General features: G+C 62.5%; 55 protein-coding genes and 1 tRNA gene (2 of these 56 running past the window's edge). 41 read left to right on the top strand and 15 right to left on the bottom strand.

The annotated features are described in order from the left end of the window. The 20 genes from dacB to AK829_RS11720 form a co-directional block, all read left to right on the top strand. Positions 1-1,070, top strand: partial view of a D-alanyl-D-alanine carboxypeptidase/D-alanyl-D-alanine endopeptidase gene (gene dacB / locus AK829_RS11625; protein ID WP_052206113.1) — the 3' portion only. 187 nt of this gene lie to the left of the window's left edge; 1,070 of the gene's 1,257 nt are visible here — the last part of the coding sequence; its start codon lies off the left edge, out of view; its stop codon occupies positions 1,068-1,070. Next, a complete protein-coding gene (tilS, locus tag AK829_RS11630) occupies positions 1,070-2,038 on the top strand; it encodes a tRNA lysidine(34) synthetase TilS (protein ID WP_052206115.1) in 969 nt (322 codons plus the stop codon). Before dacB ends, tilS begins: the two co-directional genes overlap by 1 nt. A gap of 29 nt (positions 2,039-2,067) precedes the next feature. Next, a complete protein-coding gene (hpt, locus tag AK829_RS11635) occupies positions 2,068-2,673 on the top strand; it encodes a hypoxanthine phosphoribosyltransferase (RefSeq protein ID WP_180950581.1) in 606 nt (201 codons plus the stop codon). A gap of 25 nt (positions 2,674-2,698) precedes the next feature. Beyond that, on the top strand, positions 2,699-5,017 hold the full coding sequence (gene ftsH, locus AK829_RS11640; protein ID WP_052206117.1) for an ATP-dependent zinc metalloprotease FtsH: 2,319 nt from the start codon (positions 2,699-2,701) through the stop codon (positions 5,015-5,017). Position 5,018: 1 nt separating this feature from the next. Beyond that, a complete protein-coding gene (gene folE / locus AK829_RS11645) occupies positions 5,019-5,588 on the top strand; it encodes a GTP cyclohydrolase I FolE (RefSeq protein ID WP_052206119.1) in 570 nt (189 codons plus the stop codon). Between the two features lie 63 nt (positions 5,589-5,651). After that, on the top strand, positions 5,652-6,476 hold the full coding sequence (folP, locus tag AK829_RS11650) for a dihydropteroate synthase (protein ID WP_052206541.1): 825 nt from the start codon (positions 5,652-5,654) through the stop codon (positions 6,474-6,476). Then, entirely contained in the window at positions 6,469-6,840 is a 372-nt protein-coding gene (folB, locus tag AK829_RS11655) for a dihydroneopterin aldolase (protein ID WP_052206121.1), read from the top strand. The genes folP and folB overlap by 8 nt, the downstream gene beginning before the upstream one ends. Before the next feature lie 5 nt (positions 6,841-6,845). Next, positions 6,846-7,304: a 2-amino-4-hydroxy-6-hydroxymethyldihydropteridine diphosphokinase gene (gene folK / locus AK829_RS11660; protein WP_052206123.1), complete on the top strand. Its 459-nt coding sequence runs from the start codon at positions 6,846-6,848 to the stop codon at positions 7,302-7,304. Beyond that, entirely contained in the window at positions 7,301-7,768 is a 468-nt protein-coding gene (locus tag AK829_RS11665) for a DUF3180 domain-containing protein (RefSeq protein WP_052206125.1), read from the top strand. The genes folK and AK829_RS11665 overlap by 4 nt, the downstream gene beginning before the upstream one ends. 10 nt (positions 7,769-7,778) lie before the next feature. Beyond that, complete coding sequence (locus tag AK829_RS11670) at positions 7,779-8,825, top strand: DUF6779 domain-containing protein (protein WP_052206127.1); 1,047 nt, start codon at positions 7,779-7,781, stop codon at positions 8,823-8,825. 3 nt (positions 8,826-8,828) lie between these two features. Further along, complete coding sequence (locus AK829_RS11675; RefSeq protein WP_157045370.1) at positions 8,829-9,533, top strand: 6PGD fold domain-containing protein; 705 nt, start codon at positions 8,829-8,831, stop codon at positions 9,531-9,533. Next, positions 9,534-10,331, top strand: coding sequence for a pantoate--beta-alanine ligase (locus AK829_RS11680; protein WP_052206132.1), 798 nt, complete (start codon positions 9,534-9,536; stop codon positions 10,329-10,331). It abuts the gene before it with no gap. A 71-nt stretch (positions 10,332-10,402) separates the two neighbouring features. Further along, positions 10,403-11,668 carry a hypothetical protein gene (locus AK829_RS11685; RefSeq protein WP_052206134.1) on the top strand — a complete coding sequence of 422 codons (1,266 nt, stop codon included), beginning with the start codon at positions 10,403-10,405 and terminating at the stop codon, positions 11,666-11,668. Between the two features lie 28 nt (positions 11,669-11,696). Then, entirely contained in the window at positions 11,697-13,277 is a 1,581-nt protein-coding gene (gene lysS, locus AK829_RS11690; protein WP_052206136.1) for a lysine--tRNA ligase, read from the top strand. Between the two features lie 258 nt (positions 13,278-13,535). Then, positions 13,536-14,384, top strand: a complete 849-nt coding sequence (locus AK829_RS11695; RefSeq protein ID WP_052206138.1) for a hypothetical protein — start codon at positions 13,536-13,538, stop codon at positions 14,382-14,384. A 2-nt stretch (positions 14,385-14,386) separates the two neighbouring features. Beyond that, positions 14,387-15,376 carry a hypothetical protein gene (locus AK829_RS11700; RefSeq protein ID WP_052206140.1) on the top strand — a complete coding sequence of 330 codons (990 nt, stop codon included), beginning with the start codon at positions 14,387-14,389 and terminating at the stop codon, positions 15,374-15,376. Positions 15,377-15,391: 15 nt separating this feature from the next. Beyond that, entirely contained in the window at positions 15,392-17,065 is a 1,674-nt protein-coding gene (locus AK829_RS11705) for a phosphoenolpyruvate--protein phosphotransferase (protein WP_083439863.1), read from the top strand. 90 nt (positions 17,066-17,155) lie between these two features. Next, positions 17,156-18,157: an isopenicillin N synthase family dioxygenase gene (locus tag AK829_RS11710; protein WP_052206143.1), complete on the top strand. Its 1,002-nt coding sequence runs from the start codon at positions 17,156-17,158 to the stop codon at positions 18,155-18,157. Beyond that, positions 18,158-19,021, top strand: a complete 864-nt coding sequence (locus tag AK829_RS11715) for a MetQ/NlpA family ABC transporter substrate-binding protein (protein WP_052206145.1) — start codon at positions 18,158-18,160, stop codon at positions 19,019-19,021. It begins immediately after the preceding gene. Between the two features lie 149 nt (positions 19,022-19,170). Further along, complete coding sequence (locus AK829_RS11720; RefSeq protein ID WP_052206146.1) at positions 19,171-22,008, top strand: ATP-dependent Clp protease ATP-binding subunit; 2,838 nt, start codon at positions 19,171-19,173, stop codon at positions 22,006-22,008. Between the two features lie 42 nt (positions 22,009-22,050). On the opposite strand, the gene AK829_RS11725 is transcribed toward AK829_RS11720, so the two are convergent. Then, complete coding sequence (locus tag AK829_RS11725) at positions 22,051-23,520, bottom strand: alpha/beta fold hydrolase (protein ID WP_052206148.1); 1,470 nt, start codon at positions 23,518-23,520, stop codon at positions 22,051-22,053. Positions 23,521-23,543: 23 nt separating this feature from the next. Between AK829_RS11725 and AK829_RS12615 the strand changes: the two genes are divergently transcribed. Further along, the gene (locus tag AK829_RS12615; protein ID WP_141738122.1) at positions 23,544-23,714 is read left to right on the top strand and encodes a DUF4236 domain-containing protein; all 171 of its coding nucleotides are present in this window, start codon (positions 23,544-23,546) and stop codon (positions 23,712-23,714) included. Here AK829_RS12615 and AK829_RS11730 read toward each other — a convergent pair. Beyond that, complete coding sequence (locus tag AK829_RS11730; protein WP_052206150.1) at positions 23,693-24,538, bottom strand: HhH-GPD family protein; 846 nt, start codon at positions 24,536-24,538, stop codon at positions 23,693-23,695. The two genes, AK829_RS12615 and AK829_RS11730, sit on opposite strands and share 22 nt — an antisense overlap. A 22-nt stretch (positions 24,539-24,560) precedes the next feature. Between AK829_RS11730 and AK829_RS11735 the strand changes: the two genes are divergently transcribed. Together AK829_RS11735 and AK829_RS11740 are read left to right on the top strand one after the other, a co-directional pair. Then, positions 24,561-25,163, top strand: a complete 603-nt coding sequence (locus AK829_RS11735; protein WP_052206152.1) for a carbonic anhydrase — start codon at positions 24,561-24,563, stop codon at positions 25,161-25,163. A gap of 9 nt (positions 25,164-25,172) precedes the next feature. Then, on the top strand, positions 25,173-25,886 hold the full coding sequence (locus tag AK829_RS11740) for a hypothetical protein (RefSeq protein WP_052206154.1): 714 nt from the start codon (positions 25,173-25,175) through the stop codon (positions 25,884-25,886). Positions 25,887-25,910: 24 nt separating this feature from the next. On the opposite strand, the gene disA is transcribed toward AK829_RS11740, so the two are convergent. The 3 genes from disA to AK829_RS11755 are packed head-to-tail and all read right to left on the bottom strand — an operon-like array spanning position 25,911 to position 28,878. Continuing rightward, entirely contained in the window at positions 25,911-26,948 is a 1,038-nt protein-coding gene (gene disA / locus AK829_RS11745) for a DNA integrity scanning diadenylate cyclase DisA (RefSeq protein ID WP_198147773.1), read from the bottom strand. Beyond that, complete coding sequence (radA, locus tag AK829_RS11750; RefSeq protein ID WP_052206157.1) at positions 26,945-28,330, bottom strand: DNA repair protein RadA; 1,386 nt, start codon at positions 28,328-28,330, stop codon at positions 26,945-26,947. Before radA ends, disA begins: the two co-directional genes overlap by 4 nt. 26 nt (positions 28,331-28,356) lie before the next feature. Next, on the bottom strand, positions 28,357-28,878 hold the full coding sequence (locus AK829_RS11755; protein ID WP_232305745.1) for a hypothetical protein: 522 nt from the start codon (positions 28,876-28,878) through the stop codon (positions 28,357-28,359). A 153-nt stretch (positions 28,879-29,031) separates the two neighbouring features. Between AK829_RS11755 and AK829_RS11760 the strand changes: the two genes are divergently transcribed. The 6 genes from AK829_RS11760 (at position 29,032) to rlmB (ending at position 34,340) form a co-directional block, all read left to right on the top strand. After that, positions 29,032-29,622 carry a CarD family transcriptional regulator gene (locus tag AK829_RS11760; protein ID WP_052206161.1) on the top strand — a complete coding sequence of 197 codons (591 nt, stop codon included), beginning with the start codon at positions 29,032-29,034 and terminating at the stop codon, positions 29,620-29,622. Further along, positions 29,612-30,307: a 2-C-methyl-D-erythritol 4-phosphate cytidylyltransferase gene (gene ispD, locus AK829_RS11765; RefSeq protein WP_052206162.1), complete on the top strand. Its 696-nt coding sequence runs from the start codon at positions 29,612-29,614 to the stop codon at positions 30,305-30,307. Before AK829_RS11760 ends, ispD begins: the two co-directional genes overlap by 11 nt. A gap of 114 nt (positions 30,308-30,421) precedes the next feature. Beyond that, positions 30,422-31,528: an HNH endonuclease signature motif containing protein gene (locus AK829_RS11770; RefSeq protein ID WP_052206164.1), complete on the top strand. Its 1,107-nt coding sequence runs from the start codon at positions 30,422-30,424 to the stop codon at positions 31,526-31,528. Positions 31,529-31,539: 11 nt separating this feature from the next. Next, positions 31,540-32,040, top strand: coding sequence for a 2-C-methyl-D-erythritol 2,4-cyclodiphosphate synthase (ispF, locus tag AK829_RS11775; protein WP_052206167.1), 501 nt, complete (start codon positions 31,540-31,542; stop codon positions 32,038-32,040). A 5-nt stretch (positions 32,041-32,045) separates the two neighbouring features. Continuing rightward, positions 32,046-33,398, top strand: a complete 1,353-nt coding sequence (cysS, locus tag AK829_RS11780) for a cysteine--tRNA ligase (protein WP_052206168.1) — start codon at positions 32,046-32,048, stop codon at positions 33,396-33,398. Then, the gene (gene rlmB, locus AK829_RS11785; protein WP_052206171.1) at positions 33,399-34,340 is read left to right on the top strand and encodes a 23S rRNA (guanosine(2251)-2'-O)-methyltransferase RlmB; all 942 of its coding nucleotides are present in this window, start codon (positions 33,399-33,401) and stop codon (positions 34,338-34,340) included. Here the strand turns inward: rlmB and AK829_RS11790 are convergent. Further along, positions 34,303-35,088 carry an alpha/beta hydrolase family esterase gene (locus AK829_RS11790; RefSeq protein WP_052206173.1) on the bottom strand — a complete coding sequence of 262 codons (786 nt, stop codon included), beginning with the start codon at positions 35,086-35,088 and terminating at the stop codon, positions 34,303-34,305. The genes rlmB and AK829_RS11790 overlap by 38 nt on opposite strands. On the opposite strand from AK829_RS11790, the gene AK829_RS11795 reads away from it, so the two are divergent. Beyond that, positions 35,087-36,118 carry a LacI family DNA-binding transcriptional regulator gene (locus AK829_RS11795; protein ID WP_052206174.1) on the top strand — a complete coding sequence of 344 codons (1,032 nt, stop codon included), beginning with the start codon at positions 35,087-35,089 and terminating at the stop codon, positions 36,116-36,118. The two genes, AK829_RS11790 and AK829_RS11795, sit on opposite strands and share 2 nt — an antisense overlap. 21 nt (positions 36,119-36,139) lie before the next feature. Here AK829_RS11795 and AK829_RS11800 read toward each other — a convergent pair whose 3' ends face one another. The 3 genes from AK829_RS11800 to thrE are packed head-to-tail and all read right to left on the bottom strand — an operon-like array spanning position 36,140 to position 38,438. Continuing rightward, the gene (locus tag AK829_RS11800; protein WP_052206176.1) at positions 36,140-36,574 is read right to left on the bottom strand and encodes an META domain-containing protein; all 435 of its coding nucleotides are present in this window, start codon (positions 36,572-36,574) and stop codon (positions 36,140-36,142) included. Positions 36,575-36,576: 2 nt separating this feature from the next. Beyond that, on the bottom strand, positions 36,577-36,984 hold the full coding sequence (locus AK829_RS11805) for a hypothetical protein (RefSeq protein ID WP_052206178.1): 408 nt from the start codon (positions 36,982-36,984) through the stop codon (positions 36,577-36,579). Then, on the bottom strand, positions 36,984-38,438 hold the full coding sequence (gene thrE, locus AK829_RS11810; protein ID WP_101735051.1) for a threonine/serine exporter ThrE: 1,455 nt from the start codon (positions 38,436-38,438) through the stop codon (positions 36,984-36,986). The genes AK829_RS11805 and thrE overlap by 1 nt, the downstream gene beginning before the upstream one ends. Positions 38,439-38,506: 68 nt before the next feature. Here thrE and AK829_RS11815 point away from each other — a divergent pair. The 3 genes from AK829_RS11815 (at position 38,507) to AK829_RS11825 (ending at position 40,915) form a co-directional block, all read left to right on the top strand. Beyond that, positions 38,507-38,582: transfer RNA gene (locus tag AK829_RS11815), tRNA-Thr, on the top strand. Positions 38,583-38,806: 224 nt separating this feature from the next. Then, a complete protein-coding gene (locus AK829_RS11820) occupies positions 38,807-39,511 on the top strand; it encodes a response regulator transcription factor (protein WP_052206543.1) in 705 nt (234 codons plus the stop codon). Between the two features lie 18 nt (positions 39,512-39,529). Beyond that, a complete protein-coding gene (locus AK829_RS11825) occupies positions 39,530-40,915 on the top strand; it encodes a sensor histidine kinase (protein WP_052206181.1) in 1,386 nt (461 codons plus the stop codon). A 6-nt stretch (positions 40,916-40,921) separates the two neighbouring features. Here AK829_RS11825 and AK829_RS11830 read toward each other — a convergent pair whose 3' ends face one another. Further along, positions 40,922-41,332: an HIT family protein gene (locus AK829_RS11830; RefSeq protein ID WP_052206183.1), complete on the bottom strand. Its 411-nt coding sequence runs from the start codon at positions 41,330-41,332 to the stop codon at positions 40,922-40,924. Between the two features lie 31 nt (positions 41,333-41,363). Between AK829_RS11830 and purD the strand changes: the two genes are divergently transcribed. Continuing rightward, a complete protein-coding gene (gene purD, locus AK829_RS11835) occupies positions 41,364-42,626 on the top strand; it encodes a phosphoribosylamine--glycine ligase (RefSeq protein ID WP_052206185.1) in 1,263 nt (420 codons plus the stop codon). Beyond that, positions 42,623-44,056, top strand: a complete 1,434-nt coding sequence (gene purB / locus AK829_RS11840) for an adenylosuccinate lyase (RefSeq protein ID WP_269745050.1) — start codon at positions 42,623-42,625, stop codon at positions 44,054-44,056. The genes purD and purB overlap by 4 nt, the downstream gene beginning before the upstream one ends. 19 nt (positions 44,057-44,075) lie before the next feature. On the opposite strand, the gene AK829_RS11845 is transcribed toward purB, so the two are convergent. Then, positions 44,076-44,600, bottom strand: a complete 525-nt coding sequence (locus tag AK829_RS11845; protein WP_157045371.1) for a hypothetical protein — start codon at positions 44,598-44,600, stop codon at positions 44,076-44,078. A 52-nt stretch (positions 44,601-44,652) separates the two neighbouring features. Here AK829_RS11845 and AK829_RS11850 point away from each other — a divergent pair, with 52 nt between their 5' ends. From AK829_RS11850 to AK829_RS11860, 3 genes are read left to right on the top strand one after another with little or no spacing between them, the layout of a single operon-like run. After that, a complete protein-coding gene (locus tag AK829_RS11850) occupies positions 44,653-45,543 on the top strand; it encodes a phosphoribosylaminoimidazolesuccinocarboxamide synthase (RefSeq protein WP_052206188.1) in 891 nt (296 codons plus the stop codon). Further along, on the top strand, positions 45,544-47,667 hold the full coding sequence (locus tag AK829_RS11855) for a S9 family peptidase (RefSeq protein WP_052206192.1): 2,124 nt from the start codon (positions 45,544-45,546) through the stop codon (positions 47,665-47,667). Between the two features lie 42 nt (positions 47,668-47,709). After that, the gene (locus AK829_RS11860; protein ID WP_052206194.1) at positions 47,710-48,384 is read left to right on the top strand and encodes a DUF2334 domain-containing protein; all 675 of its coding nucleotides are present in this window, start codon (positions 47,710-47,712) and stop codon (positions 48,382-48,384) included. Here the strand turns inward: AK829_RS11860 and AK829_RS11865 are convergent. From AK829_RS11865 to AK829_RS11880, 4 genes are all read right to left on the bottom strand, one after another. Next, complete coding sequence (locus AK829_RS11865) at positions 48,381-49,202, bottom strand: metal ABC transporter permease (RefSeq protein WP_052206196.1); 822 nt, start codon at positions 49,200-49,202, stop codon at positions 48,381-48,383. The two genes, AK829_RS11860 and AK829_RS11865, sit on opposite strands and share 4 nt — an antisense overlap. Next, on the bottom strand, positions 49,199-49,876 hold the full coding sequence (locus AK829_RS11870; protein WP_052206198.1) for a metal ABC transporter ATP-binding protein: 678 nt from the start codon (positions 49,874-49,876) through the stop codon (positions 49,199-49,201). Before AK829_RS11870 ends, AK829_RS11865 begins: the two co-directional genes overlap by 4 nt. Before the next feature lie 11 nt (positions 49,877-49,887). Further along, positions 49,888-50,874 carry a metal ABC transporter solute-binding protein, Zn/Mn family gene (locus tag AK829_RS11875; RefSeq protein ID WP_083439866.1) on the bottom strand — a complete coding sequence of 329 codons (987 nt, stop codon included), beginning with the start codon at positions 50,872-50,874 and terminating at the stop codon, positions 49,888-49,890. 296 nt (positions 50,875-51,170) lie between these two features. After that, complete coding sequence (locus AK829_RS11880) at positions 51,171-55,001, bottom strand: ExeM/NucH family extracellular endonuclease (RefSeq protein ID WP_052206201.1); 3,831 nt, start codon at positions 54,999-55,001, stop codon at positions 51,171-51,173. Between the two features lie 265 nt (positions 55,002-55,266). Here AK829_RS11880 and purS point away from each other — a divergent pair, with 265 nt between their 5' ends. The 3 genes in view from purS to purL are tightly spaced (at most 6 nt apart) and all read left to right on the top strand, a layout consistent with a single transcriptional unit that may run on beyond the window. Continuing rightward, positions 55,267-55,497: a phosphoribosylformylglycinamidine synthase subunit PurS gene (purS, locus tag AK829_RS11885; protein WP_052206204.1), complete on the top strand. Its 231-nt coding sequence runs from the start codon at positions 55,267-55,269 to the stop codon at positions 55,495-55,497. Next, a complete protein-coding gene (purQ, locus tag AK829_RS11890) occupies positions 55,494-56,174 on the top strand; it encodes a phosphoribosylformylglycinamidine synthase subunit PurQ (RefSeq protein ID WP_052206206.1) in 681 nt (226 codons plus the stop codon). The genes purS and purQ overlap by 4 nt, the downstream gene beginning before the upstream one ends. 6 nt (positions 56,175-56,180) lie before the next feature. Beyond that, on the top strand, positions 56,181-56,576 hold the start of the coding sequence (gene purL, locus AK829_RS11895) for a phosphoribosylformylglycinamidine synthase subunit PurL (protein ID WP_052206207.1). The gene runs 1,878 nt beyond the window's last position; only the first 396 of its 2,274 coding nucleotides appear in the window; its start codon is at positions 56,181-56,183; its stop codon lies off the right edge, out of view.

Raw genomic sequence — 56,576 nt, forward strand, 5'->3', positions numbered from 1 at the left:
AGCAGCACCTGCTTGCCGACGCCTTAACGCACGCCGCCCAAAACCCCAACCTTGGCCAGTTCCACGCCCACATCACTGATGCGACCACGGGCAACGTTGTCTTTGAGCAGATGGCGGATGTGCCGTTGCGCCCGGCGTCTACAACCAAGGTGCTCACCGCGGCGGCGGCACTGTATGAGTTGGGGCCGAATGACACGCTGACCACCACCATCTACCGGGATGGGGATGCTGTGTATATCAAGGCCACGGGGGATGTGTGGATGGGGCAGGAGGGGGTGGACGAGGTGGCGTCGATAAGCAGTGGTGCCCGCGCTGTGTATGTGGATACCTCCCAGTGGGCGGGGCTGCCGGAGATGATGCCGGGCTGGGACGAGCTGGATATTGATGGTGGCTATGTGGCGCCGCTGCAGCCGCTGATGCTCAACGGTGGGCGCGGGCTGGAGCATGAGACGGGCGACGTGCCGCGCTCCCACACCCCGGCGCTGGACGTGGCGCAGGCCGTGGCCGACCGGGTGGGGGCTACCGAGGTCGGTGTGGCCCCGGTGCCGGAGGGCGCGCAGGAGGTCGGTGCGGTGGAGTCGCCGACGCTGGTGGAGCGCATGGAGACGATGATGAAGCGCTCCGACAACGTCTATGCCGAGGCGATCGCCCGCGAGCTGAAGGAACACACCGGTAAGGACCCGCTGACGGTGCTTGCGGAGCGCGGTTTCACCACCGCCGGCAGCGTGATTGAGGACGGCTCTGGCCTGTCCACCCTGAACCTGATCACCCCGCGGCTGTTGGACGAGATTCTTGCGGACGCCGCGATGAACACCCCGCTTCGCCCGCTGCTGGCAACCCTGCCCGTGGCTGCTGGCGAAGGCACCCTGATCGACCGCTACGGGGATCTGGATGGGCGTGGCTGGGTGCGCGCGAAAACCGGCACGCTTGATGACACCTCGGGACTTGCCGGCACGGTGACCAGCGTCAACGGCAACGTGTACACGTTTGCGTTCCTCTCCAACGGCTCCAACATCCTGGACGCGCGCCGGGCGATGGATGAGATGGCATCGATCCTGCGGGAGTACTGATGGCTGAGCCTTTCTGGCCGCGCAAGAGCCCGCACTTTCTTGCTTGCCGACGCGCCGTGCGCCTGTGTTGGCAAACGTCCCATGGCGGGGATACTGGCGGCCCTGTTGTGATCGGCCTTTCGGGTGGGCCGGATTCGTTGGCGCTGGTGGCTGCGGCTCTTGCGGAGGGCGTTCCGGTGTTGGCCGTGGTGGTCAACCACAATTTGCAGGAGGGATCTGCGCAGGTTGCTGGGGAGGCTGCGGTGCAGGCGCGGGCGCTTGGGGCGTCGACAAGAATCGTGCACGTGGACGTGGATGTGGAGCGTGGCGGCAGCGTGGAGGCGGCGGCGAGGCAGGCTCGCTACGCTGCGCTGTTCGAGGTAGCCGCGGAAGCTGCGGGTGATCGGGCTGAAGTGTGGGTGGCCCACACCGCGGACGACCAGGCGGAGACCCTGCTGCTGGGCGCCTTGCGGGGCAACCCGTCTGGCATGTTGCAGCGCAGCGGCAACCTGGTGCGCCCCTTTCTCTACCTGCGCCGCGCCGATACGGTTGGCGCCTGTACAGAGCTGCACCTACATCCCTGGCACGACCCGATGAACGCGGACCCGGCGTTTCGGCGCGTTGCCATGCGCACCGAGATCATCCCCGCGCTATCGGAACTGCTTGGCGGCGACGCCGTCCCGGCGCTTGCCCGCACCGCGGACCGGATCGCGCAGAGCAACGAGGTTATCCGCGAGCTGGCTAGCGCCAGTACAGAGATGGACTGCGAGGAGCTGGCCGGGCTGCCCGCGGTGGTGAGGCGCTTTCGGATTCATGCGTGGCTCGTCGAAAAGCATGTGCACCCCAACGGTGCCCAACTCGACGCGATTGAGCGCCTTGTTACCCACTGGCGCGGCCAGGTTGGCGTGGAGTTGGCCGGTTCCCAGGCGGTAAAGCGTGAGGCTGGGCGGCTAGTTGTTGTGCCGTGTGGCCGTGAAGTGGCAAGATAGGCGGGGTTACAAGACAGGGAAGGGCACCCATGACTGAGCTGCATGACACCAAAGATTTCAACGTCCCGGCGAACCGCTACGGCGACGATGTGGAAGCGATCCTGATCTCGGAGGAGGTGCTGCAGGAGCGCATCCAAGAGCTCGCCGACATGATCAGCGAGAAGTACAAGGATTCCGCCGAGGACCTGATCTTGGTCTGCGTGCTCAAGGGCGCGGTCTTCTTCCTCACGGACTTTGCGCGCAAGCTTTCCATCCCGTGCGAGATGGAGTTCATGGCCGTGTCTTCCTACGGCAACTCCACCACCAGCTCTGGCGTGGTGCGCATTCTGAAGGACCTGGACAAGGAGATCGCTGGCCGCGATGTGCTGGTGGTTGAGGACATCATTGATTCCGGCCTGACCTTGAGCTGGCTGTTGAAGAACCTGTCTGGCCGCAACCCGAAGAGCCTTGAGGTGGTCACGCTGCTGCGTAAGCCTGAGGTGCAGACCGCCAAGATTGACCTGTTGGATGTGGGCTTTGACATTCCGAACGAGTTTGTCATCGGCTACGGCCTGGATTACGCGGAGCGTTACCGTGACCTGCCGTATGTGGGCACGTTGCACCCGCGTGTGTACTCGGATGCGTCTGAGGATTAGAAGCTAGTTAACTTTCACGGATTACATGAGCAAAAATCAAAACGTTTTGCGGTGGGGCCTGTTTGGCGCCACCGCGCTGATCGTCCTGTACCTGCTTACGTTGATTGGGGACGATTCCCGTGCCTACCAGCCGGTTGACACTTCCGTTGCGCTTGAGCAGCTGGAGAAGGGCAACGCCAAGGAGGTGCAGATTGATGATCGGGAGCAGCGCGTCCGGATTGAGCTGAGGGAGCCCATTACTGTCGACGAACGCGAGAACGTCGAAGCCGTCTCCACCCAGTACCCGGCGCGCACAACTCCGACGATCTTTGACGCAGTCAAGTCCTCCGGGGCCGATAGCTTTAAGACGAACGTGACGCAGGAATCCTTCCTGATGTCCATGTTGGGCTTCATGCTGCCGATGGTCCTGATCTTCGGCCTGCTGATGTACATGATGTATCGCATGCAGGCCGGTGGCGGCATGTTTGGCATCGGTGGCTCCAAGGCGAAGAAGCTGGATAAGGACAATCCGACGAACACGTTCGCGGATGTGGCTGGTGCCGATGAGGCGGTGGATGAGCTGCAGGAGGTTGTGGACTTCCTGACGGATCCCACGATTTATGAGCAGTTGGGTGCCAAGATTCCGCGCGGCGTGCTTTTGTATGGCCCGCCGGGTACCGGTAAGACGCTGCTTGCCCGCGCCGTTGCCGGTGAGGCGGGCGTGCCCTTTTACTCCATCTCTGGTTCTGACTTTGTGGAGATGTTCGTGGGCGTGGGCGCCTCGCGTGTGCGTGACCTGTTTAAGCAGGCTCGTGAGAACGCGCCGTGCATCATCTTTGTGGACGAGATCGATGCCGTTGGCCGCCAGCGTGGCTCCGGCATGGGCGGCGGCCATGATGAGCGCGAGCAGACCCTGAACCAGTTGCTGGTGGAGATGGACGGCTTTGATGGCCGCGAGGGTGTCATCCTGATTGCTGCGACGAACCGTCCGGACATTCTGGATCCGGCGCTTCTGCGCCCGGGCCGCTTTGACCGTCAGATTCCGGTGACCAACCCGGACATGACGGGTCGCGCGAAGATTTTGAAGGTGCACGCCAAGGGCAAGCCGTTGGCCAAGGACGTGGACTTGGATGCGCTGGCGAAGCGCACCGCCGGCATGAGTGGTGCGGACCTTGCGAACGTGCTCAATGAGGCGGCGCTTCTGACGGCGCGCATCGGTGGCAACGTGATCACTCCGGATGCGTTGGAGGAGGCTACGGACCGCGTGATTGGTGGTCCGCGCCGCTCCACGAAGATCATCTCGGAGCACGAGAAGAAGGTCACGGCCTACCACGAGGGCGGCCACACGCTGGCTGCCTGGGCGCTGAAGGATATTGAGCGCGTGTACAAGGTGACCATCCTGCAGCGCGGCAACACCGGTGGTTTTGCCATGACTGCGGACGAAGACGATAAGGGCATGTACAACCGCGACGAGTTGTTCGCCCGCATGGTCTTTGCCATGGGTGGCCGAAGCGCCGAGGAGCTCGTGTTTGGCACGCCGACCACGGGTGCCTCCAACGACATTGAGCAGGCCACGAAGATTGCGCGCGCTATGGTTACGGAGTACGGCATGTCTTCGGTGCTTGGCACGGTGAAGTACGGCGAGGCTCAGGGTGATCCGTTCTCTGGCCGCGGCGCCGGCGCCAGCTTGGAGTACTCCCCGGCGGTTGCAGAAACTATTGATAGGGAGATGCATGAGCTTCTCGACGCCGCGCATGAAACCGCCTACTCCATCCTGTCGAAGTACCGCGATGAGCTGGACACGCTGGTGACCAAGCTGCTGGAGAAGGAGACGCTGCGCCGCCCTGATCTGGAGGCGATTTTTGACACCATCGAGCCGGAGCGCCCCGAGCTTCCAGCCCATGACGTGCGCTTTGTGCGCCAGGCGGGCCGCGAGCCGGTGAAGACTCCGGTGGAGCTGGCCAAGGAGCGTGGCGAGGAGCCGCCGAAGCGCTTCTCTATTTTGGAGGCGTCGAGGCAGACGCGTGAGCGTCGCCGCCGGGAGCGAGAAGCGATGGGCGGCACAATGGGTGGGGCGCCGAAGCACGCGAAGCCGGGGTCCTCGCGCTGGCAGCCGAACAAACCCAACCAGCCCAGCCAGCCGCACTACGGTGGCCCGACCCCGCCGCCGGGCTGGACCTACCCGGGCCAGCAGCAGGGCCAGCAGGGCCCGAACCCGCAGCAGGGCCCGAACCCGCAGCAACAGGGCCCGGGCGAGAGGCTGGGTGGGGTGCGTGGGGGCGTCGATAAGCAAGAGGCCCCAACGGAGGAGATTGGCTTCCGCCTGCCCGAACACGAACAGCCAGACCACCCGGAGGAGAAGTAGCATGGGGACGTTTGATCGTAAGCGCGCCGAAGCCGCGGTGCGTGAACTGCTGATTGCGGTGGGTGAGGACCCGGACCGCGAGGGTCTTGTGGAGACCCCGGCGCGTGTGGCGCGCGCCTACGAGGAGGTCTTTGCCGGGCTGCACCAGGATCCGACGACGCAGCTGGAGAAGACGTTTTCTGAAAACCACCGCGAGCTGGTGCTGGTGCGTGACATCCCGATCTACTCCACGTGTGAGCACCACCTGGTGCCGTTTTACGGCAAGGCGCACATTGGCTACATTCCGGGCAAGGACGGCAAGGTCACGGGCCTGTCCAAGCTCGCACGCTTGGCGGATCTGTACGCGAAGCGCCCGCAGGTCCAAGAGCGCCTGACCGCGCAGATTGCAGACGCGCTGGTGGAGAAACTCGACGCCTCTGCCGTGATTGTGGTCATTGAGTGCGAGCACCTGTGCATGGCTATGCGCGGCATTCGTAAACCGGGCGCGGTGACCACCACCAGTGCGGTGCGTGGCGGGTTCCAGAACAATGCGGCCTCGCGCGCAGAGGTCATGAGCCTGATTAGGAGCTAGCTTGTGACTGTTCAACGTCACGTCACCCTTGCAGACATCACTGCGCCGGGGCGCACCACCGTGATGGGCATTGTGAATGTCACGGAGGATTCCTTCTCGGACGGTGGGCAGTTCCTCGCCCCTGAGGCTGCGCTTGCGCATGCGCGTGAGTTGGTGGCGCAGGGGGCTGACATTATCGACGTCGGCGCCGAATCCACCCGCCCCGGCGCCGTGCGTGTGCCCGCCGAGGTAGAAGCCCAGCGCGTGCGCGAGGTGATCTCGCTGCTGAGCCAGGAGGGGATCAAAACTTCCGTGGACACCATGCGCGCCGCCACCGCCCTGGCCGCCGCTGAGGCCGGCACGCACCTGATTAATGACGTCTCCGGTGGCTTGGCGGATCCGGACATGTACCGGGTGATGGCTGACACTGGCTTGCCGGTGTGTCTGATGCACTGGCGCGCCGCCCGCTTCGAAAGTGCCTCGGGTGCCGCCGACCACGGCGGAGACGTGGTGCGCGACGTACACGAGGTGCTCAAGCAGGTCACCGACAACGCGATCGCCGCGGGCGTTGACCCGGCGCAGATCACGGTGGACCCGGGCCTGGGCTTTGCCAAGACCGCGGAGGACAACTGGGCGTTGCTGCATGCGCTGCCGGAGTTCATCGCGGGTGACTACCCGGTGTTGGTGGGGGCGTCGAGAAAGCGGTTCCTCACCGCCATTCGTGCAGATCGCGGCCTGCAGCACGGGCCGGTAGACGCCGACCCGGCCACCGCCGCCGTGACCGCACTGTCCGCTCATTTGGGTGCGTGGTGCGTGCGCGTGCACGAGGTGGCGGTGTCGCGGGATGCGGTGGATGTTGCTTCAGCTTGGCAGCGCGGTGCTAAGCAGGAAGATCAAGCTTATGGCTGACCGGATTGAGTTAAAGGGCCTGACGTTCCACGCCAACCACGGCGTGTTGGCACACGAAACCGAGTTTGGCCAGGCGTTTTCCTTAGACATCACCTGCTGGTTGGAGTTTTCAGAGGCCGCGCGTGACGACGACCTAACGAAAACCGTCAACTACGCCGAACTCGCCGAGACCGCACTGGCCATTGCCACCGGCACGCCGCGCCAGTTGATTGAGACCGTGGTGGTGGAGATCGCAGAGACCGCCATGCGCACCTACGAGGTGCTGCACGCCATCGAGGTCACCCTGCACAAGCCGCACGCGCCGATCCCCGCGGTGTTCGAGGACGTTGCCGTGGTTGCACGCCGCTCCCGGAAACGGATGTGAGCCCCATGCGCGCAGTGTTATCCGCCGGATCAAACATGGGTGATGCGCGTGCGCACCTGCGTTCGGTTGTTGATGAATTTGCAGGCGAGCTCGTTGCCGCTAGCTCTATCTACGCCACCGCGCCCTGGGGCAAGACGGACCAGCCGGACTTTCTGAATCAGAGCCTGCTGGTGGAGGTTGACCAAACCCCGCTTGAGCTTTTGCAGCGCTGCCAGCGCCTGGAAAACGACGCCCAACGCGTCCGCGAGGAACGCTGGGGGCCGCGCACCCTGGACGTGGACATTATCTGGATCGAGGGCTATACCTCCGACGACCCGGTGCTTACCGTCCCGCACCCGCGCGCTCATTTACGACGCTTCGTTCTCGAACCCTGGCTGGAGATTGATCCAGGGGCGGTGCTGAATGGGGCGTCGATACGCACACTGCTCGAGGGCCTGGAAGAGCAAGGGGTGCGCAAACTATGAAGCGGACCTCGATCGCGGGCCTGTTCGGTGCAGCCCTATTTACCGCGGCGGCCGCGCTGATTCTGGTGCGCCGCTTCTATGGCCTGCTTGAGTCCTTGAGTCTGGTTGTGCCCATGAGCTTGTGGATTGTGGCGCTGGCCTGTGGGCTTTTTGCGTGGGTGGTGAAGAAGCGCCGCGAAGACGGCCAGGTGGGCCTTGACCGCAGCCAGATCAACCCGATGATGGTGGCCAACCTGATGCTGCTGGGCAAGGCGAGCGCGTGGACCGGGGCCGTCTTCGGCGGGGCGTACGTGGGCGCGCTGGTGTACGTGGTGCCCAAGCTTTCCGTGTTGACGGCGGCGGCGCAGGACTTTCCGTCGCTACTGTCGGGTGCTTTGGGCGGGCTGGCGCTTGCGGTGGCTGGTGTAGTGCTGGAACGGGCTTGTGAGGTGTCGCCACCTTCACAAGGAGAGCAAGCCAGCTAAGGTAAACGACATGACTGACCACAGCACCGAACACAGCCCGAAAAGCAGTTCCGGAAACCTTTGGGTTGTTGTCCCGTTTGTGCTTGCCGTCATTGGCACCGTGGTCATGCTGTTTACAAACTCCGCCAACGCGCTGAAAATCGCGCTGATCTTCGCACTGTGGGCGGCGGTTGCAGGAATTATGGTGATTGACCGGACGCGTCGTGACCGCGACGCCGCCCTGGCCACCGCCGCCACCCGCGAAGCCGAGCTTGCGCAGGCCCGCAGCCAGCTCGAAGCCCAGGCAGAGGAGCACGCAACCGCCCAGGCAACCGGCCAGGTGCCCGCAACCGTCACCGGTTCTGCCGAGGCGCACCTGCAGGCATCCGATCTGGCCGTGCTGCGTGAGTTGCAGGAGGAGATCAAGGCGCTTCGCTCCCAACTGGAGGAACTGCGCGGCCAAGTCTTCGAGTACGAGCCGGCCGCGGTGCGCGCCTCTGCACGCCGCATCCAGGAGATCGAGGAGCCGAAACCGGCGGAGCCTGTTGAGCCTGCTGCTCCTGTTGCTTCGCGTCCGGGCCCGTCGAGCGATGAGACCACCCGCATTGCCAAGGTCAACGTGCCGGAGGAACCCCGCGAGCAGACTCGTGAGCAGGCCCGCGCGCAGCGCACCCGCCCGGCAGGCGCACCCTCGGCCGCAGCGATTTCTGGCCGCATCGGCCAGCAGCCAACCTACGAGCACCCGAACCCGCTGTCCACCCTGATCAGCGAGCGCACCCGCGAACAAGAAGCTGTGCAGGAGGCTGTGCAGCCGAAGCCGGAGCCAGTGCAGCCGGAGCCGGTGGTCAAGCCGGTGCCGACCCCGGAGCCGGAACCAGCCGCGGAGCCAGCCCCGGAACCCGTACAGCCCGAGCCCGAGCCGCAGCCGGAACCGGAAGTACAGCAGGAGGAGGCGCCGCGTAGGGGTGGGCGTAGGCGTCGTGACGAGCACGCGAACGCCATCTCTGTTGCCGAACTTCTGGCCCGCCGCGCCCAGAACGCCCAGAGCGAGCAGAACAAACCAGAGCAGGACAGCTAGCCCGTGCCGCCTCGTTTAGTGGTCGGTTCCGTTTTCGGCCACACCCCGTTAACGCACGCGTTGGAGCGCGCCGGGCACACCATCATCCCGATCGATGCAGACGATGATCCGGGCGCCATTGTGCATGTTGACCTTGTGGTTTTGGATGGTGGGGTGGGTCAGGTGCGGTGGGGCGTCGAGAAGCTTGAAGCTCACGCGCGGCCCCAGCAGATGTTTTTGCACACGGCGCTGGAGGCTGGGGCGCAGCTGTTGGATGATGTGGAGACCGCCCAGGCGATTGTGATGTGTGCGCACAATGTGTTCGGCGATGTGTGGGTGACGTCCGCGGCCGATGAGCTGGGTGAATCCGTCCTTGGGTTGCTGGTTGCGGAGCTTGGCGGCATCAACATCCCCATCGCGGACACGGCGCGCCCCGCCCTTGTTGCGGCGCAGCGCCTGCGGGCTTTGGAGCACATTTTGCGTATCGACGCCCACGCTCTGACCACCACCGCCTCCCCCGACATTGCCGCTTTGGAGGAGCAGTTTTTTAGCGCCCCGCGCGGCCCGCTCGAAGACTTAACCCCCGCTGAGCTGGACCGGATCGCCGACGCGATCGCGGACCCGGGGGTGCGGAGGTTGTACGTGGACGTGGAGCGCAGATACGCTGAGCAGGCCCAAGCCACCGACGCGGAGCTGTGGGCGTACGCGAAATACGAGGGAACAATATAAATGGCGTTTGAACCAGGCCAAGCCGTAGTAGTCACCGATGAGGCGCATCTGGCGCAGTACGGGCGCGCGTTTCGCAAGATTGGTAAGAAGATCGCGCTGGTGGTGATTAACAGTGACGTCACCGGCGCGCACGTTGAGCTGATCCGCGCGGCCAAATCGCTGCTTGGCGCGTACACGTTTGTGGTGTTCCGCGGGGCGGAAGTGCCCGAGGCATTTGCGCGCGAGGAGGTGGACGTGGTGTTCCACGGCCCGCTTGCCGCCGAGGTTGCGGTTGCCACCGGCCTTGATCACCTGGAGCCGGCCGATGAGGTGGCGCGTGAGGTTGCCGCGATCTTGGCGGCGATCAACCTTTGCCACGCCACCGATTTGGTGATGGGGGAGAAGGACTTCGAGCTGTTGGTTGCCGTGCAGCGCGCCGTGTCGGCCCTGCGTATGGAGGTGCTCTTGCACTCCCTGCCCACCGTCCGCCACCCGGATGGCCTTGCCATCAGCGTGCGCAATGGGCTTTTGCTTAGCGACGCCCACCGCGAAGCCGCCCTCGCACTTTCCGCAGCCCTAACCGCCGGAGCCCATGCGGCGGAACACGGTGCGGACGTGGTGTTGGAGACCGCCCGCGGTATCTTTGCAGCCGCCGGTGTGGAGCCTGTCTACCTGGAGCTTCGTGATCTTGGTTTCCGCCCCGCCCCCGAAACCGGCGACGTCCGCCTGCTCGCCGCTATCGACGTGGACGGCGTGCACCTGATTGACAACGTCGGCCTGCCGTTGGGCGTGGGCTTCAAGTACGCCGGCCAGGAGTAGTGGTTGGGCGTAGGTGGTTGGGCGTAGGTGGCTGGGCGTAGGTAGTGCTGGGGTGCGCTACACTCGCTTGCATGTCTGCGCCCCAACTCGCCGCACTGCTGAATGAACGCTACGGCTTCGCGTTTGCCGCCGACCGGATTGTGGAGGTCGGCCGCACGAGTGGCTCCACGCTGTTTGAGGCGAGCAACGACGAGGGGGCTGCGGTCCAGGTTGAGCTGTTTGACATCGCGGAGGTGCGCGGCATTGGCGGCGACGTAGATTCGTTGGACGCCGAGCTGGAGAAGATCGCAGCACCCGGCGCGTTTCGCCCCCGCCATGCGGGCGTGACCGAGGACGGTCAGTTTTATGTGCTGCGTGAGGCAACCGTCGGTACGCCGCTGCGCGACCTGATCCTGGAGAAGCACGACGCGGGCCAGACCTTCACCAACGAGGAGGCGCGCGACCTGCTAACCGCTGCCGCCGATGCGGTTGACGCCTACAACGCTGCTGGCTACCCGGGCTTTTTGGCGCGTTCCATCAACGCGGACCAGCTGCTGGTGCAGCCGTCGTGGTCTGAGGTGCCGGTCAAACTGGCGCTTGTGGGTCCGAGCGTTGACCTGGCGGCCACCGAGGACAACCTGCACGATTTTTGGAACGTGGTTGCCCAGGTGACCAGCCAGCCGGTGGATGAACAGGCGGCGGCTCGCCACGCCACCGCGGCGGGCTACCTGCAGGAGGTCACCTCGGTTGAGAAGCCTGAATCCTCTGAGCTGCCGGCGGAGGCGTCCGCTGCCGTGGCGCCGCGCCCGCAGGATGGTTACCGCAAGCCGCCGGAGCCATACCCGTCTGGTTACACGCCTCCGTCCACCCCCGTAAACGCGCAGCGCAACCCGTGGCCGTGGGTTATTGGTGCGTTGGCTGCGGCGCTTGTGGTCATGCTGGTGGCGTGGTTTGTTACCACGCAGCGTGGCCAGGAGTGGACCGCGGCGGAGCAGGAGATTGCGCAGGCGTACCCGGGGGTCGTCGCAAAGAAAGGCGGCAAGCGCGGCTGGCAGGGCCTGGAGTGCGAGTCTGCCGCACCCGATGCCGGCCAGGAGGCCAAGATCCGCTGTGCGGGTGAGGAGCTGGGTGTTTCGGTGGCGAAGTACCCAACCCAGGCCGCGCGTGACCAGGACTTGCCGGGCGAGGAATACGCCACCGTGCTGGGCTCTGGCGAGTGCATGATTGCGGACTATGAGATTCCGGAGGCCTACCCGCAGGCGTTTGCGATGGCGCCGTATGACAAGGGTCAATTCCTGATTGTTGTGAACGGCTACCAGGCGGAAGAGATGCGTCTGGATCTGCCGGTGTGTGAGTAATCGCTGCGGGCGACTAGCATGGTCATCCGTGACTAAGCAGACGACTTCGCAAGCAGAGCAACCAGTAAACGGCCAGGACCTTTCGGAGCAGCAGCGCATCCGCCGCGCCAAGCGCCAGAAGCTGATTGATGAGGGCCGTGAGGCCTACCCCGTTGAGGTGCAGCGCACCACCAGCCTGCGTGATTTGCGCGCGAAGTACCAGGTCGTGCCCGAGGGGGAGGGCGATGGCGTGACCCGCCTGGAGGCTGGCCAGGAGACCCAGGACGTGGTGTCGGTTGCCGGCCGCGTTATGTTCCAGCGCAACACCGGCAAGCTGTGCTTTGCCACCCTGCAAGAGGGTGACGGTACGCAGCTGCAGGTCATGCTGTCGCTTGCAGAGGTTGGCGAGGACGCGCTGGCCAGCTGGAAGGCAGACACAGACCTGGGCGACATTGTTTCGGTAACCGGGCGCATTATTGCTTCTCGACGCGGCGAGCTCTCCGTCCAAGCCCAGTCCTGGCACATGGCGTCGAAGGCGCTTCGCCCGCTGCCGGTGGCCTTTGCGGACATGAATGAAGAGCAGCGTGTGCGCCACCGCTACACGGACTTGATCATGCGCGAGGCCGCCCGCAACAACGCGATGACCCGCATCAAGGTCATTGCTGCTGTGCGTAAGTTCCTCACGGGCCACGACTTTGTTGAGGTGGAGACGCCGATGCTGCAGACACTGCACGGCGGCGCTGCCGCTCGCCCGTTCATCACGCGTTCCAACGCGTTGGATATGGACCTTTACCTGCGCATCGCGCCGGAGCTGTACCTGAAGCGTTGCGTTGTTGGTGGCATTGAGCGCGTCTTTGAGCTCAACCGCAACTTCCGCAACGAGGGCATTGACTCCTCGCACTCGCCGGAGTTCACCATGCTGGAGACCTACCAGGCGTGGGGCACCTACAAGGACGGCGCGAAGACCATGAAGGATCTTGTGCAGTTCTGTGCGCAGGAGGTCTTCGGCTCCACGACGGTCACGCTTGCCGACGGCACCGAGTACGACCTCGGCGGCGAGTGGAAGGTCATGGAAATGTACCCCTCTTTGAACGAGGCTTTGCAGCGCCAGTTCCCGGGCCAGCCCGAGGTGACCGTGGATTCCTCCGTTGAGGAGCTCATGGGCATTGCTGAGGTTATTGGCCTGAAGGTGCCGAAGGATGAGGGCTGGCTGCACGGCAAGCTTGTCGAGGAAATCTGGGAGCACCTCTGCTCCGACCAGCTCTACGAGCCGACGTTCGTGATCAACTTCCCGGTAGAGACCTCGCCGCTGACCCGCGACCACCGCGAGCAGCGCGGCGTGACCGAGAAGTTCGACCTTTACGTCCGCGGCTTCGAGCTGGCCACTGGCTACTCCGAGCTGGTTGACCCGGTGATCCAGCGCGAGCGTTTCGAGGACCAGGCACGCCTTGCCGCCCACGGCGACGAAGAGGCCATGGTGCTTGATGAGAACTTCTTGGCCGCCATGGAGCAGGGCATGCCACCGACAGCCGGCTGCGGCATGGGCGTGGACCGCCTGCTGATGGCCCTGACCGGCCTGGGCATCCGCGAGACCGTGCTCTTCCCGCTGGTCAAGCCGGAAGCGAACTAGAATCCAACTAGAAGCAAACTCGGTTTTGCTCGCGCGGAGCCCGGCTTTTGTGTCTCGACCTGGGGTTTTGTAAATGTCGTCTAGCAGGCTGCGTGTGCTGCTAGACGACATTGTATTTTCGCCCCTTTTCGCCAGAACGCGACCTGCGGAAACAGAGAGGGAAAGTTTTATCGTCTAGCAGCATCTCGCATACTGCTAGACCACATTGCAAAAGAAGCAGCGCGGGCCGTCCTGGCGTGCGTGCGTTAGGATTCGCGCATGCGCTCTCACGGGATTTTTACGTTCGTCGCTGCCGCTGGGCTGGCTGCCGGCCTGGTGGCGTGCACACCCACAGCAGTGCAGGAGATCGCGGAGCCGACCCCGCTGTTCACCTCCGCGGAAGTTACGCCTGAGGAAACCCCCACAGCAACCGCCGCTGGACAGCCGTCATCCCCGCCGGTGTGCGACAACGCGTTGCTGCCCACGAACTCGGTAGGTATGCAGCACAAGTTCTTCGATTGTGAGGGTGGTTTTGCGTACGCGGGTGTGCCGTCGTCAGACGAGTTCAGCTTCCTGCGGTGGGATGGCAACCAGTGGGGGCCTTTGCTTGCCGACGGCCACGTCGAAGACACCAAATGGGGCGAAGCCCCCTGCTGGGACACTGCACACATGCGTGACATTGGGGTGCCGGAGACCATCTTGGTGAAGATGCGCAAGTGTCCAAGCGGTAAGACCGGTTTTGATGAGTTCTTTGAAACCGCGCCGAAGGGGGACCCGTCGAGTCCGTACATCACGCTGGTCAATCTTGGTGAGGCCGGTGAGGCCGCCAGCTACCCCGCCTGCGATGGCCGCAACATTCTGATCCTGGATTCGGTGATTGACAATGAGCCGGATACTGCGCACAGGATTGCAAGGCAGGTGTTGGCGGTGCACCCGTCGGGTAGGAGTGTGAGGTTTACGGTGCCGGGGCGGTGTGCGTCGTTACGCGGGCAGCTCGATGGGGACGATATTTACCCGGTGTATCTGGACTTTTTGTCCGATGTTGATGAGATGTGTCGGGCGAAGGCGCAGTACGGTGGTAATGGTCGCGTGTTGGTTGACCGCGCTGAGTACTTTGATCCCTGTTAGGGATGAACCGTGAGGATTGGATGATGGCCCACTACAACCTGTATGACTCGCTTCGTCTTGATCGGGCGAAAGACCCGGCCGCGTTGGCCCAGGAGATTGACCAGCGGATTCAGTCTGGCAACACGTGGAACCCGGGCGGGTTGGAGGAGTTGCAGGTGGCGCGTGCGGTGCTGGGGGATCCTTATCGACGTTCAGCGTACGACCAACGTTTAAACGACCCGAACGCGCCGGCGATGACACCGGATTCCCTGCGCCAGCTGGCCCACACGAACATGGGTGGGAGCGTGGATTCGGGCGTGGAATCGGGCGTGACTGCATCACGGCCTGCGCAGAAACCGGCAGAGAAACCTGCAGTTGCTGAGCCGTTGACGGGCCGGCCGTATCAGTATGGGCCGAGTAGGCAGACGTCGTCGATCCAGCAGCCAGCAACACAAGTACCGCAGCAGCAGAAGTACCCGACGGAGCCGATCCCGAAGGTGGACGCGGAACCGGAGTCTGACAAGAAGAAGCGCCCGGTGTGGCCGATCGCTGCTGCGGCGGTGGCCCTGGTTGCGATTGTGGGCGGCGGCTTGTGGTGGTTCGCGGGCCGGGACACTGCACAGGGCTCGCCGTGGGAGCAGCCGTACGCGATGGTTGCAGAGGACTTCCCGCAGATCATCGCCGCCAACGATGGCGGCCGCGGCATCGACGGCTTGCCGTGTTCCTCGCGTGAGCTCAGCAATGGTGAGACCGCGAAGATCCGCTGCGCCAACGACAAGCTTGGCATCACGGTGATCCAGTACGCCTCGGAGGCAGAGCGCGACACAGCGATCCCGGCTAGCGAGCCAGTGGAGCACTACGGCAACGAGACCTGCGAGTTCACCTCCGCCGAGATTCCCGATCAGTCTTTCGAGGCCTATTACATGGCGCCGAACAGTCACTGGAGTAACTACCTGATTCTGGTCAACGGCGAGGGCGCGGCGGACCTGCGCGTACGTCTGCCGATCTGCTAGCAGCCGAGAGAAACCATGGTTACGCTGCACGGCATCAGTGTTTGTCCGGGGTTTGTGACGGCGCCGGTTGTGCGGGTGTCGCAGCCGGTGGGTGTGGATCCAAACGAGCCTCCTTCGACGGACCCGCAAACCGACGGCCAGCGGATTCGTGAGACCTTGGAGGCGGTTGCGGCGTCGGTGAGGGCGGTAGGGGACGGGCCGCACACAAGCATGCTCGAAGCTACCGCAGCCTTGGCCACGGACCGGGCGCTGATCAAGGCGATTGACAAGGAGCTGGCGAGCGGCGCAGGTGTCACCGCCGCTGTGGCAGGTGCCGTGGAGGTGTACGCGGAAAAGCTGCGTAAGCTGGGCGGATACTTCGCGGAGCGGGTGGTGGATCTTTACGACATTCGGGATCGTGCGATCGCACGCCTCCAAGGTCTGCCGGAGCCGGGGGCGCCGCATCTTGATCGCCCGAGCATCATCGTTGCGTACGATTTGGCGCCGTCGCAGACCGCCGCGCTGGATCCGGCGCTGGTCGCGGGCATTGTCACCGAGGCAGGTGGGCCGACCTCCCACACGGCGATCCTCGCGGCCCAGCTCGGGATTCCTGCGGTGGTGCAGGTCAGGGGCATTTTGCTTACCGACGCCCACCGCATCTCCCTCCACGCCACCACCGGCGAAGTGCACGTCAACCCCACACCCGCGGAAGCCGCTGGCTTGGAGGCAGCCGCGCGGGAGGCAGCCGCGCGGGAGGAAGCAGCGACTGAGGCTGCAGCGGTTGCAGCCGGGCCGGGCAGCATTTCCGGCCAGATTCGAAACGGCCAGACCAGCGACGGCCACCCGGTGAAGCTCATGGCCAACATCGGCAGCGCCGCCGAGATGGAAGGACTCGACGCGGAGGGCGTGGGGCTTTTCCGGACGGAGTTTCTGTTCCTGGATCGCGATGACGCGCCGGGTGTGCAAGAGCAGACCGATCAGTACATTGCTGTGTTGAAGGCGGCGGCCGGGCGCCGGGTGGTCGTGCGCACGCTGGACGCTGGGGCGGACAAGCCGCTGCGGTTCGTGCCCACGCAAGCGCCTGGGCAAGCGCCCATGCCAGCGCCTGGGCAAGCGCCTCCACAAGCAGAGGCAAACCCGGCGCTCGGGGTGCGGGGAATCCGCATGTCGCAGCGGTACCCGGAGCTTATGGACACCCAGCTTGAGGCGCTTGCGAACGCCGCCGAACAGGTTCCAGGTTCGGAGCTGTGGGTGATGGCGCCGATGGTGGTGTCGGCAGATGAGGCCCGCTGGTTCGCGCAGCGCGCCCGCGCCCACGGGCTGCCCAACGTGGGCGTGATGATTGAAACTCCGGCGGCTGCGATCATGGCCGAGGAGATCCTGGAGGAGGTGGATTTCGCCTCCATTGGTACCAATGACCTGGCGCAATACGTGATGGCAGCCGACAGGATGCATGGCGAACTCGGCGCGTTGCAGGACCCGTGGCAGCCGGCGGTGTTGAGGATGGTTCGGGGGGTGGTGCGGGTGGGCGTCGTGAAGAAAAAGCCCATCGGGGTGTGCGGTGAGGCTGCGGGCGATCCGGCGCTTGCGAAGGTGTTGGTGGGGATGGGTGTGAGCTCCCTGTCCATGGCAAACGTGAAGATTCCGGCGGTGCACGCCGCGCTGCGCCAATGCAGTCTGGAGGAGTGTCAGCAGGCGGCTGCTGAATAAAAACCCGTCGCATTCTTTCAGAATGAACAAAACGGTCTAGAGTTGCCCTCTAGAAACTGGACCAAGCTGTTCATTATGAAAGGATTGACCATGTCAGAAGCCACGCTTCCAATCATCTCCTACGCAAAACTTGCCGCCGGAGATGCGGAAGAGATAGACAGACTGCGCCAAGTTACCCACGAGATCGGGTTTTTCTACCTGGCGGACCACGGTGTGGACGAAGCGCTTCGCGACACCGTAATTAGCAAGTCCAAGGAGTTCTTCGCGCTGCCGCTGGAGCAAAAGAACGAGATCTCCAACCTGAACAACCGCCACTACCGCGGCTACTCCTGCCTGGGTGATGAGCGCACGCAGAACAAAGTCGACTGGCGCGAGCAGCTGGACTACTCCTTCGACCTGCCCGCGCCCGATGAGGCTGAGTACAAAGAGCGCCCGTGGCGCGTGGTTGAGGGGCCGAACCCGTGGCCGGCGCAGGTCCCGGAGCTGAAGGGCGCCGTGAATGGTTACATCGAGCACCTCACGGGTGTTGCGCAGAACATTATTCGCGCGTGGTCGCAGGCGCTTGGCCAGGACCCAGGGGTGTTTGATGAGCAGTTTGCAAACCCGTTCCCGCTGCTGAAGCTGGTGCGTTACCCCGCGGTTGAGCACAACGAGGCCACCCAGGGTGTTGGCGCGCACAAGGATTCGGGCGTGATCACGCTGCTGTACATTGAGCCGGATTCCTCTGGCCTGCAGGTGGAGACGGACAACGGTTGGATTGACGTCCAACCCATCCCGAACACGTACGTGGTCAACATTGGTGAGCTGCTGGAACGCGCCACGGATGGCTATCTTGTGGCTACGCGCCACCGCGTCCTGCCTACGGCGAAGGGATCGGAGCGTTATTCCTTCCCGTTTTTCCTGACGCCGAATCTTGACACGGTGCTGCCCACGCTTGAGCTGCCGGACTCGCGGGGTGTTGGCCAGGACATGCAGGGCCAGCAGATTTATGAGAACTCGGGCCTGAACACCTTGAAGTCCCGCTTGCGCGCGCATCCCGAGACCACAGCGAAATTCAACCAAGCTATTGCCGATCAATTCCAGGAGCTGTAAATGAGCCTTCTTGCTTTTCGACGCCACATCGCAACCGCCCTCACCACCACCGCCATCATCTTCACCACCGCGGCGTGTGCCTCTTCGCCTTCTGACTCGGCGGGGGAGGCAGCCGGCGACGGTGCTTCATCTGAGGCGCTGACTATCCTTGCCTCCCCGGTGCCGCACTTGGAGATTCTGGAGCACTTAGACGAGGTCAATGACTCGTTCACGCTGGATGTCAAGACCGTCACGGATGTGTCGGCGGCGAATATGGCTGTTGCTGATGGTTCGGCGGATGCGAACTTCTTCCAGCACGTGCCGTACCTGCGTGACTGGGAGGACCAGACCGGCAAGCAGCTGGTCAATTTGGCCGGAGTGCACTTGGAGCCGACGTCGATGTACTCGGAGAAGATCACTTCCGCGGACCAGATCCCGGACGGTGCGGACATTGTGGTGCCGTCGAGTCCGTCCAACCTCGCCCGGGGCTTGCTGCTGTTGGAGAAGAATGGGCTGATTACGTTGGATGCGGATTTGGATCCGGAGGCGGTGACGTCGATAAGCCTGCTGTCCATTAAGGACAACCCGCGCAACCTGAACATCGTGCCGGTGGAGGACCTGATGGTGCTGCAGTCGATTCGTGACACCAACGTCTACGGCGTCATCGCAGCGTCCTCACTTGCCCTGGAGTCCGGCTATGACCCGGTGGATGACGCGGTGCTTTCAGAGTCCCCGGACAACAACCCGTACGTCAACGTGTTTGTGGCCAGCCAGGAATCTGCAGATGATCCACGCGTGAAGGCCGTGGCCGAGGCGTTGCAGTCTAAAGAAACTGCTGACTGGATCCGCGAGAAGTACGGCAACGCTGTGCTGCCGGTGAACTAAGGAACATGGGTGTTCGCTACGGGCGAACATTGCCATCTACCTGCGTAAATGCCCCACACTGCCCGAAATGCAGGGAAGAAGTGTGGGGCTTAGCCGTTATGGTGTGAGAACGACTATTTAGGGAATCTGTTTGAAGAAGGGGTCGCCACATGTTTGAGCGGTTTACTGATCGCGCTCGTCGCGTCATCGTTCTTGCCCAAGAGGAGGCGCGCGCGCTGAATCACAACTACATGGGCACCGAACACATCCTGCTTGGCCTGATTAAAGAGGGCGAGGGTGTTGCCGCCAAGGCCTTAGAGTCCATGGGCATCAATCTTGATGACGTACGCAATGAAGTCATCGAGATCATCGGCCACGGCACCCAGCCGGTTACTGGCCACATCCCATTTACCCCGCGTGCCAAGAAGGTCCTGGAGCTCTCCCTGCGTGAGGGCCTGCAGATGGGGCACAAGTACATCGGCACCGAGTTCCTGCTGCTGGGCCTGATCCGTGAGGGCGAAGGTGTAGCAGCGCAGGTGCTGATTAAGCTGGGCGCGGACCTGCCGCGTGTGCGCCAGCAGGTTATCCAGCTTTTGAGCGGCTACGAGGGCGGCGAGGCCCAGAACCCGGAGGCCCCGACGTCGGCGCCCGGTTCCCCGGCTGCTGCCGGCCCGGGCCCGCGCGGGCAGGGCGAGCGCTCCAACTCGCTGGTGCTTGACCAGTTTGGCCGCAACCTCACCGCAGCTGCCAAGGAAGGCAAGCTGGACCCGGTGGTGGGCCGTGACAAGGAAATTGAGCGCATCATGCAGGTGCTCTCCCGCCGCACGAAGAACAACCCGGTGCTGATCGGTGAGCCGGGTGTGGGTAAGACCGCCGTTGTGGAGGGCTTGGCACTCGACATTGCTAACGGCAAGGTCCCGGAGACCCTGCGCGATAAGCAGGTGTACTCCCTGGACCTGGGCTCTTTGGTTGCGGGCTCTCGTTACCGCGGTGACTTTGAGGAGCGCCTGAAGAAGGTGCTCAAGGAGATCAACCAGCGCGGCGACATCATCCTGTTTATTGATGAGATCCACACGCTTGTTGGCGCGGGTGCGGCGGAAGGTGCGATTGACGCGGCGTCGTTACTCAAGCCCAAGCTTGCCCGCGGTGAGCTGCAGACCATCGGTGCCACCACCCTGGATGAGTACCGCAAGCACATTGAGAAGGATGCGGCGCTGGAGCGTCGCTTCCAGCCGGTGCAGGTAGATGAGCCGAGTGTGGAAGACACCATCACCATTTTGAAGGGCCTGCGCGACCGCTACGAGGCGCACCACCGCGTGTCCTACACAGACGATGCACTCAAGGCTGCGGCGAACCTGGCGGATCGCTACATCAATGACCGCTTCCTGCCGGATAAGGCCGTGGACCTGCTGGATGAGGCAGGTGCGCGCATGCGTATTAAGCGCATGACGGCGCCGGAGGGCCTGCGCGAGGTGGATGACCGCATCGCTGAGGTGCGCCGCGAGAAGGAAGCCGCGATTGACGCACAGGACTTTGAAAAGGCCGCTGGCCTGCGCGACACCGAGCGCAAGCTGGGCGAAGAGCGCGCGGAGAAGGAAAAGAAGTGGCGCTCCGATGACCTTGAGGATATCGCCGAGGTTGGCGAGGACCAGATTGCAGAGGTCCTGGCCAACTGGACCGGTATCCCGGTGTTCAAGCTGACTGAGTCCGAGTCCTCGCGCCTGCTGAACATGGAAGGCGAGCTGCACAAGCGCATCATCGGGCAGGACGAAGCGGTGCGTGCTGTGTCTCGTTCCATCCGCCGTACCCGTGCGGGCCTGAAAGACCCGAAGCGTCCGAGCGGTTCGTTCATCTTCGCCGGCCCGTCCGGTGTGGGTAAGACGGAGCTGTCCAAGGCGCTGGCTGAGTTCCTGTTCGGTGATGAGGATTCGCTGGTGCAGGTGGACATGGGTGAGTTCCATGACCGCTTCACCGCCTCGCGCCTCTTCGGTGCCCCTCCGGGGTACGTGGGTTACGAGGAGGGCGGCCAGCTCACCGAGAAGGTGCGCCGCAAGCCGTTCTCGGTCGTGCTTTTCGACGAAATCGAGAAAGCCCACAAGGAGATCTACAACACGCTGCTCCAGGTGCTGGAAGAAGGCCACGTCACCGACGGCCAAGGCCGCATGGTGGACTTCAAGAATACTGTGCTGATCTTCACCTCCAACCTGGGCACCGGCGACATCTCCAAGGCTGTGGGCTTGGGCTTTACCGGCAGCACGGCCACGGATGCGGATGCGCAGTACGAGCGCATGAAGAACAAGGTGCACGATGAGCTGAAGAAGCACTTCCGCCCCGAGTTCCTCAACCGTATCGATGAGATTGTGGTCTTCCGCCAGCTCACCCAGGAAGAGATTGTGCAGATGGTTGATCTGCTCATCGCCCGAGTGGACAAGAACCTGGCTGCTCAGGACATGGGCATCGAGCTTACGGACGCTGCGAAGAACCTCCTGGCCAAGCGCGGCTTCGACCCGGTGCTGGGTGCTCGTCCTTTGCGACGCACCATCCAACGCGAAGTCGAGGACATCCTGTCCGAGAAGATCCTCTTCGGCGAGATCGGTGCGGGTGAGATCATTACTGTCGACGTCGACGGCGACATCGAAGCCGACGAGAAGAGCGCAAAGCTGACGTTCACCCCGCGTCCGCGCCCGCTGCCGGCCGAGACGTTTGACGAGGCCGACATCGAGCTGGAGAGCGAAGTCCGCGAGATCGACCCGTCCCGCGTCGAGCCGGAGAGCCCGGCCTCTGAGTTCCCGGACGAGACTGATCAGGGCGGCGGGTTTGAGGATGAGCCGGCAGGCACCGTCCTAGACAAGGACCTGAACACGGACAACGCTGCTGACTTCGACAACGGCGAGGGCCACGACAACGGCACCGACAACGGCACCGACAACGGTGACTCCGATGGCAACAGTGACGGTGAGGATGGCGAAGACGGCCCGAGCGGCCGCGGCCCGATGGAGCCGGCCTAAGCGCCAGCCGGCCCAGCCGGTCTAACCTAACCAGCCGTAGCGCTAGAGCTGCGGCAGCTGCGGCAGCGGCGGGATCATCCCCAGCCACTGCTGCGGCACCATCGCCAACCACTCGCTGGGGATGAGGCCTAGGTTGTAGGCGGCCCAGCCGCCCAACCCGACAATCCCTGCCACCGCTGCGAGCACGCCGAGGGCAACGGCGGTCTGCTCCACAGAGTTCAGCTCATCGGTGAGCTCCACCGGGGTTTCTTCACCAGGGCAGACCTGGGTAAATTTCTTGCCCGCCATGCGATCGTCTAACCAGGTGATCGCATTTTTCGTCTCCAACACAAGTGGTGCGGCGTGTCCGCTGACTGGCACCCTCTTTGCTGGGAAGGAGGACGCGTCACTTGATGCGGTAAACAGCGGCATCGAATCCGTACCCGGCACTAGTACCTTGCGGTACTCAACTGGGGCGCCAACCGTGCAGTAGTCGCTCGCAAGCTGGGTGGCCTGCGGCTCCGGCACCATGTCATCATCCGGGTTGGTCAGCACCATGATAGGCGCGGAGGTGCCCACGCGGCCAAGGGCGTTGTGTTCGAGGACGTTGTAGATGCGATCATCAGTCCGCGCGGCCTCCGCGAGTGTCTTGCCGGTTTTGGTGTAGGCGGAAAACGGCTTGGTTACCACCCGGGGGCCGTCCAGTACGCAGGCGTTGGCCAGCTCTTTGAGCATTTCTCGGCCTTCGTCGGTCAACAGCTCATCGATGGCTTCCTTGAACTCCGGGTAGGTTTCGGAGTAGCTGATCACGCCGAAGCCGGCGACGGTGGTGATGAGGTCCACGCTGGCGTCTTCAATCACGCGCAGCGGATCCGCCGGGGGAGCGCCCGCGAACGTGCCAACAACGTTGAGCTCCGGGGCGTATTCCCCGACCAATTCGGCTGCTGCAGCTGCCGCACCGCCGCCTTGGGAGTAGCCCCAGAACGCGACTTTTTCGTCGGGTTTGGATACGTGGCGTGCGGCGTCGATAAGCGCATGGCCCTGATCAATCCTGTTCAGATACGTGTGTACCTTCGCCGAGCCGCGATCGCCCAAGCCCATGTAATCCGTGACCACCACGCGGTAGCCTGCCTTGTTCAGCAGGCGCACCACCGGCGCCTCATAGTTCACATTCACCGAGCTGCCCGTGATGGAGGAAAACCCGTCCTTCGGTGCGCTCGGAGCACAATGCTTGCCGACGCCCCTCGTACCCGGCGCCAACGCCACCAACCCCTTCGCATTGTCAACATCAAACACGGCGCCACTGACACGCACGGTTTCGCCCTGCTCGTTGACCGAGTCGTACACGATGCGCTCACCGGTGCGGCGCTCGCCAACACTGGAGAGCACCCCGGCCGCCGAGGAACCAAACGATGACAATGACGACGCCGACTCAGCGCTGAGATCCTGTGCCAGGGCCGGTGCGGCGGTGGCGGTGGAGACAAGCGGAACGACAAGTGTGGTCGCGACTAGCGACTTCAGGAAACGAGACATGCACAAAGTGTAAGCTTCTGCGCATGGGTCTTCAGTATCGGAAACGGCACAAGGTTGGCAAGAACGTCTGGATCAACCAGACCGGCACGGGTGCCTCGATGTCTACCAAGGTCGGGCCGGTGACGTTCAACTCCCGCGGCGGCGTGTGGATCAAGCTGCCCGGCGGCATGACCTACCGCGGCAGGTGGAAGTAGCCGCGTTCGTTTTGGACGGCCAAGCCGTCTTCGAGCAGGGAGTACAACGCTCGTGAGCGTTGTGCATCGTCGGGCCACACCACGTCGATTGCTGATTGGGGGACAGGGCCGGGGGCCTGGCGAAGCACGCGCATGATTTTGCCGCGAACTTGCCTGTCGGTGCCGGCGAATTTCTGCGAGGGGGCTTTCACAAACGTCTTGGGGTAGCCGCGCTCGCGCCACAGACATGAGCTGACCGGACATGCGTCGCAGAGGGGTTTGGTTTTGCAGACCAGCGCGCCGAGCTCGATGAGCGCTTCCGAAAACACGGGGCCTTGCTCAGCGGGCAGCAGCTCGGTGACGTCGGCGATTTCGGATTTGCGGGGTTTCTGATTTTCCTGCCCAAGCACCACACGCGCGTGGACGCGGCGCACGTTGGTGTCCACAACCGCCACATTCTGCCCGTAGGCGAAGGCGGCGACGGCGCGCGCGGTGTACTCCCCAATTCCGGGAAGAGCCAGCAGCTTATCGACGCCACGCGGAACCACCCCGCCGCATTCATCCACAATGACCTGCGCGCACTCCTTGAGGCGAAGTGCTCGGCGGGGATACCCCAAAGACCCCCAGGCGCGTAGGACATCGGCAGTACTGGCAGCGGCAAACGCTTCGGGCGTGGGCCAGCGACGCATCCAATCCACCCATATGGGTGCCACGCGTTCAACTTGGGTTTGGTGGCTCATCACTTCACTGACCAACACGCCCCACGGGGTGGTCGATTCATTGCGCCACGGCAGGTCGCGGGCGTTGTTGGAATACCAGTGGAGGATTTCGTCTTGCAGGCTCACAATGAGTGCAACAATAGTGACTATGGAACATTCTTCCCCACGTCAGGTTTGGAACAGCCTTCTGGAAGGCAACGAGCGCTTCGCTACAGATTCGGCGACAACGCCACACAGGGATCCGCGCCGTCGCGCAGAGATCGTCGAAGGGCAAAACCCGGTCGCGGCGATCGTGGCGTGTAGCGACTCCCGTGTGCCCGTAGAGCTGCTGTTTGATGCCGGCTTCGGGGATCTGTTTGTCATCCGCACCGCAGGCGGCTGCGTGGACGCGGCAGTTTCGGCGAGTGTGGAGTACGCCGTTGAAGGCCTTGGCGTGCCGCTGGTCGTAGCGCTCACACACGAGTCGTGTGGCGCAATCGGTGCCGCGATCGGTTCGGTGGAGGACCCGGAGCATGCACCGCACGGTTTGACCCGCGTGTTTATGGAAAAAATCGCGCCGTCCGTCCTAGCCGCACGTGCGGCGGGCGAGAACTCCCGCGAGAAGATCGAAGAAACCCACGCGAAGATCACCGCACAGCACCTGGTGGAACGCATCCCGTCCATTAACAAAGAGGGGACGGGTGTGGTGGCGGCTCGCTACCTGCTTGACAGCGGCCGCGTCGAGACCGTCTGGGAGCATTTCGCGAACTAGAGTGAGGGCATGACAAACCAGCGCCCGCTCCCAGACGAGATCTATGTGCGCCGCAGGGTCGGTGCGCTTGTCGTTCTTTTGCTGCTTGTTGCCCTGGTGATCTGGGGTTTAAGTGCGGTTGCAAAGTCCGGAAATAGCTCCGGCGACGGCTCTGACGCTGCGGTGTCCACCACTGACTCCACCCCGAGTGTCACACCTGTGACCGAGCCGACGGTACCTGCCCCAGAGGATGTCGATTCCACCACCGGGGTCACGACTGCGGCAACCAAGGAGGAGACGGAGGGGGAGGGCGCGGAGGCGTCGGCAAGCGAAGAGCCCCTCGCGAAAGGCTCCTGCGAGCTGTCTGACCTGCGCATTACAGCGCTAACAGAGTTCCCGTCGTTCAAGGTGGGAGATTCGCCGAAGATCTTCATGGAAGTGGAAAACCCCACCGACACCGACTGCGTGCTCGACCTTAACGACGGCGACATGCGCTTCGAAGTCTACGACATGGCCACCAACGCCCGCGTGTGGAGCGACACTGACTGCTACGCCTCCATCGTGGTTGGCCAGGAGACCTTCCCGGCTGGCGAGAAGCGCCCGTACCAGGCCGTTTGGTCCGGCACTGCATCCGCGCCGGGCGCATGCACCGACCGTAAGACAGTACCGGCGGGCTCTTACTACCTGCACGCGGTGATCGGCGACAATGCTTCGGACGCCGCGCCGTTCAACTTCACGGCGTAACGCGAAACGCTAGCTAATGCGGCGTTAGCTAATACGGCGCAGGCCCTCGGCGATGTGGCGCGCCCACAGGCCGGAGACGTGGTCTGCGCTGGCGAGCTCCTCGGGCGTGGCGCTGACAATCGTCGGCAGTTCGCCGAAGGCGGAAACGATGTGGTCCATGAGGAACTTCTGCACGCGTGGCACGCGCGAAAGCGCCCGGTAGCCACGCGGCACGACAGACTGCATGAGGTTTTCCTCGGAAGCCGGAAGCCCCAGCTGGCGGGCAAGCGCGGAGGAGTGGAGCAGTTCTGCATCGGGAAGTGCCTCGAGGGCGCGCACGGCGCGGGTGACCTGCTCATCGGTTGGCACCGTGTCGGCGGCGATGTAGTCACGCACCAACATCTCAATGTCAGTGGCGTTGGAACCTTCAAGCTCAGTCAGTTGCAGGATCAGCTGGCGGGCGTCTGAGCCAAGCTCCACAATGGTCAGATCCAGGTCCATGGCGGCGCGCTCCAACATCATCTGGCGCTGCAGCGTGCCCACCACATCACCCACGGTGGCGTACCCGTTCATCTCTGCAACGAACAGGCGCTGGTTGGCCATGTCTAAGCGTTGGCGGTAGCGCTCAATGGTGGACAGAGCTTGGTTCGCGCGCGCGATCAGTACGGCGGATTCCTTCAAGCGGTGGCGGGTTCCGTCGTGATAGAGCGTCACCGTGTTCATGGAGGCGGATACGCTGACCACGGGCACGCCGGTCTGCAACGCGGTGCGCTCGGCGGCGCGGTGGCGGGTGCCGGACTCGACCGTTACGTATTCCGGCGAGGGTACAAGCTGGACGTTCGCGCGTGTGATCCGTGATCCGTCAGCGGACAGGATCACCGCGCCGTCCATTTTGGAAAGCTCGCGTAGCAGGGTGGGGGAGAAAGGGGCGTCGAAGGTCACGCCGCCGTCGCAGATCTTGGTTACTTCCGGGGGATCTCCCAGCACGATGAGGCCGCCGCTGCGGCCGCGTTGGATGCGCTCCAAACCGTCGCGAAGCGGGGTGCCTGGGGAGAGCTTGGCCAAGATTTCACGCAGTGTCACGCAAGCAACCCTATCGCCTCGGCCACCGTGGATACCTGCTGGACGCGCATCCCTTTCACACTCACCTTCTCACCGGCGGGCACGATCGCGCGCGTGTAGCCCAGACGCGCCGCCTCCTGCAGACGACGAGTCAGGTTGGGCACGCGGCGCAGCTCACCGGCAAGGCCAACCTCGCCGACCACAACCGTCTTTTCCGGCAGTGGTTTCTCGTGCAGCGAGGACCACGTGGCCAGCGCCACCGCAAGGTCCGTGGCAGTCTCCGTGATGCGCACTCCACCCACGGTGGCCACGTAGGCGTCTTTATCGTTGGTGCGCTCCCCGCAGCGCGCCTGCAGCACTGCAAGCACCATGGGCACGCGGTTGCCGTCTAGGCCCGTGACCACGCGGCGTGGCGACTTATTCACCGGATCCACCGTCAATGCCTGCACCTCAGCCAGCATGGGGCGCACGCCATCCATGGCCACGGTTACGGCCGAGCCGTCCGGTGTTTGGCCGCGGTGGCTCAGAAACAGCCCTGATGGGTCCGACACCTCACGAATGCCGTCGGCGGTCTGCTCGAAACAGCCCACTTCATCGGTTGCGCCGAAACGGTTCTTCAGTCCCCGCAGCATGCGCAGGCTGGATTGCCGGTCGCCTTCAAAATTCAGTACCACATCCACCAGGTGCTCAAGCACGCGCGGGCCGGCCACGTTGCCGTCCTTGGTCACATGCCCCACCAGTAGCACCGGCAGGTTCGTGGTCTTGGCCAGCGTGGTCAGCGCGGCCGTCACAGCGCGCGACTGCGCCACACCGCCAGCAACGCCTTCCACACCGGATGCGTGCATGGTCTGCACCGAATCTACGATCAGCAGGCTGGGTTTGACCTCTTTGACGTGCCCAAACACCGTATCCAGGTTGGATTCAGCGGCCAGAAACAGCGTGTCCTGCAGCGCGCCGGTTCGCCCCGCGCGCCCCCGCACTTGCCCAGCTGACTCCTCCGCCGTGACATAAAGAGCCTTTTTGCCTATCGACGCCCACCTCGACGCCACCTCCAACAACAACGTGGACTTACCCACGCCGGGCTCACCGGCAAGCAGAATGACGGAGCCGGGAACCACACCGTTTCCAAGCACGCGGTCAAGCTCACCGATGCCGGAAGGCACTGCGTGTGCGGCGTCGGCCGCGACTTTGGTGATTGGGCGTGCCGGAGTGGCAGGGGTCAGTGCCCCTGCGGTCACGCTGACGTTACCCCCGATGCCGCTTTTAGCGGCACTACCTGTGCTGACAAGAGTTTCCTCCTGCAGCGTCCCCCAAGATCCACATTCGGGGCACCTCCCCAACCATTTGGGGGAGGAGTACCCGCATTCAGAGCAGGTGTGGATTACCCGCGCCTTTTTGGCCAAGTGTTTCTACTTTGCCTTTTGCGTGCTTACTTGGAGAAGTCGCGGTCTTCCTGGCCGGACACCAGGTTCGGTGCGGACACGGTCGCGTCCACCTCAACGGTCGAATTGTCAAAGGTGAAGGAAACCGGGACGTTGCCAGCGAACGCGAAGTCCTTGTTCACAACGGTGTTTGGCACGTACTGGATGCACGGGTCATCAGATTGCGGGATGCGGTTGAGGCCTTCAGCGGAGTCAGAGACCAGGGTGCAGTTGTAGGTCACCGGCTTGGATACGCCCAGGTTGACCGGGGTGCCGGCAACGCTTACGGCCTGCAGGGTGTGGTCCTTCATGGAGGTGTCCTGGTTGGTTGCCACAAACTTCAGTGCAGCCTGGCCATCCTCGGTGAGGATCAGGGTGACATCCTGGACGGACACTGCGCCGTCTTCGGTGAATGCGGTGGCGCCATCAACAGCAGCGACCTGGTCGGCGGTCTGGGTGATCTGACCTGCAGAGCAGCCAGCCAGGACCATAGCGCAAGCGATTGCAGCAACCGGCTTCAAGGACTTCACGGGGAGTGCCTCCATAATCTTTCTGGATATTCTTTCGCGCAAGACAATAACCAACGCAATGACAATGGGATTAACTCTAGTCTCCGCTGCCAGTTATTTCTAACTTTCCCAGTGGTAGTCTTGTGGGGCAATTGAGCCACTAAGGAGTGACGTATGGAGTTCAAGGTCGGGGAAGTTGTGGTGTACCCGCACCATGGTGCCGCAAAGATCGCAGATATTGAACAGCGTGAGATCGGCGGGGAAACCCTCGACTACCTGGTGTTGCAGATCCTTCAGTCCGACCTTGAGGTCCGTGTGCCGATCAAGAACACTGAGCTTGTCGGCGTGCGTGACGTGGTCAATGAAGAGGGCCTGCAGCGCGTTTTTTCGGTGTTGCGTGAAACCGACGTTGAGGAGGCTGGCAACTGGTCTCGCCGTTATAAGGCTAACCAGGAGCGTTTGGCGTCGGGTGACATTAACAAGGTTGCGGAGGTTGTGCGTGACCTGTGGCGCCGTGACCAGGGCAAGGGTTTGTCTGCTGGTGAGAAGCGCATGTTGGGCAAGGCTCGCCAGATTTTGGTGGGTGAGCTTGCGCTGGCTGAGCCGGTGGATGAGAAGAAGGTCGAGGAGATGGAGTCCGGCATTGCCAAGATCATCGAGGAGCAGGTGAAGGCCGGTATTAGCGAGGATCCGAATGCTGTGGATGATGAGGATCTGGATCTGGATCTGGATGATCTGAGCTTCGACGATGAGGATGAGGACTAAGCCCTCAGTTATCGCCATTGTGGCGGCGGCCGGCCAGGGCACTCGTCTGGGGGCTGCGTTGCCGAAGGCGTATGTGGAGCTTCGCGGCCGCAGTTTGCTTGAGCGCTCTGTAAGCGCGATGGCGCAATCGGGGGTAGTGGATGCTGTGTACGTTGTGGTGTCTCCGGAGATGGAGTCGCTTGCCGCGCGCTTGCTGCAGGGCCACGATGTGACGTTTGTCCACGGCGGTGCCGAGCGTGCGAACTCCGTGTGGAATGCGTTGCAGAGCATCCCGCTTGACGACGCTACGGTGCTCATCCACGACGCCGCCCGCGCACTGACACCGCCGGCGATGATCGCGCGTGTCGCAGCTGCCGTTGAGGACGGTGCTCAAGCCGTGATCCCGGTTGTGCCGGTGGCGGACACTATCAAGGTGGTGGACAACGGGTTCGTGGAATCCACGCCCGATCGTGCTCGCCTGCGCGCGGTGCAAACGCCGCAGGGATTTGACTTGCGCACCTTGCGCGAGGCGAACAAGGCCTACTTTGCGGGTGCGCAGGATTTTGTGGCTACTGATGATGCCTCGTTGATCGAGTGGTTCGGCATCCCCGTAGCCACCGTTGAGGGCGACCCGCTGGCCTTCAAGATCACCACTCCGGTCGACTTTATGCTGGCACAGCGCATTACCGATGAGGCGGAATCATAAAGCCCCATCCTTATTTAGACTGCCTCAAACCCTGTTCGGTTCCATAAATTTGAGAACTGTGGGAAATCTCAAAAACCCTTGTAGAACGGCACTTTTGGTCAATATCTTTGGGGCATGAACTTTGAAAATGTGATCGAGGCCCTTTCGGGGGGCGCAATAGAAATGTTGGAAGGGTTTGACCGCGAAGCCGCGTTGGACGCCGGGATGTCGCAGACAACTGCGAATAATTGGAAGCTCGTGCATGACGCGTATTACGGTCCGACGACGTCGCCGTCGAAGCAACGACAGGCGCGGGAGAAGGCTCGTGTGCAGGGGGTGAGCCTGGACAAACTTATACACATTGAGAAAAAGCTCAAGCAGATTAAGAATAACCGGACGCGCAACAAGCTTCGGCTGACTATGCTCTCCGTGCGCGGTACGTACAAGGCTCTGCTCGCGCTGGTCAGGAAGATTCTGCCCAGTGTGGACAAGGCGCCGGAGAAGAAGATGACTATTTCGGCGTCGCGTCATGGTCGGCGTCGGGTGATGTTCTGGGCAGATGAGCGTGATGTCGCCGACTTGGAGCACGCGTTGTTGCAGAAGGTGGACCCAGATTTGCCTCTTGCGGAGCAATTACTTGAGCATTTCCTTGCGCTTATACGCAGCGGCGGGGGAGTGCCGCATGCTGTTCCGCGGCCGCAGTTGCTCATCCCGTTGCCAGAGTGGGTGCGCATTATCCGTGGCGAGGGCGATGACGTTGTGCTCGGGCTTACTGATGGCACCACCATGACCGGCGCCGACTTCCTCACCAGCCACACCGCCAACCGGGACAACGAATTGGAGGCGGTGGCCTTCCACCCGACGGAAGGCGCGGTGAACCAGTACCGTCTGGAGCGGTTCGCCAACGCGAAGCAGCGCGACATGGCGCGGGCCACGCAGCCGATCTGCACCAGCCCGGACTGCCGCCGTGGCGCGGACCAGTGCGAGATCCACCACATTGAAGCGTGGAAGAACGGTGGCGAGACCAACGTGAACAACTTGGCGCCGTTGTGCCGGTATCACAATCGCGTCAATGACGATGACGTGCATGTGGTTCGCCGTGGCCACATCGAGATGCGCGGCGGGGCACCGGTGTGGGTCTCTCCGCGCGGGTTCGCCCGGGCGAACACGCTGCACCCCTTCGGCGGGATGCGCTCCCTGTTCAACCATGACCCGGCGAAGGTGGTCGTCCACGCCAACTAGGATCGGGGGTCATGGAATCTTCCCAGACCCCGAACCCGCTTTCCGCCTTCCGCGTTGGTACTGCTTTTGATGCCCACCAGATCCAGCCGGGCAAGGACTGCTGGATCGCCGGCATTCTTCACGCTGATCAGGACGGCTGTGAGGGCCATTCTGATGGCGACGTTGTCAGCCACGCCATCGTGGACGCGGTGCTTTCGGCCGCAGGCTTGGGCGACCTTGGCTCGTTTGTTGGCGTCGGTCGTCCGGAGTATGACGGTGTGCGCGGTGTGCAGTTGTTGCAGGAGCTCAAGTTGCTTTGCGACGCCAAAGGCGTCACCATCATCAACGCCTCCGCCCAACTGATCGCGCAGACCCCCAAGATGTCGGCGGTGCGCGAGGAGTGCCAGCAGGTGTTGAGTGAGGCGTTGGGTGCGCCGGTGTCGGTTTCCGCGACCACTACGGACCACATGGGTTTTACTGGCTCCGGTGAGGGGCGCGCTGCGATTGCGACGGCGCTGGTCAAAGTAGGGTAAGAAACGTGCAACAAAAGATTTTTGACACTGCCACCAAAACGCTTCGAGATTTTGAGCCGCTCAAGCCCGGCCACGTCTCCATGTACGTGTGCGGAGCCACCCCGCAATCGGCCCCCCATATTGGGCATTTGCGCTCTAGTGTGGCGTTTGACATCGTGCGCCGCTGGTTTTTGGCCAACGGCTATGACGTGGCGTTTGTCCGCAACGTCACCGATATTGATGACAAGATTTTGAACAAAGCCGCCGAAAACAACCGGCCCTGGTGGGAGTGGGTGTCCACCTATGAGCGCGAGTTCACCCGCGCCTATAACGCGCTTGGCGTGATGCCGCCGAGTACGGAGCCGCGCGCCACCGGGCATGTGACGCAGATGGTCGATTACATGCAGCGCTTGATTGACAAGGGCTTTGCCTATGCCTCCAAGGGTTCGGTCTATTTCGACGTCAACGCCTGGGTCGAGGCTGGCGGGGACTACGGTTCGGTTTCCGGTAATAGGGTGGAGGATTTGAGGGGTGAGGGGGGCGTCGATAAGCAAAATGCCCTGGACTTCGCCCTGTGGAAAGCAGCCAAGCCGGGCGAGCCGCACTGGCCAACCCCCTGGGGCGACGGGCGGCCCGGCTGGCACTTGGAGTGCTCAGCGATGTCCACCTGGTACCTGGGTCCGGAGTTTGACATCCACGGCGGCGGGCTTGACCTGCAGTTCCCGCACCACGAGAACGAGCAGGCCCAGTCGCACGCGGCGGGCGATGGCTTTGCCAACTTCTGGATGCACAACCACTGGGTGACCATGGCAGGCGAGAAAATGTCCAAGTCTTTGGGCAACGTGCTCTCGCTGGACGCCATGCCGGTGCGCCCGGTGGAGCTGCGCTACTACCTGGGCTCCGCGCACTACCGCAGTGTGCTGGAGTATTCGCCGGAGGCGCTCCAGGAGGCGGCCGCGGGCTACAACCGCATTGAGGAGTTTGTGAAGCGAGCAGGCTACCCTGAGCCGACAACCTGGACCGATGCGTTTGAAGCCGCGATGTGCGATGATTTCGCGGTGCCGCGCGCGCTGGCGGAGATCCACAACACCGTGCGCGAAGGCAACAAAGCAAAAGACGCTGAGGCGGTCACCGCCGCGGCGGCGCAGGTGCGTGCGATGGCGGCAGTGCTGGGCATTGACCCAGGCCAGTGGCGTGAAGACGCTGCGGGTGACAGCACCAAGGCGCTCGACGTGCTGGTGGGCGCAGAGCTTGAGCGACGTGCAACGGCGCGCGCGAATAAGGACTGGGCCGAGGCGGACGCAGTGCGTGACAGGCTGGCAGCGGCTGGCATCGAGGTCACGGACACCCCCGAGGGACCGAAATGGGAGATGAAGTAAATGGCGAAACCGTACGGCCGCCCCGATAAGCAGAAGAAAAACAAGAAGGGCGCAACAAAAGGCTCTGGCGGGCAGATCCGCCGCGGGCTGCGCGGCAAAGGTGCCACGCCGAAGGCGGAGGACCGCGTGTACCACGCGGCGCACAAGCGGAAGTTGGAGCAGCAGCGTCGGAATCAGGGTCGTCACGAAAAGGAGCAGGCTGACCTGGTGGTTGGCCGCAACCCGGTGGTGGAGTGCCTGCACGCCAAGGTGCCTGCAGAGGCCCTCTACGTGGCGTTTGGCACCGGCCACGATGACCGTCTGAGCGAAGCTGTGACCTTGGCAAACTCCCGTGGCATCCCGGTGCATGAGGTGCCGCGCCAGCAGTTAGATGACATGACCGGCAACGGCATGCACCAGGGCGTGGGCCTGAAGATTCAGCCGTACAAGTATGCGGACGTCTTCGACCTGATCGCTAACGTGAAGGAGCGTGGCGAGACCGGCATGTTCGTCGTGCTCGACAACATCACGGACCCGCGCAACCTGGGTGCTGTGATTCGTTCCACGGCGGCGTTTGGTGGCCACGGTGTGGTGATCCCGGAGCGTCGCTCCGCGCAGGTCACGGGTGTTGCGTGGCGTACCTCTGCCGGTACTGCGGCGCGCCTTCCGGTGGCGCGTGAGACGAACCTGACGCGCACCATCAAGCAGTTCAAGGACAACGGCTACATGGTCGTGGGCCTTGACGCAGGCGGGGAGCACACCCTGGATACGTTCGACGGCGGCACGGACCCCGTGGTCATCGTGGTTGGCAGCGAGGGTAAGGGCATCTCGCGCCTGGTGCGTGAGAATTGTGACGTGATCATGTCCGTGCCTATGGCGCCGTGGGTTGAATCCCTCAACGCCTCCGTTGCCGCCGGCGTGGTGCTCAGTGAGTTTGCCCGGCAGCGTCGAGGAAACGCGTAAGCAGCTGCGCCCCGGTCACCTTGTCGGTCCCCGGTCCCAACCGAGGGTCTAGTTGCTTATCGACGGGCACGAGATGCCCCACCCCCGCCACCGACACCAACCTCACCGGCTGGGCGCCCGGGGCGTTCCAGGTGTCTTCCGTGTACCCGTCATGCTGTGTGTGGGTGTGCTGCGTTTCGGCACCGTTGTAGCGCGCCAGGCGCCTTGCGGAATCCATGGCGGACATTGTCTCCCCGCGATTCGCGTTGCCAATGCCAGACATACCGCCCTGGTAAGGCACGAGCGGGTCCTCGGTGCCCTGGACAATCAGCAGCGGGGTGGGGGTGAAGGGGGCGGAGAGTTCGATGACGTTGGCGTCGATAGGCAAAGAAGCCCCAAATAACGCTGCTGCCTCGAAGGTGATTGGTGACTCCCACAGAAGCCTGAGCACCATCTGCCCACCGTTGGAAAAACCGCAGGCGATAACCCGGTCGAAGCGGCCAGCCAGCGCGGTGAGAAAACCCACGTCATCGATGTTGTCGCGGCGGACACGCTCCTGAAACCCGACCCGAAGATCGTTGAAATGATGGTGGTAGCCATCCGGGTACACCACCGTCGGGCCGAGGCCCTCGAACTGGCGGTTAGTAAAGTTACGCACCACCGACGCCGACTGGCGCGAACCGTGCAAAAACATGATCGCCGTGCCCGGGTCGCCGTCGATTTGAATCCAAGTGCGCTCAAGCCCGCCGTAGTCCATGGAATGCCGCATGGCACGCGATACTATCGGCTGCATGCCGTCTCTTGCTTCACTGGCCGCAGAACTAGGCGTTTCACGCACCACAGTGTCCAACGCCTTCAACAACCCAGACCAGCTTTCAGAGGCGCTGCGCGAACGAATCCTGGCCGCCGCGAAAGCCCAAGGCTACGCAGGCCCCGACCCCATGGCGCGTTCCTTGCGCACCCAAAAGACTGGGGCCGTTGGGGTTGTGCTGACAGAAGAGCTCAGCTTCGCCTTCGAAGATCGCGCCTCTGTGGATTTCCTCGCCGGGTTGTCTTCCATCAAGAACTACTCGCTGACCCTGATCCCCGCGTGTGCGAGCGTGCACGATGCGATTGTGGACGGCATCGTGGTCTACTCCGTTCCCGAACACGACCCCCAGCTGCAGCAAGCCATCGCCCGCGGCCTGCCACTTGTTGTGTGTGACCAGCCGAAACAGGTCGACGCCCCGTTTGTTGGCATTGATGACTACACGGCGATCCAGTCCGCAGCCCATGCGCTGAAGGCTGCCGGGCACACGCGCGTGGGCATTTTGGCTAAGCGCATGTTCTCCACTCCGTTCAACGGGGAGGTTGCTGACGTTACTCTGGCAGACCTGGAGGTACAGCGCGCCCGCGTCGAAGGAGCACGCGCCGTGCTGGGCAACGTCCCCGTGGTCACCCGCCACCTCAACGACATTGACTCCGCCGCCGATGGTGCCCGCGAACTGCTCGCCCGCCACCCGGACCTCACCGCAGTGTTGTGCACCACGGATTCCATGGCGCTCGGCGTCCTCGCTGCCTACGGTGACCGCGTGCCCCATGATCTCTCAGTCACCGGGTTCGATGGCATTGAGGCAGCAGAGCTTCGCAGCTTATCGACGGTACGTCAACCCAACCACCTCAAAGGCACCACCACCGCCACCCTTCTCAGCGATCTCCTCGCAGGAGGTTCGCCGAGTTCTACTGGGATTTCTACCCGCGTGCTTCTGGACACCGAATTCGTCCCCGGCGCTACCATCACACCCCCACGCGCTGAGTGACCGAGCGTGAAAGACCCAGCGTTAGAGCTTGCGCAGGGTGATGATGGGGGCGTCCACAACGTCCGGGTCGACTTTCACTAGGGAGAGGCGGGAGTTGGGGTGGACGTTGACGTCGAAAAGCAAACCAGGCTCCAAAAGGGAAGCGAGCTGCTCGTGTGTGTAGAGGCGGCCGCCGATGCAGTCGACGTCGGTGCGTGGCCGCATGTCGATGCTATCGATGGTCAACTGCTCATCTTCCAGCGTGACCTGGGCGGTGACGAGAGCGCAGGGGGTGGTGCCGTGCACTGTGTTGCCGGACAGGGAGAAGTTGGCGGAGCCGTGGGCGTCCGGCGGCAGGTCACCCGGGACCGAAGGATCGGTGTAGACCGCAGTAACCTGCCAGATGTCCTCCTTGGCGCCGCATGCGCTCAGCGTGAGCGCCGCGGCAGCCGCAAGGGCGTAAAGCGCACGCGCCATGACTACTCAGTAGTCGTCGTCTTCTTTGCAGCCTTCTTGGCTGCCTTCTTCACCGTCTTCTTGGTGGTCTTCTTGGTCGCCTTCTTAGCGGCCTTCTTCGCAGTCTTCTTGGTGGTCTTCTTCGTCGTCTTCTTGGCGGACTTCTTCGCGGCCTTCTTTGCAGCCTTCTTCGTGGTCTTCTTGGCAGGTTTTGCTGCCTCGGCCTCGGCCGCTTCCGCTTCAAGCTGCTCTGCGTAGCGCTTGTACACAAAACCCTTCGGCTCCACGCCAAGCATGGACATGAGGGTCACGCCGTCGAAGAAGTCCTCCGCGTAGGTGGCCACGATCCGACGTGCGCCTGCTGCGGTCTGCTCCTCCATCTCAAGAACAGCATCGGGTGCGGGTCGCGAGTCCGTGATCTTCGGTGGCACTAGGGATTCCTCCTTGGACGTTTACGAGATACTCCGGCCATGCTACCGAAGGTCATCCGCCCAACGCGCTTCAGTGCACGATATGGCAGATAAGTTTGCGGTGCGCGCAGCCTGCGGGCGATCCATTCGCCGAAGACTACACCGCCGGCCAGAGCCATGCAGGTGGCGATTGCCATGAAGATGTTAGTCAGGCCGACAACCATTTGCTCGTTCATCACCGCGTACATGCCGCGGTAGATGCCTGAGCCCGGCAAGAATGGGGTCACACCGGCAACCGCGGTGATCACCGGGCTGATCAGGTAGCGGCGAGCAATCAAACCGCCGGCGAGGCCGATGACGATGGCGCAGGCAGTGGTTGCAATGAAACGCCCAGTGCCAAGCGGCAGCAGGAACAGGTAGTACATTGCGGAACCTGCGCCCGCGGTGAGGAATGACAAAAATACCGCGGGTTTTTCCGCGAAGCAGGTCACGGCAAACGCGCCGGCTGCCGTGGCGCCACCGAGGATGCGCCACACCACGGAATCCAAAGACGGCTTGCCCAGCATCGTCTCAATTGGCGGCAGGCTCACGCCCACCAGATTTGAAAAGTAGAGCCCCATGGCCACGCCGGCGACAATGCCCCCGGTGAAAAGGACTGTTTGGAAGAAGCGGGCGGAGGCGGTGACGGGGGAGCCCGTTATGCCGTCGAGAAGCGACTGCACCAGCGTCAAACCAGCAAGCAACACCACGATGCCCGAGGCGATGACCTGGCTGGGCACGATGGTGTGGCCGATGTGCGCCGAGAAGTCATAAAACACCGCCGCGGGGATGGTGGCTAGGAAGCCGCCGATGACGCAGTGGAAGAAGTATGGCAGCGAGTTTCTGGACAGGATTTTGTTGAACCCCATGATCAGAAACGCGGTGATGCCGCCGATCAGTGACATCAGCCAGTCGCCGCCAAGCAGGATGGCAACGGCCGCGCCCATGACAAACCAGCCAGCGAGGAAGCGGGTGTTGCGGTATGGGATGGGCGAGTGATCAATGTCGTCCAAGATCTTCTCGGCCATCTCGGGCCGCGTCGCGCCGGCACGGATGGAGCGGATTAGCCGGTCAGCTTCCTGCAGCTTGTGGTAGTTCTCACTCATCATGGTCACCACACGGAAGACGGTGACCGGGGTTCGCTTCTCCTTACCGACGATCACCGTATTCATCGTGATCGTATTCACCGTAATATCCACGTGGCAGTAGTGAAGGCCATACGAGGAGGTCACGGTACGGATCTGGGCAATCGCGTCCGAGGACGTCGTGCCGTTTGCAATCAGAATCTCCCCGATGCGGGCCGCGATAGTCATCACAGCAGCGACCTGCGTCGGATCCGTCAGGACGACAGGTGCCAGCACACTCGGCGGCGGAGAAGTTCGTGCAGCGTCAATTGTGGCCACGCGTTGCCGCGAGCCGCGCAGCATGTCCCACATTGATTTCACCCGTCAAACCCTAGCCGATGTAACAATTTCCGGTTTCGTTCTGTAGGCTGTCTCCCATTGCTGGAGTGGCGCAATCGGTAGCGCAACGGTCTTGTAAACCGTAGGTTGCGAGTTCAAGTCTCGTCTCCAGCTCCATTTCTTTTTTTGGGGCGGGTGTGTTTGGGGTGGGGTCGTTGGGGGTGCTGGGGGTTGAGCACTCCAACTGAACATCGCGGAACTTCCTGTTGCGCATGCAGTAAACGTTCAGGAAACGTACAGTCTGTGGGTGTTAGATATCTGTGAGATACGCGTTTGAGCAGTTACCCAAACAAAACCCAAACGCGAACCCAAGCAGAAACAAAGAGGAGATGACCCCACACATGGCTGAGAATCCGGCTGTAAAGGTGCTTGTTGTTGATGATGAGCCGAACATTGTTGAGCTTTTGACTGTGTCCCTGAAATTTCAGGGCTTTGAGGTTGAGAGTGTGACGTCAGGTCAGGAGGCGCTTGAGTTGGCGCGTTCCTTTAAGCCGGATGCGTACATCCTGGACGTGATGATGCCGGGGATGGATGGCTTCGAGCTCTTGACCACACTGCGCGCTGAGGGGTTGGATGCGCCGGTGCTATTCCTCACCGCGAAGGACGCCGTGGAGGATCGTATCCACGGCCTGACCATTGGTGCGGATGACTATGTGACCAAGCCGTTCTCCTTGGAGGAGGTTATTACTCGCCTGCGTGTGATTTTGCGTCGCGGAAACGTGATGGAGGATGAGAAGGGCGACGGCACCCTGCGTTATGCGGACCTGACGCTCAACGATGAGACGCATGAGGTGACCAAGGCGGGCAAGATCGTGGATCTTTCCCCGACTGAATTCAACTTGCTGCGCTACCTCATGCTGAATGCGGAGGTTGTGGTGTCCAAGGCGAAGATTTTGGACAACGTGTGGCACTACGACTTCGGTGGCGATGGCAATGTGGTGGAGTCGTATATTTCGTACTTGCGTCGCAAAGTAGACCAAGGCGAACAGCAGCTGATCCACACCGTGCGTGGTGTGGGCTACGTGCTGCGCACCCCGCGCCAGTAACACGCCACGACGCAATCAATGATTCTTTCCAAGTCTTACGGCCAAAACACTCCGCTTCAGAAGAAGCTGGTGACGGTGGTTGTGGCCGTGTCCTTGCTGGCGATGCTGCTCAGCTTTGTCACGGTCTACCTGCTGATGCGTTCGCTGCTGTACCAGCGTGCGGACGATCAGCTCGAAGACGGTTTGGATACCTGGGTCGGCCAAACCGCATGGCTGCCGTCCTATGGCGCGCCGAGTGATTTCCACCAGGGGATGCTGTTTCCTGGCTACACACATTTGTGGGAGCCGGCCTATAGTGCGACGCCGCCGGACTACACGCAGCTGCGCAGCTTCAACAAGGGGCAGACCATTGGCTCCCAAGACGGCGCAGACTTCAACCGGCAATGGCGTGCCATGAAACGCCAGGAGCCGGACGGCACTGTGAAGTTCGTGGCCAAGAAGTTGGACCAGGAGCGCAGAACGCTGACAGCGCTTGCAATTGCTGAGACCGCGATTGGTGCGTTGGCCATGTTGGGCATTGTCTATGTGGCTCGCAGCCAGGTGGATCGGGCGCTGAAGCCGTTGCGGGTGGTCGAATCCACCGCACTGGCGATTGCAGCAGGCGAGCAGTCACGCCGCGTCCCCCGCTGGTCCCGTGAGACTGAGGTTGGCAAGCTCTCTTACGCCATGAACACCATGGTGTCGCAGCTGCAGGAATCCGTGAAGGAAGCAGAAGCGAAAGAGGAGCAGATGCGCCGCTTCGTCGGTGATGCGTCGCATGAGCTGCGCACCCCGCTGACCAGCGTGCGCGGGTTCGCAGAGCTGTACAACAAGGGTATGGCGCCGGACGCGGACATGGTGATCCGCAAGATCGACGAGGAATCCGCCCGCATGCAGCTGCTGGTGGAAGACCTGTTGGCGCTCACCCGCGCAGAGGGAGCGCGCCTGAACAAGCGTGAGGTGGACATGCTGGAGCTGACCGCCTCGGTGGCAAGCTCGCTGGGCGCGGCGTTTCCGGATCGTGTGCTGCGTATCAACCACGATTGCAGCCGCCCGCCCGTGGTCAACGGCGATCCGGACCGTCTCTACCAGGTGTTGACCAACCTGATCACCAACGCGTTTAAGCACGCCGGCCCAGACGCAGAAGTCACCGTGACGCTCAGGGAGTACCTGGACCGGGTGTCTATAGATATTGCAGACAACGGCATCGGCATGGATCCGAAGGATGCAGCTCACATCTTTGACCGCTTCTACCGCGCGGACACCTCGCGCACCCGCGGCACCGGCGGCGGCTCAGGTCTGGGCCTTGCCATTACCAAGTCACTGATAGAGCAGCACGACGGCACGATCAGCGTGAAAACCGCGCCGGGCGAGGGTTCAACGTTTACTATTTCGCTGCCAATGCCAGCTGCTAAGCCGGCCTAAGACTGCCTAAGCCTGCTTAGCAATTGCCTGCCTCAGTGCTTCGGCAACCTCGTCCATCTTGGCGGGGTCCGTGGTGTCTGCGGCCATGACGTTAGCGAGGTTGTAGCCGCTCATGTCATTGGCGGGGAAGACGTGGATGTGGGTGTGGGGGACCTCAAAGCCGGCAATCAGGTAGCCAGCGCGCTCACTGCCGCATACTTCGAGGACGGCTTGGCCGACTTTCTGCGCGACGTCGTTAAGGTGAGCCCAAACCTCCGGGGAGAGGTCGGTCCACTTATCCACCTCTTCAACCGGCACGACCAGCGTGTGGCCGTACGCAATCGGCTCGATGGTGAGGAAGGCGACGACGGTCTCGTCGCGGTAAACAAAGCGGCCGGGAATCTCGCCGGCAATGATCTTGCTGAATACGGTGCTCATGCTTGCCCAAGCTACCTGTAAATTTGTCTGTATGCGCATCCTTGTCATCGGTTCGGGCGGCCGTGAACACGCCCTGCTTGCAGGTTTAGCCAAAGACAGTTCCGTTGAACTTACTGTCGCGCCGGGCAACGCCGGGATGGCGTCTTTAGCCACGGTTCGTGACGTTGACGTGAAAAACCCAGAGGACATCGTGGCGTTGGCGAAAGAGATCAACGCTGAATTGGTAGTTATCGGTCCAGAGATCCCGCTGGTTGCCGGGGCGGTAGACGCTCTGGTGGCGGCGGGAATTCCTGCCTTTGGGCCGACGAAACAGGCGGCTCAGCTTGAGGGGTCGAAGGCGTTTGCAAAGGACGTCATGGCGGCGGCTGGTGTGCGTACTGCGCAGGCGCGTCGTGTGACGGTGGAGGATGAGATTGATGCCGCGCTTGATGCGTTTGGCGCGCCTTACGTGGTTAAGGACGATGGTCTTGCTGGTGGCAAGGGCGTTGTGGTGACGCATGATCGCGAGGAGGCGAAGGCCCACGCGCAGGCGGTGATTGGCGCGGGCAACCCGGTGCTGATGGAGTCTTTCTTGGACGGCCCGGAGGTCAGTCTGTTCTGCCTGGTGGATGGTGAGACGGTTGTGCCGCTTCTGCCTGCGCAGGATCATAAGCGTGCTTATGACAACGATGAAGGCCCGAATACCGGTGGCATGGGCGCGTACTGCCCGCTGCCGTGGCTGCCGGAAGGCGGGGTGGAGCGCATCGTTGATGAGGTTGCTAAGCCGGTTGCGGCCGAGATGGTCAAGCGCGGCATCCCGTATAGCGGCCTGCTTTATGTGGGTGCGGCGTGGGGTGCCGAGGGGCCGTCGGTAGTGGAGTTCAATGCTCGTTTCGGTGATCCGGAGACCCAGCCGGTGCTCAGCTTGCTGGAGACCCCGTTGTTGGAGCCGCTTTGGGCAGTTGCTTGTGGACGTCTGCGTGAACTCCCATCCCTGCAATGGAAGCCCGGCTACGCCGCGACTGTGGTGTTGGCGGCGCAGGGCTACCCGGCGCAGCCGAAAACTGGCGGCGTGATCACTGGCGAGGGCCTGGATGACCCAACCCGCGTGCTGCACGCAGGTACCGGCAGGGATGCTGACGGCCAGCTGGTGGCCACGGGTGGTCGCGTGCTCAACGCCCTAGGCCAGGGCGAGACGCTTGAGGCCGCTGTTGCCAACGCCTACGAGGTTATTGACGCGATCAACCTGGATGGTGCGCATTACCGTCGTGACATTGCTCGTCCCGCTATTGATGGAAGGATCACCCTAAAGTGAGTGCCGTGAAACCGAATAACGCCAATGTTTTGAGTAACCGCTACGCCTCGCCGGAAATGGCGACGCTGTGGGCGCCTGAGCACAAGATCATTCTGGAGCGTCAGCTGTGGATTGCTGTGCTTCGCGCGCAGGAAGCTTTGGGTGTGGAGGTCGCCGAGGGTGCGATCGAGGCGTATGAGCGCGTGATTGACCAGGTGGATCTGGATTCCATTGCGGCTCGTGAGAAGATCACCCGCCATGACGTGAAGGCGCGTATTGAGGAGTTCAATGCGCTGGCCGGTTTCGAGGAGATCCACAAGGGGATGACCTCGCGCGATCTGACGGAGAACGTGGAGCAGCTGCAGCTGTACCGCTCACTGGAGCTGACGCGTGATAAGGCGGTGGCGCTGCTGAAGGCAGTGGGCAACCGTGCAGGCGAGTACAAGTCGTTGGTTATGGCTGGCCGTTCCCATAACGTGGCGGCGCAAGCCACGACGCTGGGCAAGCGCTTCGCGTCCGCGGCTGATGAGATTCTGGTGGCCATTGAGCGCATTGAGGAGCTTCTGGGCCGCTACGCCCTGCGTGGCATTAAGGGCCCGATGGGTACCGCCCAGGACATGCTGGATCTTTTGGGTGGGGATGAGGCGAAGCTGGCCCAGCTTGAGCAGGGCATTGCTGAGGGTTTGGGCTTTGAGCGTGTCTTTGATTCGGTGGGCCAGGTCTACCCGCGTTCCTTGGACTTTGACGTGGTCTCTGCGCTGGTGCAGTTGGGCGCTGGACCGTCGAGCCTGGCCACCACGATCCGCCTGATGGCCGGCAATGAGACGGTAACCGAGGGCTTCAAGGAAGGCCAGGTTGGTTCTTCCGCGATGCCGCACAAGATGAACGCCCGTTCCTGCGAGCGTGTTGGTGGTTTCCAGGTGATCCTGCGCGGATACCTCACCATGGTGGCTGACTTGGCTGGCCAGCAGTGGAATGAGGGCGACGTGTTCTGCTCCGTGGTGCGCCGCGTGGCGCTGCCGGATGCCTTCTTTGCCATCGACGGCCAGTTGGAGACCATGCTCACCGTGCTCGATGAGTTCGGCGCATTCCCGGCGATGATTGGCCGCGAGCTGGACCGCTACCTGCCGTTCCTAGCAACCACCCGCATCCTGATGGCCAGTGTCCGCGCGGGCGTTGGCCGCGAGACCGCCCACGAGGTCATCAAGGAAAACGCGGTTGCTATGGCGCTGGATATGCGTGAGCGTGGCGCGGAGCAGAACTTGGTGGAGCGCCTGGCTAAGGACGAGCGTCTGCCGCTGACTCAGGAGGACCTGGAGGCGGCGCTGGCGGACCGCCACGCATTCATCGGCGCGGCGGAGTCCCAGGTGGATCGCGTGTTGGCGCGTATCCAGCAGGTTGTGGACGCCCACCCGGAGGCCGCCGAGTACCACCCGGGCGACATCCTGTAGCCGCAAGCTACTCCGGCAGTTACTCCCAGGTCACCGTCTGCGTCGCCGTGCGCAGGCGGACTCCGGTCGCTGGAATGCCGTATAGGCCGTCCCAGCTGGCCACATAAAACTCAAACGGGGTGCCCACCTCTAGCTCGCCGGTGTAGCCGTGGGGTGGGGTTTGGGGGCCGCAGATGGAGGCGTCGTCAAGATAGTTCGCCTCTAGGTCACCAGCCACGGCGCTAAATTCCGGCACTGCCACCGTGACGTCCACTGGGTAGTCGCCGATTTCCTGAGGCGTCATGGTCACCGCAAAGCACAACACCTCGGGGAAGGTGGGGGTTGCGGCTTTGAGCTTTGGCTTTGCGACGTCCACGTTCCACACCACCGGCACCCCATAGCGCACATCACGCGTGACCACCTCGACGCTTTTGCCGAAGGAGCGAGTTTGGGTTTCTGCCCCCGTCTCCCCGATGGATTCGGCATATGGGGGAGGGGGTGTGCAGGAGGTTAGCGTGAGCGTCGATAAGCAAAAGGCTCCAACCGCCCACCTGCGCAATCTCATGAGCGGGAGCCTACCACCGTGAAAACCTGCCCAAGGGCATACACTGTGACGCATGCCCGCAGATCTTTCTGATTACAAGCATATTTCTGGCGGTAAAGTACGCGAGATCTATGAAGTAGATGACCAAACGCTACTGATGGTGGCGTCTGACCGCATTTCAGCCTTTGACTTTTCGCTGGAGCCAGCGATCCCGGACAAGGGACGCATCCTTACAGCCACGTCGATGTTCTTCTTTGACCTGCTTGAAGGCGTGCCGAACCACCTGGTTGGTGGCGTGGAGGACCCCCGCATCCCGGAGAGTGTTCTGGGGCGCGCGATGGTGGTGAAGAAGCTGGACATGGTGCCCTTCGAGTGCGTGGCCCGCGGCTTTCTCACCGGCTCCGGCAAAAAGGAATACGACGCCCGCGGCAAGGTGTGCGGCGTTGCCCTGCCGGAGGGTTTGGTTGAGGCCTCAAAGCTGCCGGAGCCGATTTTCACCCCCGCAACCAAGGCGGAGCAGGGTGACCACGACGAGAACGTTACCTTCGAGTACATGGCCAACAAGCTGGGAGCGGAGCTTGCAGAGAAGCTTCGTGATCTGACGCTGCAGGTCTACACCACCGCCGCCGAGCACGCGGCGGAGCACGGCATCATCCTGGCGGACACCAAGCTGGAGTTCGGCCTAGACGCGGACGGCACGATTGTCTTGGCCGATGAGGTGCTGACCCCGGATTCCTCGCGCTACTGGCCCGCTGATTCCTACGAAGTGGGTAAGGTGCAGCCGAGCTTTGACAAGCAGTATGTGCGCAACTGGCTGACCGGCCCGAAGGCGGACTGGGACCCGGCTAGTGGTGTGCAGCCGCCGGAGCTGCCGGGTTCTGTGGTTGAGGCAACCCGGGATCGCTACATTGAGGCCTATGAGCGCCTCAGCGGGAAGCGTTTCGCGGATTGGCCGGGGGCGTAAATGGCTGATTCCCAGGCACGGCTCCAACCACCACATGCTGCGAAGCAGCCGTACACGCGCACCTTCCACGGCCGCGAGTTTGTAGATAACTACGAGTGGCTGCGTGAGAAGGAAAACCCGGAAGTCATCGCGCATCTGGAGGCGGAAAACGCCTACACGGAGGCGATGACCGCGAACTTGGCTCCGCTGACTGAGAAGGTCTACGAGGAGATCAAGTCGCGGGTGAAGGAAACGGATATGTCCGTGCCGCGTCGTCAAGGAGACTGGTGGTACTACGGCCGCACGGTGGAGGGCAAAAGCTACGGCATTTCCTGCCGGGTGCCGGTTGAGGGTGATCCGTGGACCCCGCCCGAGGTCACCGATGACATGCCAGGCGAGCAGGTGCTGCTGGACAGCAACGAGCTTGCGGAAGGCCACGAGTTTTTCGCGCTTGGCGCGTCCTCGGTGTCTACCAGCGGCAGGTTTTTGGCCTACTCCGTGGACACGGAGGGTGATGAGCGTTTCACGCTGCGCATCAAAAACCTTGACACGGGCGAGCTTTTAGAAGACCAGCTGGAGAACGTCTTTTACGGCGCGACCTGGGCGGGCGAGGACTACCTGTTCTACATCCGCATGGATGACGCGTGGCGTCCGTACCAGGTGTGGCGCCACCATGTGGGCAGTACCGAAGATGACGTGCTGGTCTACCAGGAAGACGATGAACGCTTTGCCGTTGGCGTGGGTGCGGATCGTGCGGAGCGCTACCTGTTTATCGCGGCGTCGTCCTCGTTGACCACGGAGTACCGTGCGGTGCCGATTGCAGATCCGACTAGCACCCCGCAGGTGTTGTGGCCGCGCGAGTCCGGTGTTGAGTACAGCGTGAATTTCGCCGAAATCGCTGGCCAGGAGCACTGGGTGGTCACCCACAACGCGCACGGCCCGAATTTCTGCGTGGCCCTGGTTCCTACAGGGGAGCTTCCCAAGCTTGTCGACGCCCACGTGATCACCCCACACCGCGACACCATCCGCATCGAAGGCGTGGACACCTACCGCGATTTCGCGTTTATGGAGTACCGCCGCGGCGGCATCTCACGCCTGGCCGTGGCGCCGCTGGGGGAGAGCTTCGGCGAGTTCAAGGAGCTGGAGTTCAGTGAGGAGCTCTACACCGTGGGGCTGTCCGGCAACCCGGAGTGGGACGCACCCGTGGTGCGCGTGATCTACACCTCGTACACCCAGCCTTCGCAGCTTCTGGACTACGAGGTGGCCACCGGTAAGTTCACCCTGCTCAAAGAGCAGGAGGTTGAGGGCGGCTACAACGCGGATGACTATGAGGCGTTTCGCGTGTGGGCGCAGGCTCCGGATGGGGCGCAGGTGCCGGTGTCGGTGGTGCGTCGTAAAGCCGCAAGCTCTGATGCCGCACCGCTGTTGCTGTACGGGTATGGCTCCTACGAAGCCTCCATGGACCCCGGGTTCTCCATCGCGCGACTGAGTCTGTTGGACCGCGGCATGATCTGGGCGTGCGCGCACGTGCGCGGCGGCGGCGAAATGGGCCGTCAGTGGTACGACAACGGCAAAATGCTGCACAAGACCAACACGTTCACAGACTTCATTGCGTGTGCGGACAAGATGGTTGAGCTGGGCTTAACCACGCACGAGCAGATGGTTGCTGAGGGCGGTTCCGCAGGCGGCCTGCTCATGGGTGCGGTGGCCAACCTGGCCCCGGAGAAATTCGCAGGCATCCAGGCGATCGTGCCGTTCGTGGACCCGCTGACGTCCATTCTGAAGCCCGAGCTGCCGCTGACGGTTGGGGAGTGGGAAGAGTGGGGCGACCCGTACCACGACCCTGAGGTGTACGACTACATGGCGACGTACGCTCCCTATGAGAACATCCGGGATGTTCAGTACCCGCCGATTCTTGCGGTGACCAGTCTGAATGACACCCGCGTGCTGTACGTCGAGCCCGCCAAGTGGGTAGCGAAACTGCGCGAAGTCGGCCGCGGCGGGCCGTTCCTGCTGAAAACGGAGATGTCCGCCGGCCACGGTGGTGTGTCCGGGCGCTACGCAAAGTGGAAGCAGACCGCGTTTGAGTACGCATGGATGCTGGTGACCGCGGGTGCGGTGGATGCGAGTGATCTGGCTAGCTGAGATAGCGAGCGCAAGTGTGAAACCTGTGCGAGACTAGTGCCTATGTCTGGCCGTCTGCTTGTTTCTGTCTCTTCGATTTTTAGCGAAACACTCGACGGCGTCCGCACCCTCGTTGACAATCTCGACCATGCGGACATCCCCGTCTCCCTGCTGGTTGCCCCGCATATCGACGCAAAATGGCACCTCGCCAAAGACACCACCACCCGCACCTGGCTCAAAGAGCAAATGGGCACCCGCGCGGTGCTGCTCAACGGGTTCGATCAGGCGGTGCAGGGTAGGCGCGCGGAGTTTGCCACGTTGCCGGAGCATGAGGCGCGGTTGCGTCTCAAAGGGGCAACGCGGCAAATGGAATCCCTGGGTTTTGCCTTTGACATGTTTGCGCCCCCGCGCTGGCAGATGTCTGAGGGCACTCTGGCCGTGCTGCCGGATTTCGGCTTCGGCTTGGCGGCTTCTACCGCCGGGATCCACCAGCTGCGCACCGGCGAGTTCACGCAGTGCCGCAACCTGTCCCTAGGCGAAGGCTTTGGCGCGGCGAAGTGGTGGCGACGCAACATCATGAAAGCCGCCGTGCGCGGCGCGGAGCGCGGCAACACGATCAGGCTTTCGGTTTCGGGTCGTGAGCTAGGGGAGAAGAAAGTCTGCCGCGACTTCGTGGCTGCCGCTCGCGCGGCAGTGAGCGCAGGTAGCGTGCCTGCGGACTACCGCGCGTACCTTTAGCGCGCTCTGATTCGCGAGTCCTTCATTCGCGCAATAACCCGGCACACCAAGTAAATGCCGAACGAGATGAACGCCACGAATACACTCACCGGCACGCCCGGGGCGAGCGAAAGGACCATGCCGCCAACCGCAGCAGCCTCCGCAAACAGGATGGACAGCCACACCGCACGCACCGGGTTGGCGGTGACTTGGGCGGCGGCCGCGCCGGGTGTGATCAGCAGCGACATAACCAGCAGCGCACCGACAATCTGCACCGACTGCGCGGAAGCGATACCCACCAGCACCGCGAACATCAGCGCCATGGTGCGCACGCGCACGCCGGAAGCAGCGGCCATCTCCGGGTCGGCGGATGCGAACAACAAAGGCCGCCACAGTGCGGCTACAGCGATGATGACCAGCGCCGTGGTTGCCGCCAGCAGCCACAAGTCCTGTCCCGTGACACCGACGATCTGGCCCGTAAGCAGGGCAAGTGCCCGGTTGGCGTTGCCGGGGTAGAGATGAATAAACAGCACAGATAAGCCCATGCCGAAACTCATGACCACACCCACGGCTGAGTCTTGCTGGCCCTTCAAACCCAGCGCTGCCAGGACGAGGGCCGCAACGATTGCCCCCACAATCGCACCCGCCCCCACGTTGATGCCAACCAGCAGTGCGGCAGAGGCACCCATCAGCGCCAGCTCACTGGTGGCATGCACCGAAAACGACATCTGGCGAAGCACAATGAGCGGCGCCATTACCCCAGAGAGCAACCCCAGCAGCGCACACGCAACCAATGTCGCCTGGACAAAATCCAGTTGCAGTAGCTCTAGCGTGGTCACAGGACCACCAGCTTTCCGCCGACTTCGGCAACGTCGACGTGGGTGCCGTAGAGCTCGCTAAGCACGGAGGAGCGCATGACCTCGCCAACCTCACCAATCACATGCCCCTCAGGCCCGAGATATAAGACGCGATCCACTACGCCCAACACCGGGTTAATCGAGTGGGTCACGCACACCACGGCAGCGCCCGATGCGACAAACCTGTCTACGGCTTCCCGCTGTTTGGAGGGGTCGAGGGAGAGCAGGGGTTCGTCGGCAAGCAAAAGCTCCGGATCCTGCGCAAACGCCTGTGCCTGACGGATCAGCTGCTGCTGGCCGCCCGAAAGGGTGCCCACGCGCTGATCCGCGAACGAGGCGGCGCCGACGCGGTCAAGCAGCGCATCAACCCGCGCGCGCTCAGCACGGCCGCGGTGATTCACCGCAAGCGAAACCAAATCACGCCCACGCATAGGCAAATCGCGAGGAAACATCCGCTGCTGCGGAATCAACCCCACCCGGCCATTGGTTTCAACCGAGCCGTGCGTGAGCTTGCGCGTGCCCAAAATCGTGCCCAACAGCGTGGATTTGCCCACGCCATTAGGCCCGAGCACCGCGAGGAACTCACCGCGGTCGAGCTCAAAATCCAGGCCGTGCCACAACGGGTCGACGGCAGCGTCAGTGAATCGAAGGATCACGGAAAAGCAGCCTAATTGTTAAAGCGCGGAAGCTCCGTGTCCGGGCGAGGCTCAGCCGCATTCACGATCGACTCAATCTCATGAACTACCTGTTCAAAGTAGTCCAGGAAGTTCATGCCCTCCGGCGGGGTCTCGCGTATCTCAACAATCGGCAGGTTGTTGTCCTTCGCAGCCTGCGCCAGGCGATCCGTAGCGCTGTTGGTGCTCTGCGGATTCACCACGAGGAAGTCGAGAAAGCCACTCTCAATCAGCGCAAGCGTCTCCGCGACGGCGGAAGCAGACGGCTCTACCTCATTCAGCGTTGCCAAAAGGTAGGACTCCGGGGTGATGTCGTGCAGCTCAGTACCCCAGATCAGCGGCGCGGCAATCGGCTCGGTCATGGCCAGGTGGACGTGCTTGAAGGAATCCAGACGCTGCTGAATCGCGTCCATGCGCGCGACCACGTCTTCCGCGGAGCCGCCGGTACGGTCAGCTACCTGCGTTGCCACGTCCTTGACTTTGCTGGTGGCGAACCACACGTGCTCCAGCTCGTCCATGGACTCAGGGATGGTATCGATCCAGCCGTGCTCGTGGTCGTGGCCCTCGTGGTCGTGGCCTTCGTGATCATGATCGTGACCGTGATCGTGCTCATGATCATTGTCGTGCTCGTCGTGCGCGTGCGGCGGCACCGCGAAGATCACGCGATCTTGCTCGGCTACGCGGTAGATCGCCTGGTCGTAGTGGCCGCCGTTGGCAACCACAAGGTTCGCAGCCTTGACGCGCGCGAGGTCCTTCGCTGCGGGCTCGAAGTGGTGGGGGTCGATGGAGGCGTCGCTGATAATGGCCGCAACCTCGCTACCCGTCACCGCAGCCGCGACATCGGCCCAGACATTGGTGGTGGCAATGATGTCTGCCGCGTTATCACTTTGGCTTTCAGAGGAGCAGCTGCTTACCGACGCCCCAACCAACGCCACCGCCGCCACAACCGCCAAACCGGGAATCATTTTCGTTTTGTGCATGCGAGCGATTAAACCACTACTGAAAACGGGTTTCAATTGAAGGGTAGTTTTGCGGGCACTTGAGGCGGTGTGCGGGATGGGGTGTGTTCGCGGCCTGACGGATAGGTGCACCTTTTTGGGCTGCGGCAACACGTTGCCAAACCGGTGATATCTGCCACAGCTGGCCGGCAATTGCCGGGTTCAGGTGTTTCGGACTGCCGCGAGCTGCTCCAGGCTGGCCCTGCTCTTAGCAGACAAAAAATGTCGTCTAGCAGTCACATGGAGCGCTAGACGACAAATGTAATTACCGGGAGGGATTACTTGGAGGACCCGCCGTCAGTGGAGCAAGCCGCAGCGATCGTAGCGATTGCCGCAACCGCAGCCGCTGTTACCGCCACACCGCCAGCGATCTGTAGGTCTTGCTTGCTGATCGGAAGCGGATCGATCGTGCTGCTGATCTGCTCCTTAACCGGTGCCAGCGCCGGGATATCCATGGCGGCCGCCAGTCCTAGCGGGATCAAAGCCAACAGCGGCAGGGATACACCAAGCGCAGCCGGCAAGCAGCGCTTATTGCTATCTTCGCTCGGCGTCGTCGGGGTGAGGCCGTCCTTACCGTCGGCGCCTTTGACCTTGCCCAGGTTTTGGATCGTGCCGTCGGTGTAGGTCAGGATCAGCTCACCGTTTTCGTTGACTTCTGCGTTGGTTACGCCGCGGCCGTCCTTGCCGTCCTTGCCATCAGCGCCGTCTTGACCGTCAGCACCGTTGGCGCCGTCTTCACCATCCTGGCCGTTGGCGCCGTCCTTACCTGGCTGGCCCGGCTGGCCCGGCTGGCCAGGTTCGCCGTCCTCGCCGTCCTTGGCGTCCTGGGTAACCTTGCCCAGATTTTCGGAGGTGCCGTCGGTGTAGGAGACGACCAAGTCGCCCTCGTCGTTGATCTCGAAGGATGTGACGCCGCGGCCGTCCTTGCCGTCTACGCCGTTCTGGCCTGCGGCGCCGGTGTCACCCTTCTCGCCCTTCTCGCCCTTCGGGCCCTGCTCGCCGTCCTTGCCGTCGACACCGTCTTTGCCGTTGGTGCCGTCTTTCCCGTCCTGGCCGTCAACGCCATTCTTGCCATCTTGACCGTCTACGCCGTCCTTGCCATCTTGACCGTCTACGCCGTCCTTGCCATCTTGACCGTCTACGCCGTCTTTGCCATTAGCGCCGTCTTGGCCTGCGGCGCCGGTGTCGCCCTTATCGCCCTTGTCGCCCTGGTCGCCCTTATTGCCCTTGTCACCCTGGTCGCCCTTCGGGCCCTGCTCGCCGGTGACGTTGCCAAGGTTCTCGGTCTCGCCGTTGTCGTAGGTGACTACGAGGTTGCCGTCCTGAATCTCGGCCTTCACGATGTAGCGCGCCTTCGGCTTGACGTTCACCACAACATCAACGGTCTCAGAGCTGCCGTCTGGGTAGGTCACCGTGATCACGCCAGTCTGGTTGTCGCCAGCGGTGTTGGTGTCCACCGGCGTGGTCCACTTGAAGGTCGTTCCCTCGGGAAGTTGGTCGGTGTTGGTGATGGCGGTTGGGGCGTCGGTAAGCGAATCGCCCTGTGCAACCGTGATTTCCTGGACCTGGGGATCGTGCTTGTCGGCGTCGGACTCGGACGAAGGAGCTGCCTCGCCGAAGCCGACCTTCACCGGGTCATGGTCGGAGGAGCGGAATGGGTTGCCGTAGCCGTACAGTGGGTCGTCGCCGTCGCCGAAGAAGTCCTGGACGTTGTAGAGGCGGCGGGAGTACTCGAACGAGTTCGACTCATCGCCGTTAATGTTCCACACCGCAGAGTCCTTGATCAGCTTCTGCGCTGCCTCGTTAGCAAGGATGTGGTCAAGGGAACCCAGCTGGCCGCTGAATTGGTAGGACGCCTGGTCGAAGTCGCGCTCGGACTCCACGATGCTGAAGCCGCCCTGTTCGAAGACACCGATGGCGTCTTCCTTGGAGTATGCGTTGAAGTCGCCAACCAGGAACGTCGGAAGCGTAGCCCACTGGGACTGCTCGTTGAGCTTGCGAAGCAGCGCCTCGGACTGCTGTGCGCGCAGGCGTGCGTTGTTGCCCTGGCCATCACCGGTGTCTTCGTCGCCCTTGGCAACGGAGCCCTTGGATTTGAAGTGGTTGACCACGGCCACGAAGTTGTCGTCCTCATCGTTGCCGAGGGTGTTGAACTCCTGGGCGAGCGGCTGGCGGGCGGTGCGGGTGAACGCGGAGTCGTCGAAAATGATCGACTCACCAACCGGCTCCACCTTCGCCGGCTGGTAGATGAACGCGACGCGGATCACGTCCTCATCGGTGCCGAGCTTCTGCGGGGACTTCACCAGATCCCACTTGTTCGGCTGCTTCTCATTCAGCGCGTCCACAAGGTTCTGCAGCGCCTCGTCGCGCTTCGACTTATTGCCGGTCACGCTGTAGGTGTTTTCGATCTCAGAGAGGCCAAGCACGTCAGTGTCCAGCTTGTTAATTGCGGAAACAATTTTCGCCTGCTGATCCTGGAACGCCTTCTGGGAGAACGCGCCGCGGACCTTGCAACGGTTCGTCGCGATCGGAGTGCCGTAAATGTCGTTGTAGGCCTTGCAGCCCTTCTCGTCTTCACCCAGGCTGCTGAAGTAGTTCAGCACGTTGAAGAAGCCGATGGAGTAGTCGCCCTCAACAGTGTCCGGCATGTCGTAGGAGGACTTGCGGGAATCCTCCCACGTGATCGGCAGCTCCTCTGCCGCATTCTTGCCGGTGATCGGCTGCAGCGGCTGGAATCGCCACTTGTCAAAGGAGTAATCCACAACAACGTCAGTTTGGAACTGCACCTGGTCGCCCGTGCGGATGGATTTGATGCCGTTGTCAGACGTCAAGATGTACGGCAGGGGGGTGTTCTTGTCGGTGCGGAAGTAGTCGCGGGTTCGGCCGTCGTCAAGCGTGACAAGCTCCAAATCCTGCTGCTGCTGCAAGGTGGTTGCGGGTGCACCCGGCGCAACCACATCCGTCGGGGTGCGGTGGGCGCGCTCACCCGGCGCAAGGCCCAGGTCACCGGTGGAATTGAGGGTGTAGTTGTTGGTCACCGTGTAGGCGCCGGTCGGGCGGACCAGCATGCCCTCGTACGGCTCGCGGGCATCGTCGCCGGCCGGCAGGGTGTCGATCGCGGTTGCCTTCGGCGCCTCAAGCGCCTCGCTGAGCTTTTCAATCGCGGAGAGCGTGAGCTGGGTCTGCTTGTAGTACTCGCTGACCTTGCCGGTAACGCGTATCGACGCCCCACGCTCCGGAAAACTCTGACCACCACCCACATAGACGAAAATGCCGTCAGACGCATCGCCCGGATTCTTCGCAGCACCGCCGCTACCTGCGGTTTGGAGGAAGAAGCCGTTCTTGCCGCCCTCGTCATACACAGCCGTGACGACGCCCTCCGTTGTCACCGTCTGCCCCTCCAGCGGGGAAGCGGCGCCGGTGCCCTGGATCTCTGCGATCGGGGTGATCTCGCCGGGTTGCGGCTGCGGAGTGCCCGGGTTCTCCGGGTTTTCGGGCTGCGGGTTTTCGGGCTGCGGAGCTGCTTCATTGCCTGAGTTCTGCGGGGTCGGCTCAGCCACGATGAAGTCCGCCGCGTTGTTGTCTGTGTCCACGCCTACCTGCGCGCGCTGGACGGACTCGGAGTTGCTCGTGCTTGCGGCAGAGGTGCCCTCTGGCTTGCTCGCACCGCCCCAACCGACTCGGTCAACTTCGCCGCTCGGGCTGGTTAGGACGGCAATTGCACCCTTGGCGCCGAAGTTGAACTCTGCAACCTGGTCAGGTGTAGGCAGGCCTGCACCCTTATCCGGAGTGCCCTGTCCCTGAATAAGGAAAAAGCCACCGGCGGGGACAATGCCCTTCAAGGAGACTTGTGCGCCCCTGTTGCCTTTGGCGGACTGCTGGTCCAGCTTCCAACCGGTCAGATCGATGTCCTGGTCGGTCGGGTTGTACAGCTCAACAAAGTCGTGGCTGTACTTCGAGCCGGAGTTGCCGCCGCCGCCGTAGACCTCATTGATGACAACGTTGGAGCCGTCTGGAGCTGCAAGAGCAGTTGGCGTGACGACGGATACGGTACCTGCTGCCAGCGCAATCGCGAATGCTGCGCTCAGGCTTCTGCGTGGAAAAGACATGGAGACCTCTTCGGGAAACTGAACAAATGGTGTGCAATAGCAAGATCAAACTAGCGGCGGCACTCAGTTTCCGCTTGGTGAGATGACAGGCTTTTCCAAGAATTCAGGGGTTGTTCACTTTGGCGCCACGTTCATTTTGCGTAGCAGGGTTTTTGCGCTGGTCAACGTACGTTCGAAGGCGTGTGGCCTCGTCGGATATACTGGTGCGCGTCCTTGTAAGAAAGGCGTTTAAGGCGTCCAACCTCCCTCAACACGAAGGATTCTCATGGCACGAGTCGTCGTCAATGTCATGCCCAAGACTGAAATTCTGGACCCGCAGGGCCAAGCAGTGCTGCGCGCACTGGGCCGTATCGGGGTGGAGGGCGTCGCTGACGTCCGCCAGGGCAAGCGGTTCGAAATCGAGGTAGATGATTCCGTAACCGATGAACAGCTTCGCCACATGGCTGAAACCCTGCTGACTAACACTGTGATCGAGGACTTCGAGGTTGTGCGATGAGCGCAACTATCGGAGTCATTACTTTTCCAGGCACGCTGGATGACGTCGATGCGCTGCGTGCCGTCCGCCTTGCCGGCGCTACGCCGAAGCAGTTGTGGCACGCGGATGATTCCCTCGACGGCATCGACGCGGTGGTCGTCCCCGGCGGCTTCTCCTACGGTGACTACCTGCGCACCGGCGCGATTGCTGCGCAGGCGCCGATGATGCAGGCCGTGATCGACGCTGCGAAGCGCGGCATGCCGGTGCTGGGTATTTGCAACGGTTTCCAGATCCTCACCGAGGCTGGCCTGCTGCCGGGCGCGTTGACCCGCAACCAGGGCCTGAACTTCCACTGCGTTGACACCTACCTTGAGGTAGCGAACGCGGATACCGCTTGGACCAGCAAGTTTGAGCAGGGGGACAAGATCCTCGTTCCTGCAAAGCATGGTGAGGGCCGCTTCCAGGCGCAGCCGGAAACCATTGAGGCGCTGGAGAAGGAAGGCCGCGTGGTCTTCCGCTACACCGATAACTTCAACGGCTCGATCAACGCGATCGCGGGCGTGACCAATGAGACCGGCCGCGTCGTCGGCCTCATGCCGCACCCGGAGCACGCCATCGAAGCCTTGACCGGCCCCTCCACTGACGGGCTGGGCCTGTTCCATTCCGCCATCGACGCGATTTCGAAGATTGGAGCGTAAGACGCTGTGACTGTGGTGAACGATACCGTCGATAATGCAAAGGCAACCCCGGAAATTGAGCAGCCGTACGCTGAGCTGGGGTTGAAGGATGATGAGTACCAGAAGATCAAGGAGATCCTGGGACGTAGGCCGACGGACGCGGAGCTGACCGTCTACTCTGTGATGTGGTCCGAGCACTGCTCGTATAAGTCCTCCAAGGTGCACCTGCGTTACTTCGGCGAGACCATGACGGAGGAAATGGCCTCCAAGATCCTTGCCGGCATTGGTGAAAACGCTGGTGTGGTGGACATCGGTGGCGGTGACGCGGTGACCTTCCGCGTGGAAAGCCACAACCACCCCTCCTTTGTGGAGCCGTATCAGGGTGCCGCAACCGGCATCGGTGGCATTGTGCGCGACATTATG

Origin of the sequence: Corynebacterium riegelii (genome assembly GCF_001263755.1) — a bacterium.
GTDB classification, from domain to species: domain Bacteria; phylum Actinomycetota; class Actinomycetes; order Mycobacteriales; family Mycobacteriaceae; genus Corynebacterium; species Corynebacterium riegelii.

Bases quoted from the DNA above. Each gene is read 5' to 3' on its own strand.
- tilS (WP_052206115.1), top strand. From the start codon at position 1,070: ATGGCTGAGCCTTTCTGGCCGCGCAAGAGCCCGCACTTTCTTGCTTGC.
- hpt (WP_180950581.1), top strand. From the start codon at position 2,068: ATGACTGAGCTGCATGACACCAAAGATTTCAACGTCCCGGCGAACCGC.
- ftsH (WP_052206117.1), top strand. From the start codon at position 2,699: ATGAGCAAAAATCAAAACGTTTTGCGGTGGGGCCTGTTTGGCGCCACC.
- folE (WP_052206119.1), top strand. From the start codon at position 5,019: ATGGGGACGTTTGATCGTAAGCGCGCCGAAGCCGCGGTGCGTGAACTG.
- folP (WP_052206541.1), top strand. From the start codon at position 5,652: ATGGGCATTGTGAATGTCACGGAGGATTCCTTCTCGGACGGTGGGCAG.
- folB (WP_052206121.1), top strand. From the start codon at position 6,469: ATGGCTGACCGGATTGAGTTAAAGGGCCTGACGTTCCACGCCAACCAC.
- folK (WP_052206123.1), top strand. From the start codon at position 6,846: ATGCGCGCAGTGTTATCCGCCGGATCAAACATGGGTGATGCGCGTGCG.
- AK829_RS11665 (WP_052206125.1), top strand. From the start codon at position 7,301: ATGAAGCGGACCTCGATCGCGGGCCTGTTCGGTGCAGCCCTATTTACC.
- AK829_RS11670 (WP_052206127.1), top strand. From the start codon at position 7,779: ATGACTGACCACAGCACCGAACACAGCCCGAAAAGCAGTTCCGGAAAC.
- AK829_RS11680 (WP_052206132.1), top strand. From the start codon at position 9,534: ATGGCGTTTGAACCAGGCCAAGCCGTAGTAGTCACCGATGAGGCGCAT.
- AK829_RS11685 (WP_052206134.1), top strand. From the start codon at position 10,403: ATGTCTGCGCCCCAACTCGCCGCACTGCTGAATGAACGCTACGGCTTC.
- AK829_RS11695 (WP_052206138.1), top strand. From the start codon at position 13,536: ATGCGCTCTCACGGGATTTTTACGTTCGTCGCTGCCGCTGGGCTGGCT.
- AK829_RS11700 (WP_052206140.1), top strand. From the start codon at position 14,387: ATGAACCGTGAGGATTGGATGATGGCCCACTACAACCTGTATGACTCG.
- AK829_RS11705 (WP_083439863.1), top strand. From the start codon at position 15,392: ATGGTTACGCTGCACGGCATCAGTGTTTGTCCGGGGTTTGTGACGGCG.
- AK829_RS11710 (WP_052206143.1), top strand. From the start codon at position 17,156: ATGTCAGAAGCCACGCTTCCAATCATCTCCTACGCAAAACTTGCCGCC.
- AK829_RS11715 (WP_052206145.1), top strand. From the start codon at position 18,158: ATGAGCCTTCTTGCTTTTCGACGCCACATCGCAACCGCCCTCACCACC.
- AK829_RS11720 (WP_052206146.1), top strand. From the start codon at position 19,171: ATGTTTGAGCGGTTTACTGATCGCGCTCGTCGCGTCATCGTTCTTGCC.
- AK829_RS11725 (WP_052206148.1), bottom strand. From the start codon at position 23,520: ATGTCTCGTTTCCTGAAGTCGCTAGTCGCGACCACACTTGTCGTTCCG.
- AK829_RS12615 (WP_141738122.1), top strand. From the start codon at position 23,544: ATGGGTCTTCAGTATCGGAAACGGCACAAGGTTGGCAAGAACGTCTGG.
- AK829_RS11735 (WP_052206152.1), top strand. From the start codon at position 24,561: ATGGAACATTCTTCCCCACGTCAGGTTTGGAACAGCCTTCTGGAAGGC.
- AK829_RS11740 (WP_052206154.1), top strand. From the start codon at position 25,173: ATGACAAACCAGCGCCCGCTCCCAGACGAGATCTATGTGCGCCGCAGG.
- AK829_RS11760 (WP_052206161.1), top strand. From the start codon at position 29,032: ATGGAGTTCAAGGTCGGGGAAGTTGTGGTGTACCCGCACCATGGTGCC.
- ispD (WP_052206162.1), top strand. From the start codon at position 29,612: ATGAGGACTAAGCCCTCAGTTATCGCCATTGTGGCGGCGGCCGGCCAG.
- AK829_RS11770 (WP_052206164.1), top strand. From the start codon at position 30,422: ATGAACTTTGAAAATGTGATCGAGGCCCTTTCGGGGGGCGCAATAGAA.
- ispF (WP_052206167.1), top strand. From the start codon at position 31,540: ATGGAATCTTCCCAGACCCCGAACCCGCTTTCCGCCTTCCGCGTTGGT.
- rlmB (WP_052206171.1), top strand. From the start codon at position 33,399: ATGGCGAAACCGTACGGCCGCCCCGATAAGCAGAAGAAAAACAAGAAG.
- AK829_RS11795 (WP_052206174.1), top strand. From the start codon at position 35,087: ATGGCACGCGATACTATCGGCTGCATGCCGTCTCTTGCTTCACTGGCC.
- AK829_RS11790 (WP_052206173.1), bottom strand. From the start codon at position 35,088: ATGCGGCATTCCATGGACTACGGCGGGCTTGAGCGCACTTGGATTCAA.
- AK829_RS11800 (WP_052206176.1), bottom strand. From the start codon at position 36,574: ATGGCGCGTGCGCTTTACGCCCTTGCGGCTGCCGCGGCGCTCACGCTG.
- thrE (WP_101735051.1), bottom strand. From the start codon at position 38,438: ATGTGGGACATGCTGCGCGGCTCGCGGCAACGCGTGGCCACAATTGAC.
- AK829_RS11820 (WP_052206543.1), top strand. From the start codon at position 38,807: ATGGCTGAGAATCCGGCTGTAAAGGTGCTTGTTGTTGATGATGAGCCG.
- AK829_RS11825 (WP_052206181.1), top strand. From the start codon at position 39,530: ATGATTCTTTCCAAGTCTTACGGCCAAAACACTCCGCTTCAGAAGAAG.
- AK829_RS11830 (WP_052206183.1), bottom strand. From the start codon at position 41,332: ATGAGCACCGTATTCAGCAAGATCATTGCCGGCGAGATTCCCGGCCGC.
- purD (WP_052206185.1), top strand. From the start codon at position 41,364: ATGCGCATCCTTGTCATCGGTTCGGGCGGCCGTGAACACGCCCTGCTT.
- AK829_RS11845 (WP_157045371.1), bottom strand. From the start codon at position 44,600: ATGAGATTGCGCAGGTGGGCGGTTGGAGCCTTTTGCTTATCGACGCTC.
- AK829_RS11850 (WP_052206188.1), top strand. From the start codon at position 44,653: ATGCCCGCAGATCTTTCTGATTACAAGCATATTTCTGGCGGTAAAGTA.
- AK829_RS11855 (WP_052206192.1), top strand. From the start codon at position 45,544: ATGGCTGATTCCCAGGCACGGCTCCAACCACCACATGCTGCGAAGCAG.
- AK829_RS11860 (WP_052206194.1), top strand. From the start codon at position 47,710: ATGTCTGGCCGTCTGCTTGTTTCTGTCTCTTCGATTTTTAGCGAAACA.
- AK829_RS11875 (WP_083439866.1), bottom strand. From the start codon at position 50,874: ATGCACAAAACGAAAATGATTCCCGGTTTGGCGGTTGTGGCGGCGGTG.
- AK829_RS11880 (WP_052206201.1), bottom strand. From the start codon at position 55,001: ATGTCTTTTCCACGCAGAAGCCTGAGCGCAGCATTCGCGATTGCGCTG.
- purS (WP_052206204.1), top strand. From the start codon at position 55,267: ATGGCACGAGTCGTCGTCAATGTCATGCCCAAGACTGAAATTCTGGAC.
- purQ (WP_052206206.1), top strand. From the start codon at position 55,494: ATGAGCGCAACTATCGGAGTCATTACTTTTCCAGGCACGCTGGATGAC.